The 56673-nt window shown below is 64.3% G+C and carries 52 protein-coding genes, 1 tRNA gene and 1 other RNA gene (2 of these 54 only partly in view); 36 read left to right on the top strand and 18 right to left on the bottom strand.

All coding sequences use genetic code 11. The features are described 5' to 3' along the window. On the top strand, positions 1–500 hold the final stretch of the coding sequence (locus tag AC1DOX_RS13480) for an NAD(+) synthase (RefSeq protein WP_441619823.1). 1564 nt of this gene lie to the left of the window's left edge; the window shows 500 of its 2064 coding nt (coding positions 1565–2064); its start codon lies beyond the left edge, outside the window; it ends in the stop codon at positions 498–500. A gap of 167 nt (positions 501–667) precedes the next feature. Next, entirely contained in the window at positions 668–1006 is a 339-nt protein-coding gene (glnK, locus tag AC1DOX_RS13475; protein WP_061957551.1) for a P-II family nitrogen regulator, read from the top strand. Positions 1007–1055: 49 nt separating this feature from the next. Here the strand turns inward: glnK and AC1DOX_RS13470 are convergent, their stop codons facing one another. The 3 genes from AC1DOX_RS13470 to trxB all read right to left on the bottom strand — a co-directional run bounded on the left by AC1DOX_RS13470 (position 1056) and on the right by trxB (position 3394). Then, positions 1056–1703, bottom strand: a complete 648-nt coding sequence (locus tag AC1DOX_RS13470; protein WP_441619821.1) for a trimeric intracellular cation channel family protein — start codon at positions 1701–1703, stop codon at positions 1056–1058. Continuing rightward, the gene (locus tag AC1DOX_RS13465; RefSeq protein WP_441619819.1) at positions 1703–2368 is read right to left on the bottom strand and encodes a Smr/MutS family protein; all 666 of its coding nucleotides are present in this window, start codon (positions 2366–2368) and stop codon (positions 1703–1705) included. Before AC1DOX_RS13465 ends, AC1DOX_RS13470 begins: the two co-directional genes overlap by 1 nt. Before the next feature lie 72 nt (positions 2369–2440). After that, a complete protein-coding gene (gene trxB, locus AC1DOX_RS13460) occupies positions 2441–3394 on the bottom strand; it encodes a thioredoxin-disulfide reductase (protein WP_092136373.1) in 954 nt (317 codons plus the stop codon). A 177-nt stretch (positions 3395–3571) separates the two neighbouring features. Here trxB and AC1DOX_RS13455 point away from each other — a divergent pair, with 177 nt between their 5' ends. From AC1DOX_RS13455 to AC1DOX_RS13445, 3 genes are all read left to right on the top strand, one after another. Continuing rightward, a complete protein-coding gene (locus tag AC1DOX_RS13455; protein ID WP_441619817.1) occupies positions 3572–5905 on the top strand; it encodes a DNA translocase FtsK in 2334 nt (777 codons plus the stop codon). Positions 5906–6045: 140 nt separating this feature from the next. Continuing rightward, positions 6046–6684, top strand: coding sequence for an outer membrane lipoprotein chaperone LolA (gene lolA, locus AC1DOX_RS13450; RefSeq protein ID WP_441619864.1), 639 nt, complete (start codon positions 6046–6048; stop codon positions 6682–6684). A gap of 14 nt (positions 6685–6698) precedes the next feature. Next, a complete protein-coding gene (locus AC1DOX_RS13445; RefSeq protein ID WP_441619815.1) occupies positions 6699–7151 on the top strand; it encodes a hypothetical protein in 453 nt (150 codons plus the stop codon). 16 nt (positions 7152–7167) lie between these two features. Here AC1DOX_RS13445 and AC1DOX_RS13440 read toward each other — a convergent pair whose 3' ends face one another. After that, positions 7168–7335 carry a hypothetical protein gene (locus AC1DOX_RS13440; protein WP_176860900.1) on the bottom strand — a complete coding sequence of 56 codons (168 nt, stop codon included), beginning with the start codon at positions 7333–7335 and terminating at the stop codon, positions 7168–7170. A 146-nt stretch (positions 7336–7481) separates the two neighbouring features. Next, the gene (locus tag AC1DOX_RS13435; protein WP_441619813.1) at positions 7482–8165 is read right to left on the bottom strand and encodes a hypothetical protein; all 684 of its coding nucleotides are present in this window, start codon (positions 8163–8165) and stop codon (positions 7482–7484) included. Between the two features lie 307 nt (positions 8166–8472). Here AC1DOX_RS13435 and AC1DOX_RS13430 point away from each other — a divergent pair, with 307 nt between their 5' ends. The 4 genes from AC1DOX_RS13430 (at position 8473) to AC1DOX_RS13415 (ending at position 12879) form a co-directional block, all read left to right on the top strand. Next, positions 8473–9906 carry a replication-associated recombination protein A gene (locus AC1DOX_RS13430; protein ID WP_441619811.1) on the top strand — a complete coding sequence of 478 codons (1434 nt, stop codon included), beginning with the start codon at positions 8473–8475 and terminating at the stop codon, positions 9904–9906. 136 nt (positions 9907–10042) lie between these two features. Beyond that, on the top strand, positions 10043–11350 hold the full coding sequence (gene serS / locus AC1DOX_RS13425; protein ID WP_441619862.1) for a serine--tRNA ligase: 1308 nt from the start codon (positions 10043–10045) through the stop codon (positions 11348–11350). Positions 11351–11433: 83 nt separating this feature from the next. Then, positions 11434–11523 (top strand) — tRNA-Ser (locus AC1DOX_RS13420). A gap of 477 nt (positions 11524–12000) precedes the next feature. Next, positions 12001–12879 (top strand): DUF1653 domain-containing protein, encoded by an 879-nt coding sequence (locus AC1DOX_RS13415; RefSeq protein WP_441619809.1) that lies wholly within the window; start codon positions 12001–12003, stop codon positions 12877–12879. Between the two features lie 4 nt (positions 12880–12883). Here the strand turns inward: AC1DOX_RS13415 and paeA are convergent, their stop codons facing one another. Both paeA and AC1DOX_RS13405 read right to left on the bottom strand, forming a co-directional pair. Next, positions 12884–14206, bottom strand: coding sequence for a polyamine export protein PaeA (gene paeA / locus AC1DOX_RS13410; protein WP_441619807.1), 1323 nt, complete (start codon positions 14204–14206; stop codon positions 12884–12886). A gap of 77 nt (positions 14207–14283) precedes the next feature. Then, the gene (locus AC1DOX_RS13405; RefSeq protein ID WP_441619805.1) at positions 14284–15237 is read right to left on the bottom strand and encodes a LysR family transcriptional regulator; all 954 of its coding nucleotides are present in this window, start codon (positions 15235–15237) and stop codon (positions 14284–14286) included. Positions 15238–15417: 180 nt separating this feature from the next. On the opposite strand from AC1DOX_RS13405, the gene AC1DOX_RS13400 reads away from it, so the two are divergent. The 4 genes from AC1DOX_RS13400 (at position 15418) to AC1DOX_RS13385 (ending at position 19611) form a co-directional block, all read left to right on the top strand. Further along, complete coding sequence (locus tag AC1DOX_RS13400) at positions 15418–16695, top strand: D-amino acid dehydrogenase (protein ID WP_441619803.1); 1278 nt, start codon at positions 15418–15420, stop codon at positions 16693–16695. A gap of 93 nt (positions 16696–16788) precedes the next feature. Further along, on the top strand, positions 16789–17700 hold the full coding sequence (locus tag AC1DOX_RS13395; protein ID WP_441619801.1) for a glutamate/aspartate ABC transporter substrate-binding protein: 912 nt from the start codon (positions 16789–16791) through the stop codon (positions 17698–17700). Positions 17701–17889: 189 nt separating this feature from the next. After that, positions 17890–18702: a transporter substrate-binding domain-containing protein gene (locus AC1DOX_RS13390; protein ID WP_441619799.1), complete on the top strand. Its 813-nt coding sequence runs from the start codon at positions 17890–17892 to the stop codon at positions 18700–18702. A 249-nt stretch (positions 18703–18951) separates the two neighbouring features. Then, positions 18952–19611 (top strand): amino acid ABC transporter permease, encoded by a 660-nt coding sequence (locus tag AC1DOX_RS13385; RefSeq protein WP_441619797.1) that lies wholly within the window; start codon positions 18952–18954, stop codon positions 19609–19611. Positions 19612–19648: 37 nt separating this feature from the next. Here the strand turns inward: AC1DOX_RS13385 and AC1DOX_RS13380 are convergent, their stop codons facing one another. From AC1DOX_RS13380 to cphA (AC1DOX_RS13370), 3 genes are all read right to left on the bottom strand, one after another. Beyond that, a complete protein-coding gene (locus tag AC1DOX_RS13380) occupies positions 19649–20128 on the bottom strand; it encodes an SRPBCC family protein (protein WP_441619795.1) in 480 nt (159 codons plus the stop codon). 181 nt (positions 20129–20309) lie between these two features. Beyond that, positions 20310–22880, bottom strand: a complete 2571-nt coding sequence (cphA, locus tag AC1DOX_RS13375; protein WP_477112402.1) for a cyanophycin synthetase — start codon at positions 22878–22880, stop codon at positions 20310–20312. A 42-nt stretch (positions 22881–22922) separates the two neighbouring features. After that, positions 22923–25568 carry a cyanophycin synthetase gene (gene cphA, locus AC1DOX_RS13370; protein WP_441619791.1) on the bottom strand — a complete coding sequence of 882 codons (2646 nt, stop codon included), beginning with the start codon at positions 25566–25568 and terminating at the stop codon, positions 22923–22925. A 255-nt stretch (positions 25569–25823) separates the two neighbouring features. Here cphA (AC1DOX_RS13370) and AC1DOX_RS13365 point away from each other — a divergent pair, with 255 nt between their 5' ends. Both AC1DOX_RS13365 and AC1DOX_RS13360 read left to right on the top strand, forming a co-directional pair. Next, a complete protein-coding gene (locus tag AC1DOX_RS13365) occupies positions 25824–28127 on the top strand; it encodes a cyanophycin metabolism-associated ABC transporter (protein ID WP_441619789.1) in 2304 nt (767 codons plus the stop codon). Between the two features lie 22 nt (positions 28128–28149). Beyond that, positions 28150–28620, top strand: a complete 471-nt coding sequence (locus AC1DOX_RS13360; protein ID WP_441619787.1) for a cyanophycin metabolism-associated DUF1854 family protein — start codon at positions 28150–28152, stop codon at positions 28618–28620. A 91-nt stretch (positions 28621–28711) separates the two neighbouring features. Here AC1DOX_RS13360 and AC1DOX_RS13355 read toward each other — a convergent pair whose 3' ends face one another. Beyond that, entirely contained in the window at positions 28712–29116 is a 405-nt protein-coding gene (locus tag AC1DOX_RS13355; RefSeq protein WP_441619785.1) for a hypothetical protein, read from the bottom strand. Between the two features lie 375 nt (positions 29117–29491). On the opposite strand from AC1DOX_RS13355, the gene AC1DOX_RS13350 reads away from it, so the two are divergent. Then, positions 29492–29863: a hypothetical protein gene (locus AC1DOX_RS13350; protein WP_441619783.1), complete on the top strand. Its 372-nt coding sequence runs from the start codon at positions 29492–29494 to the stop codon at positions 29861–29863. 57 nt (positions 29864–29920) lie between these two features. Here the strand turns inward: AC1DOX_RS13350 and ssrA are convergent. The 4 genes from ssrA to ompA all read right to left on the bottom strand — a co-directional run bounded on the left by ssrA (position 29921) and on the right by ompA (position 32573). Beyond that, positions 29921–30279, bottom strand: a transfer-messenger RNA (tmRNA) gene (gene ssrA / locus AC1DOX_RS13345). Between the two features lie 64 nt (positions 30280–30343). Beyond that, positions 30344–31000, bottom strand: a complete 657-nt coding sequence (gph, locus tag AC1DOX_RS13340; protein ID WP_441619781.1) for a phosphoglycolate phosphatase — start codon at positions 30998–31000, stop codon at positions 30344–30346. Positions 31001–31004: 4 nt separating this feature from the next. Further along, entirely contained in the window at positions 31005–31754 is a 750-nt protein-coding gene (ubiG, locus tag AC1DOX_RS13335) for a bifunctional 2-polyprenyl-6-hydroxyphenol methylase/3-demethylubiquinol 3-O-methyltransferase UbiG (RefSeq protein ID WP_441619779.1), read from the bottom strand. A 162-nt stretch (positions 31755–31916) separates the two neighbouring features. After that, complete coding sequence (ompA, locus tag AC1DOX_RS13330; protein ID WP_092136434.1) at positions 31917–32573, bottom strand: outer membrane protein OmpA; 657 nt, start codon at positions 32571–32573, stop codon at positions 31917–31919. Positions 32574–33019: 446 nt separating this feature from the next. On the opposite strand from ompA, the gene gyrA reads away from it, so the two are divergent. The 7 genes from gyrA (at position 33020) to aroA (ending at position 42379) form a co-directional block, all read left to right on the top strand. Continuing rightward, positions 33020–35707: a DNA gyrase subunit A gene (gene gyrA / locus AC1DOX_RS13325; protein WP_092136436.1), complete on the top strand. Its 2688-nt coding sequence runs from the start codon at positions 33020–33022 to the stop codon at positions 35705–35707. A gap of 82 nt (positions 35708–35789) precedes the next feature. Further along, the gene (locus AC1DOX_RS13320) at positions 35790–36359 is read left to right on the top strand and encodes a DUF2059 domain-containing protein (RefSeq protein WP_092136438.1); all 570 of its coding nucleotides are present in this window, start codon (positions 35790–35792) and stop codon (positions 36357–36359) included. A 140-nt stretch (positions 36360–36499) separates the two neighbouring features. Beyond that, positions 36500–37663 (top strand): 3-phosphoserine/phosphohydroxythreonine transaminase, encoded by a 1164-nt coding sequence (serC, locus tag AC1DOX_RS13315; RefSeq protein WP_441619774.1) that lies wholly within the window; start codon positions 36500–36502, stop codon positions 37661–37663. A gap of 96 nt (positions 37664–37759) precedes the next feature. Next, positions 37760–38911, top strand: coding sequence for a prephenate dehydratase (pheA, locus tag AC1DOX_RS13310; RefSeq protein WP_441619772.1), 1152 nt, complete (start codon positions 37760–37762; stop codon positions 38909–38911). A 19-nt stretch (positions 38912–38930) separates the two neighbouring features. Next, complete coding sequence (gene hisC, locus AC1DOX_RS13305; RefSeq protein ID WP_441619770.1) at positions 38931–40070, top strand: histidinol-phosphate transaminase; 1140 nt, start codon at positions 38931–38933, stop codon at positions 40068–40070. A gap of 52 nt (positions 40071–40122) precedes the next feature. Further along, positions 40123–41019 carry a prephenate dehydrogenase gene (locus AC1DOX_RS13300; protein ID WP_441619768.1) on the top strand — a complete coding sequence of 299 codons (897 nt, stop codon included), beginning with the start codon at positions 40123–40125 and terminating at the stop codon, positions 41017–41019. 46 nt (positions 41020–41065) lie between these two features. Next, a complete protein-coding gene (aroA, locus tag AC1DOX_RS13295; protein ID WP_441619766.1) occupies positions 41066–42379 on the top strand; it encodes a 3-phosphoshikimate 1-carboxyvinyltransferase in 1314 nt (437 codons plus the stop codon). Between the two features lie 13 nt (positions 42380–42392). On the opposite strand, the gene AC1DOX_RS13290 is transcribed toward aroA, so the two are convergent. After that, positions 42393–42629 carry a DUF2061 domain-containing protein gene (locus AC1DOX_RS13290; RefSeq protein ID WP_441619764.1) on the bottom strand — a complete coding sequence of 79 codons (237 nt, stop codon included), beginning with the start codon at positions 42627–42629 and terminating at the stop codon, positions 42393–42395. 132 nt (positions 42630–42761) lie between these two features. Between AC1DOX_RS13290 and cmk the strand changes: the two genes are divergently transcribed. The 11 genes from cmk (at position 42762) to cysM (ending at position 54058) form a co-directional block, all read left to right on the top strand. After that, positions 42762–43424 (top strand): (d)CMP kinase, encoded by a 663-nt coding sequence (gene cmk / locus AC1DOX_RS13285; RefSeq protein WP_441619762.1) that lies wholly within the window; start codon positions 42762–42764, stop codon positions 43422–43424. Positions 43425–43559: 135 nt separating this feature from the next. Next, the gene (gene rpsA, locus AC1DOX_RS13280) at positions 43560–45254 is read left to right on the top strand and encodes a 30S ribosomal protein S1 (RefSeq protein ID WP_441619760.1); all 1695 of its coding nucleotides are present in this window, start codon (positions 43560–43562) and stop codon (positions 45252–45254) included. Positions 45255–45284: 30 nt separating this feature from the next. Further along, the gene (locus AC1DOX_RS13275) at positions 45285–45707 is read left to right on the top strand and encodes an integration host factor subunit beta (protein ID WP_441619758.1); all 423 of its coding nucleotides are present in this window, start codon (positions 45285–45287) and stop codon (positions 45705–45707) included. Positions 45708–45941: 234 nt separating this feature from the next. After that, complete coding sequence (locus tag AC1DOX_RS13270; RefSeq protein WP_441619756.1) at positions 45942–46265, top strand: LapA family protein; 324 nt, start codon at positions 45942–45944, stop codon at positions 46263–46265. A 3-nt stretch (positions 46266–46268) separates the two neighbouring features. Continuing rightward, positions 46269–47498 carry a lipopolysaccharide assembly protein LapB gene (gene lapB / locus AC1DOX_RS13265; protein ID WP_441619754.1) on the top strand — a complete coding sequence of 410 codons (1230 nt, stop codon included), beginning with the start codon at positions 46269–46271 and terminating at the stop codon, positions 47496–47498. A gap of 46 nt (positions 47499–47544) precedes the next feature. Beyond that, positions 47545–48918, top strand: coding sequence for a UDP-glucose dehydrogenase family protein (locus AC1DOX_RS13260; protein WP_092136460.1), 1374 nt, complete (start codon positions 47545–47547; stop codon positions 48916–48918). Between the two features lie 69 nt (positions 48919–48987). Further along, positions 48988–49932: a D-glycero-beta-D-manno-heptose-7-phosphate kinase gene (rfaE1, locus tag AC1DOX_RS13255; RefSeq protein ID WP_441619751.1), complete on the top strand. Its 945-nt coding sequence runs from the start codon at positions 48988–48990 to the stop codon at positions 49930–49932. 27 nt (positions 49933–49959) lie between these two features. Further along, entirely contained in the window at positions 49960–50955 is a 996-nt protein-coding gene (gene rfaD / locus AC1DOX_RS13250) for an ADP-glyceromanno-heptose 6-epimerase (protein WP_092136464.1), read from the top strand. A gap of 185 nt (positions 50956–51140) precedes the next feature. Further along, on the top strand, positions 51141–51512 hold the full coding sequence (locus AC1DOX_RS13245) for a ComEA family DNA-binding protein (RefSeq protein ID WP_441619749.1): 372 nt from the start codon (positions 51141–51143) through the stop codon (positions 51510–51512). Between the two features lie 233 nt (positions 51513–51745). Next, positions 51746–53059: a solute carrier family 23 protein gene (locus AC1DOX_RS13240; protein ID WP_441619747.1), complete on the top strand. Its 1314-nt coding sequence runs from the start codon at positions 51746–51748 to the stop codon at positions 53057–53059. Positions 53060–53155: 96 nt separating this feature from the next. Then, on the top strand, positions 53156–54058 hold the full coding sequence (gene cysM, locus AC1DOX_RS13235) for a cysteine synthase CysM (RefSeq protein WP_092136470.1): 903 nt from the start codon (positions 53156–53158) through the stop codon (positions 54056–54058). Between the two features lie 144 nt (positions 54059–54202). Here cysM and mltB read toward each other — a convergent pair whose 3' ends face one another. Then, complete coding sequence (gene mltB, locus AC1DOX_RS13230; RefSeq protein ID WP_441619745.1) at positions 54203–55309, bottom strand: lytic murein transglycosylase B; 1107 nt, start codon at positions 55307–55309, stop codon at positions 54203–54205. 141 nt (positions 55310–55450) lie between these two features. Between mltB and AC1DOX_RS13225 the strand changes: the two genes are divergently transcribed. Further along, positions 55451–56374 carry a histone deacetylase family protein gene (locus AC1DOX_RS13225; protein ID WP_441619743.1) on the top strand — a complete coding sequence of 308 codons (924 nt, stop codon included), beginning with the start codon at positions 55451–55453 and terminating at the stop codon, positions 56372–56374. On the opposite strand, the gene AC1DOX_RS13220 is transcribed toward AC1DOX_RS13225, so the two are convergent. Further along, entirely contained in the window at positions 56375–56593 is a 219-nt protein-coding gene (locus tag AC1DOX_RS13220) for a hypothetical protein (RefSeq protein WP_477114037.1), read from the bottom strand. Here AC1DOX_RS13220 and AC1DOX_RS13215 point away from each other — a divergent pair. Continuing rightward, positions 56592–56673, top strand: the beginning of a protein-coding gene (locus tag AC1DOX_RS13215) for a methionine ABC transporter ATP-binding protein (protein WP_441619860.1). The gene runs 953 nt beyond the window's last position; the window shows 82 of its 1035 coding nt (coding positions 1–82); it begins with the start codon at positions 56592–56594; the stop codon falls past the right edge of the window. The genes AC1DOX_RS13220 and AC1DOX_RS13215 overlap by 2 nt on opposite strands.

Below are 56673 nucleotides of genomic sequence, written 5' to 3'. Positions count from 1 at the left end.
GATGGGTGGCGGAAACCGGGCAGGTGGCGGCGGGCGGGCAGGAAGTGCTGCTGGCCGTGCTGGCCACGGACATCAGCCCGGAACTGGTGCCTGGCGGCGCGACCGGGAAGGGGCAGGACGAGGCGCCTGAGCAGAAGACCGAAAACATCATCGGCCCGTACGAGCTGCAGGATTTCAACCTGTACTACACGCTGCGCTTCGGGTTTTCGCCGTCCAAGGTCGCGTTTCTGGCGCTATCCGCCTGGGGCGACGTGGAACGTGGCGTCTGGCCGAACGGCCCGCATGTGGCGCGCAACGCGTACCAGCTTCCGGAAATCAAGCGCATCCTCGGTATCTTCGTCGACCGCTTCTTCCGCACGAGCCAGTTCAAGCGGTCCTGCATCCCCAATGCCCCGAAAGTGGGCTCGGGCGGGTCGCTGTCACCGCGCGGCGACTGGCGCGCGCCGAGCGATGGCGAATCGGCGGTGTGGATGCGCGATCTGGCACGGATTCCCGACTGAACGGCGCCGGCAACGCGATGGAATCCGGCTGGTTTCCGGCCGGATTCGAGCAATTTCCGACCGGTATCCGGGCGGTTTCCGGCCTTGTGTGGGCGGGTCCGCAGTCCCGGAGTGGGGTTTCGGGCTAGAATCTGTCATCTTCCGACAAACAAATACAGGGGCCAGCCATGAAGCAGATTACCGCCATCATCAAACCGTTCAAGCTCGACGAGGTGCGCGAGGCGCTGGCCGATGTGGGCGTGACGGGGCTGACGGTGACCGAGGTCAAGGGGTTTGGCCGCCAGAAGGGGCACACCGAACTGTATCGCGGCGCCGAGTACGTGGTGGACTTCCTGCCGAAGATCAAGATCGAGGTGGTGGTTGCCGAGAATCAGCTGGATACGGTGCTGGATTCGATCGTCAAGGCGGCCCACACGGGCAAGATCGGTGACGGCAAGATCTTCGTGACGGAAATCGAACGCGTGATCCGCATCCGTACCGGTGAACAGGACGAAGCGGCCGTCTGATCGCCGAGATGTTCCGGGCGGCTTTGACAGCCCTTTCCGGCAAGTGCCGCTAACTGGGGAGCTTCCAGCCGAGCTGGACCGACAGCAGCCGCATGGCCATCGTGACCAGAGCCCCGGCCAGCAGCGCCAGTTCCTGGTCCGCACGCAGCCAGGTCAGCCCGACATAGACCCAGCAGCCGACGAACGAGCACGTGGCATAGGGTGAACGGTCGCGCAAGATCATCGGCACCTCGTTGCACAGCACGTCGCGCACCACGCCACCGAACACGGCCGAGATGATGCCCATCATGACCGCCACCGTCGGCGTCATCTGTGCCACCAGCGCCAGTGACGTGCCTGTCACCGAGAACAGTCCGAGCCCGATCGCGTCGGCCACCAGCATGGCGCGGTCCGATGCCACGGTGCTGACCACGCGGAAGACGATGGCCGCGCCAATCGACATCGCGAAGATCAGCAACACGTAGTATTCGTGCTCGACCCAGTAGAAGGGCCGGCGGTCCAGCAGCACGTCGCGCACGGTGCCGCCGCCGAATGCGGTGGCGAAGGCGACGATGAAGGTGCCGACGGCATCGAGCCGCTGCTTGCGGGCATCGACCACGCCGGAGATGGCAAACGCCAGGACGCCGGTGACCTCCATCACGTGGAGGATCAGGGGCAGACGCCCCATCAGGAGGTCGATCGGCAGGTGCAGGTGCATCAGGCGCGCGGCTGGCGCAGCAACACCATGAGGGCACCCGCGCCGCCCAGGGACTCGCGGGCCTGGACGAAGGCGATGACCTCTTCCTTCTGCACCAGCCAGCTGCGCACCTTGCCCTTGAGCACGGGCAGCTTGTCGGGTGAGCCGATGCCCTTGCCGTGGATCACGCGCACGCAGCGCACGCCGTTGCGCACGGAGCGCCGCAGGAATTCGGCCAGTGCCTCGCGTGCTTCGTCGCTGCGCAGCCCATGCAGGTCCACCTTGTCCTGCGGTACCCATTCGCCGCGCCGCAGCTTCTTGATCACGTCCAGCCCGATGCCGGGGCGGCGGAAAGACATGGTTTCGTCGATATCGAGCAGGTTCTCGACATCGAACTCGTCGGACAGGGAGGCCTCCAGCACGGCCTTGTCGTTGCGCTGGGTCTGCACCGCGACGGGGGCGGGAAGCTTCTGAGGGGGCGAGACGCGATTGCGGTCGCGCAGGGTGCTGACCTGGCCGATGCTGGCGCGGAAGACGTTGGCTTCTTCCTCGGCGCGCCGTGCGGCGGCTTCGGCCGCGATGCGCTCGGCCTCGCGCCGTTCGGCATCGGCCTTCAGGTCGTCACGCAGGTTGGCCAGATCGTGCAGGCCGAATCGCTTGGATGGGGTTTTTGCGCCGTGCGGCATGGGATTTCTCCGGGGGCTCGGCGACGATTATATCGGGGGACGCCGGGGCGCAGGGCCCCGGCGGGTCGGACCTTACTGCAGGGCTTCCACGAAGCGCTGGGCGTCCAGCGCGGCCATGCAGCCCGTGCCGGCGCTGGTGATGGCCTGGCGGTAGACGTGGTCCTGCACATCGCCGGCGGCAAACACGCCCGGGATGCTCGTGGCGGTGGCGTCGCCGCCCAGGCCGCTCTTGGTCACGATGTAGCCGTTCTTCATCTCGAGCTGGCCTTCGAACAGGTCGGTGTTCGGCTTGTGGCCGATCGCCACGAACACGCCGGCCAGCTTCAGCTCTTCGGTCTGGTTCGTATCCTTGGTGCCGCGGATGCGCAGGCCGGTCACGCCCGATTCGTCGCCCAGGACTTCGTCCAGCGTGCTGTCGTAGCGCAGTTCGATGCGGCCTTCCTTGACGCGCTGGAGCAGGCGGTCCACCAGGATCGGCTCAGCGCGGAACTTGTCGCGGCGGTGGATCAGCGTCACCTTGCTGGCGATGTGCGACAGGTACAGTGCTTCCTCGACGGCCGTGTTGCCGCCGCCGATGACGGCGACTTCCTGGTTCTTGTAGAAGAAGCCGTCGCAGGTGGCGCAGGCGGACACGCCGCGGCCCATGAAGGTTTCTTCCGAGGGCAGGCCCAGGTACTGAGCTGAGGCGCCGGTGGCGATGATCAGGGAATCGCAGGTGTACTCGCCGGAATCGCCGATCAGGCGGATCGGCCTTTCGGTCAGCTTGGCCGTGTGGATGTGATCGAAAATGATTTCAGTGTTGAAGCGCTCGGCGTGCGCCAGGAAGCGCTGCATCAAGTCCGGGCCCTGCACGCCGTTAGCATCGGCAGGCCAGTTTTCCACGTCGGTGGTGGTCATCAGCTGGCCGCCCTGGGCCAGGCCGGTGATCAGTACGGGGTTCAGGTTTGCGCGGGCTGCGTAGACGGCGGCGGTGTAGCCGGCGGGACCGGACCCGAGAATCAGTACTTTTGCGTGTTTTGCGGACATGATGCTTTCCTGTGGCCGGCGTTGCGCGCCGTAGGCGTCGCGCCGGTGTAACTCGAAACCGCCATTATAAGTGGGCTGGCGTTTGCCTACTGTTGCAAATTCCAATGGAGGCGATAGGGCCGGCCAAGGTTAAAATGGCCGCCATCGTCCACATCGAGCGATCTATAGACCCACCGAATGGCCCGCGCTACCTCCACTACCCGGACCGACCCGTCGGCACTCCCATCGCGCATCGGCAAGCTGCTTGGCGAGGTGCGATGGTTCCTGTTGCTCGCCGTCACCCTCGGCTTCCTGTGCGTGCTGGCCAGCTACAGCAAGGCTGACCCAGGCTGGTCCCACGCCAGCCAGGTGGCGGATATCCACAACCTGGGCGGCCGCGTCGGCGCCTGGGTGGCGGACGTGCTGTTCTTCATCTTCGGCTTCTCCGCCTACTGGTGGAGCGTGCTGCTGATGCGCCGATGCTGGCGCGGGTGGCGCACGCTGACCGCGGAGCTGCCCGAACGCTTGGCGGAGCCCCATCACAGCGTGACCATCAGCTGGATCGGCTTCGCGCTGACGCTGGTGTCCAGCATGGGTCTCGAAGCCATTCGCATGTATCCGCTGCGGTCGGCGCTGCCGCGTGCGCCCGGCGGCGTGCTGGGCGATCTGCTCGGCGGCTGGCTGCAACTGGCGCTGGGGTTCTCCGGCGCCACGCTGCTCCTGCTGCTGATGTTCGCCATCGGGCTGTCGCTGCTGTTCCATTTCTCCTGGCTCTCCGTGGCCGAACACGTCGGCGGCTTCGTCGAGACGCTGTTCCTCGGTTTCAAGGCCCGCCGCGAGAAGAAGCAGGACCGCATCATCGGCGCCGCAGCCAAGGTGGAGCGCACCGAGACCGTGGAAGTCCAGCGCGTGCGCCAGGAGGAAGCGGTGCCGGTGCAGATCGTGCGTCCGCAGGCCGTGCCCAAGCACGAGCGCGTGGAGCGCGAGAAACAGCAGCCGCTGTTCGCCGATATTCAGGACTCCGCCCTGCCGCCGCTGTCGCTGCTCGATCCGACTCCCACCCACCAGGAAACGGTGAGCGCCGAGACGCTGGAATTCACATCCCGCCTGATCGAGAAGAAGCTCAAGGACTTTGGCGTCGAGGTCAAGGTCGTGGCCGCCTATCCCGGTCCGGTCATCACGCGCTACGAAATCGAGCCGGCCACCGGCGTCAAGGGCAGCCAGGTCGTCAATCTCGCGCGCGACCTGGCGCGGAGCCTGTCGCTCGTGTCGATCCGCGTGGTTGAGACCATCCCGGGCAAGAACTACATGGGGCTGGAGCTCCCCAATCCCAAGCGTCAGACTGTCCGCCTGTCTGAAATTCTCGGTTCCCAGGTCTACAACGAAAGCGCCTCCAGCCTGACCATGGCGCTGGGCAAGGACATCGCCGGCAAGCCGATGGTGGCCGATTTGGCCAGGATGCCGCACTGCATGGTTGCGGGCACGACCGGTTCCGGCAAGTCGGTGGGCATCAACGCGATGATCCTGTCGCTGCTCTACAAGGCCCGCGCCGATCAGGTGCGGCTGATCCTGATCGACCCGAAGATGCTGGAAATGAGCGTCTACGAGGGCATCCCGCACCTGCTGTGCCCGGTGGTGACGGATATGCGCCAGGCCGGCAATGCGCTGAACTGGGCCGTCGGCGAGATGGAGCGCCGCTACAAGCTCATGAGCAAGCTTGGCGTGCGCAACCTGGCCGGCTACAACAAGAAGATCGACGAAGCGGCGGCCCGGGAAGAGAAGATCCCGAATCCGTTCAGCCTGACGCCGGACGCGCCGGAGCCGCTCGACAAGTTGCCGACGATCGTGATCGTCATCGACGAACTGGCCGACCTGATGATGGTGGTGGGCAAGAAGGTCGAGGAACTGATTGCCCGCATCGCGCAGAAGGCGCGCGCGGCCGGCCTGCATCTGGTGCTGGCCACGCAACGTCCGTCGGTGGATGTGATCACCGGACTGATCAAGGCCAACGTGCCGACGCGGATCGCGTTCCAGGTCAGCAGCAAGATCGACTCGCGCACCATCCTCGACCAGCAGGGCGCGGAAGCGCTGCTGGGCATGGGCGACATGCTCTACCTGGCGCCGGGCACCGGCCTGCCGATACGCGTGCACGGCGCCTTTGTGTCCGACGACGAGGTCCATCGTGTGGTGGACAAGCTCAAGGAATCGGGCGCCGCCAATTACATCGAGGGCATCCTTGAAGGCGGGCTGGTCGACGGCGACGGTGCGGGCGACAGCCTGGGCGGCGGCGCCGGGATTGCCGGCGGTGCCGGTGGCGAGGCCGATCCCCTCTACGATCAGGCGGTGGAAGTGGTGATCAAGAACCGCCGGGCGTCGATCTCGCTGGTGCAGCGCCATCTGCGCATCGGCTACAACCGTGCCGCACGGCTGCTGGAAGACATGGAGAAGGCTGGTCTGGTCTCCGCCATGTCGGGCAATGGCAACCGCGATATTCTGGTGCCCGCCGGGGCCTCGGCACGCGACGACGAATAGCCGACGACGAATAGTTTGCATTGGGGCCGGCGACGGGCGAAATGTGACGGGTAACATACCGTTACCGTCGTCACAGGAATTCGCCTTCCAACGCCGTGCTCTAACCCGCCATCCAGTGACTCATGAAGGGATCTGAATCCATGGGATATCGCATTCTTGCGTCGACGTGTGCGGCGCTGGCCATGCTGGCCGCCATCGTGCCGGCCGCCCAGGCCGCCGCCACCGACCAGTTGCAGAGCTTTGTCACGAGCGTGAAAAGCGCTCGCGGCGAATTCACACAGAAACAGCTCAAGGGGCAGGGCGGTGACGCCAAGGTGGCAGGCTCGTCCAGCGGCACGTTCGCGTTCTCGCGGCCCGGCAAGTTCACGTGGCGCTACACCAAGCCGTATGACCAGCTGCTGCAGGCCGATGGCCAGACGCTCTACATCTACGACAAGGACCTGAACCAGGTCACCGAGCGCAAGCTTGACGGCGCACTGGGCTCCAGCCCGGCCGCCATCCTGTTCGGCAGCAACGACCTGACGAAGAACTTCGACGTGAAGAATGGCGCGACGCGCGATGGCGTGGAGTGGCTGGACCTGACGCCGAAGTCGAAGGACACGCAGTTCGAGAAGATCAGCATCGGCTTCAAGGGCGGCAACCTGGAGGCGATGGAATTGCGCGACGCGTTTGGTAACACCACGCTGCTGACGTTCACCGCCATGCAGAAGAATCCGTCGCTGCCGGCGGACGCATTCCGCTTCACGGTGCCCAAAGGCGCCGACGTGATGAAGCAATAGGAGCCGCGATCAACATGACCCCGTCGTTCGATTTGTCGTCCGCTTCTTCGTCGGTTCAATCGTCCGTGCCGCCGGCCCGGCGCAAGTTCGGTGTGCCGGGTGGCGCCCTGGTCGCCGCGCTGTTGTTGTCCGCCTGCGCCCATTCCGGCGCAAGCAAGTTCGATGTCGATGCCTTCCTGCGCGCGTCCGACACGGCGCTGCCGGAAGTGCTCGGCAATGCGGATTTCCTGAAAGCGACGCGCGTATCGCACGAGCAATGCGCCACACTCCTGCAGTCGCCCCACATCGGCGCGCTGGAGGACCTGCCGGCCAGCAACACGGCGCGGGGCCCGGCATGGCTGCTCCATCCGGCGGGTTCGCCGGACAAGGTCTGGCTGGTGGTGAGCGAGGCCGGTGGCGAGCGCAACTGCCACGGCCCGCTGCCCGCGGACGCCATGAAGGCCCTGACGTCGCGGGCCAAGGGCTGACGCCCCTGGGGGAGGGCTACGCCTGCGCCTCGCGCGCGTAGCGCTGCCGCGGCACGGGCAGCTTTTGCAGCTTCTCGCGCCGGATGCGGATTGCCTCCTCGTCACCGCGCTTGATGGCCGCGCGCAGCTTCAACACGGCTTTCCGGTATTGCTTTTTCTTGCGGATGCGGGTCGTGATGGCCATGGCAGTGGCTCCCTCCTGGATGACGGCAACGGCGCCGGATGACCGCCATGGTAAGCCCGACGGCCGCGGTCACGGCCGAAGTCAAAAGAATTCAGATCGGGCTTCGAAGGGACTGAAATTGGCTCCGGCACTTAGCCGGCGGCGATTCAGAGCAGAAAGCGGCGGTTATCGTTCGGCGGGTAGGGTGTTTCGACCTTGCGGAACCGCAACTTGGTGCTGCTATTGAGCTTGCGGCCGGCCATCTTGCGCTGCAACTGGCGATGCACGGCCCCGATATGACCTACGGATCCCTGTGCATATGGCTTGCCGTCGGTGGCGCCCGGCAGGCCGCCACCAGCCGCGAGCGCGGCATTGTGGGCCGCGGCCGATTTCTGGATCAGGACATCCAGCACCTGGCGCGCCCGCACTGCCGCGTGTAGCGGACCGTCGGCCGGGTTGGCGCGGGCGCGGACCGCATCTTGCGGCAACTGCACATTGCCGGCCACGCGGCGCAGCCCCGCGCGGAGTTCCGCGCCGTCCATTTCCGCTTCCTGCACGATCCACACGGCGTCATGCCGTAGCCAACCTTCCACGTCCGCCAGTCGGCGCACCAGCGCAGGCAGCAGCAGGGCGCCGCCAAACCGGCGCGAGCGGCGGATCGCGCTCAGCCCAATCCGGCGTACCTGCGGATTCTCATGGTCGATCAGGTCCGAGATCACGCGGTCGGCGTCCTCCTGTGCGGCGATCAGCTCGGCAAATTGCCCTGCCAGCGAGATCTCCTCCACGCCGCTGAGCTTGTTCTTGCTAGCGAGCCTGGACATCTTGAACAACAGCATGCGGTAACGCAGCATAGAAATCCTCGAACTTGGTAACCGATGAATGTCTGCGACAACCGCCGGTCACGCCGGCGTGGCGTCTCGCGTCGGATGAGACGCGGGCCATTGGAAGGTATCGGCAACGTGGCAGGAATCTTTAGCCCGTTGCCGCACATTTTCAGGCGGCTCGGCACCGGACGTGGGAGCGCCCGGCGGGGTGGGTGCTGGATGGTTGTGGGCGCGGACTGGCGGGCTGGCAAGCGTCAATCGTCTACACTGTCACGTTCCGCGCCGCTGCCGGCCGCTGCCGCCGCGCGCGCTTTGACTACGAGGTAGATCGACCGTGGCGGACTCGCTGTTTTCCGACCCCCCTGAACGTACCCGCCAGCCGCTGGCGGAGCGCCTGCGCCCACGCACTATCGATGACGTGATCGGGCAGCAGCACCTGCTCGGCCCCGGCAGGCCGCTGCGCGTGGCGTTCGAATCGGGCGAACCGCATTCGATGATCCTGTGGGGCCCGCCCGGCGTGGGCAAGACCACCCTGGCGCGGCTGATGGCGGACGCATTCGACGCGGAGTTCATCGCGCTGTCCGCGGTGCTTTCTGGCGTCAAGGACATCCGCGAAGCGGTGGAACGCGCCGAGCAATACCGCGCGCATGGCCGCCGCACGCTGGTGTTCGTGGACGAGGTGCACCGCTTCAACAAGAGCCAGCAGGATGCCTTCCTGCCGCACGTGGAAAGCGGCCTGTTCACGTTTATCGGCGCGACGACCGAGAATCCGTCGTTCGAGGTCAACGGCGCACTGCTGTCGCGCGCCGCCGTCTACGTGCTCAAGAGCCTGGACGAGGGCGAACTGGGGCAGCTCGTGCTGCGCGCCAGCGAGGAACTGGGCGGCGTGACGTGGGATGACGAGGCCTTGCAGCTGATCGTCGCTTCCGCCGACGGCGATGGGCGCAAGCTGCTGAACAACATCGAGATCGTGGTGCGTGCGGCGCGAAACGCTGGCGTGGACAAGATCGATACCGCATTGCTGGGCAGCGCGCTGTCCGAGAACCTGCGCCGTTTCGACAAGGGTGGCGATGCGTTCTATGACCAGATCAGCGCGCTGCACAAGTCGGTGCGCGGCTCCGATCCCGACGGCGCGCTGTACTGGTTCTGCCGGATGCTGGATGGCGGCGCCGACCCGCGCTATCTGGCGCGGCGCATTGTGCGGATGGCGTGGGAAGACATTGGCCTGGCCGATCCTCGTGCCGCCCGCATCACGCTGGACGCCGCCGAAACCTACGAGCGGCTGGGATCGCCCGAAGGCGAGCTGGCGCTTGCGCAGGCGCTGATCTACCTGGCCGTGGCGCCGAAGTCGAACGCAGGCTACAACGCCTACAATGCCGTGCGTGCCTTCGTTGCCAAGGACAAGTCGCGCACGGTCCCCGTGCACCTGCGCAACGCGCCCACCAAGTTGATGAAGGAGCTGGGCTACGGCCACGCGTACCGCTATGCCCATGACGAGCCTGAGGCCTACGCTGCCGGCGAGCATTACCTGCCGGACGACCTGCGCCGCCAGGACTGGTACCAGCCCACGCCGCGCGGGCTGGAGGGCAAGATTGGCGACAAGCTGCGCCATTTGCGCGACCTGGACGACGCCTGGCATCGGGCGCGGAAGGGCCGGGCGAGTGGGCAGGCGGGCGGCGGTGAGATGGGGCAAATGAGGGACGAAAAGAAGGGCGAAAAGAAGGACGAAGATGCGGCTCGTGACCCTGACCCGGAGGGCGATCGCTAAGCGGCCACCCGATGCCGATCCCGAAATCGTAGAACAGGACCGTAAATCCCGGCAGATTCGGTCACGGCAGGGCTGGCCGGTGCAGTAAAATGTCGCGTTCGCCGGCATGTCGCCGGCACTGCACACCGATCGCAACATGCTCGACATCCAGCTGCTCCGCAAAGACATCGACGCCGTGGCCCAACGCCTTGCCACGCGCGGATTCCAACTCGACGTGGCTGCGTTCAAGGCCATCGAGGCCGAACGCAAGCAACTGCAGACCCAGACCGAGGAACTGCAGGCCCGCCGCAACAGCCTGTCCAAGCAGATCGGCATGCTCAAGGGCAGGGGCGAGGATGCCTCGGGCCCGATGGCGGAGGTGGCTGGCATCGGCGATACGCTGAAGGCATCGGCCCAGCGACTCGCCGAGATCCAGGAGCAGATCAGCGACGCCGTGCTCTCGATTCCCAACCTGCCGGATGAGAGCGTGCCGGTCGGCAAGGACGAGACCGCCAACGTGGAAGTGCGCCGCGTCGGCACGCCGCGCACGTTCGACTTCGAGATCAAGGATCACGTGGACGTGGGCGCGAAGCTCGGCCTGGACTTCGACACCGCCGCGCGCGTGACCGGCTCGCGCTTCGCGTTCCTTCGCGGCGGCGTGGCCCGCATGCATCGCGCGCTGGTGCAACTGATGGTGGACACGCATTCCGCCGAGCACGGCTACACGGAGATGTACGTGCCGTACATCGTCAATGCGGCGTCGATGCGAGGTACCGGCCAACTGCCGAAGTTCGAGGACGACCTGTTCAAGGTGCCGCGCAAGGTGGGCGGCGAAGATGGCCAGGACGGCATCGAGAATTTCTACCTGATCCCGACCGCCGAAGTGCCGCTGACCAATATGGTTCGCGATGCGATCGTCGCCGGCGACAAGCTGCCGCTGCGCTTTGTCGCGCATACGCCGTGCTTCCGTTCGGAGGCAGGGTCGTACGGCAAGGACACGCGCGGCATGATTCGCCAGCACCAGTTCGACAAGGTGGAGATGGTGCAGGTGGTGGCGCCCGATCAGTCGATGGCCGCGCTGGAAGAGCTGACTGCGCACGCCGAGGCAATCCTGAAGAAGCTGGAACTGCCGTTCCGCACGATCGTGCTGTGCACGGGCGACATGGGCTTTGGCAGCACCAAGACCTACGACCTGGAAGTCTGGATCCCGGCGCAGAACACGTATCGCGAGATCAGCTCCTGCTCGAACATGGGCGATTTCCAGGCGCGCCGCATGCAGGCGCGTTTCCGCACGGGCCAGGGCAAGCCGGAACTCGTGCATACGCTCAACGGCTCCGGCCTCGCCGTTGGCCGCACGCTCGTCGCGATCCTTGAGAATTACCAGAATGCCGACGGTTCGGTGACAGTGCCGAAGGCGCTGCAGCCGTACATGGGCGGCATCACGCGCCTGGAACCGGAAGCGTAAAAATTGTTGCGGAAGTCGCTTGCATTCCCGCGAGCGATCTCGCTATAATCTTGGTTTCGCCGCTGACGCGCGACCCAGTTACCGGAGAGGTGGCAGAGTGGTCGAATGTACCTGACTCGAAATCAGGCGTAGGTGCGAGCCTACCGTGGGTTCGAATCCCACCCTCTCCGCCATTTATAAGAAGCTGTCCGGTTCGCCGGGCAAGCAACAAACTGTAGTAACACTCAAACCGACGCACTGCGCAAGCAGCCGTCGGTTTTGTTTTTCTGGCGCAGCGCTGGCAACCCTTCCGCAATCTATATTGGTGACGTGGCGCCATGCCATGGCAACTGGCAGGAGGGATGCCTATGAGTCGCAACACGCACTCTAATTCGAAGCGGCCTTCGCCGAATATCCGAATCGAGAAACGGCACAGCAAGGACACTGATATGCAACAGGCCACGCAAGTGCATCGCGAGATGAAGATGCCCGAGCCCGGCGGCATGCGGCAGCGGACCCATCGCAAATAGCTGCAGGTCAGAGTCCCGCATCACGACGCCCGGCATGGTCCGGGCGTCGTTGTTTTAAGATGACGCGTCTCCGCTGATGCCAGGCGGGCCGGCAACTCGCCAGCTCTCCAACTCGCCAATCCGTCCACCCGATCCGGCCACATGTCCCCGACCAGCACGCACGTAGCACCCGACAATCTTCCCGTATTGCCCGACGATCCCAACCTGATTGCGGGCATGCCGTACCGTCACTACAAGGGCGGCGCCTACGCCGTCGCCGGGATCGGGCGGCTGGAGTCCGACCTGTCGGCCGTAGTGGTGTATGAATCGATGCGCGATCGGTCGCTGCTGTGGGTGCGGCCGGCCAGCGTCTTTGTCGAACCCGTGGACACGCCCGCGGGCACGGTGCCGCGATTCGCGCCGGACTGGCCGGCATCGCTGGCGTGCCTGGATTTCCTGTCGCGCAGCGATGTGCTGGCGGTGCTGTCGCTCTATGACGCGCCATATCGCAAGTACCACGACCGCAGGCATGTGCTCGAGATGTTCGAGGCCGCCCGCGCACGGGGCATCGCGCTGAACGCCGCGCAGGCGCTGGCCGTGCTGTTCCACGATGCGGTCTATGTGCCCGGCTGCGAGCACAACGAGGCGGCATCGGCGGCGTTGATCGAGACGATGGCGCCAAATGTCGATGCCTCGACAATCGCCGCTGCCGCCAGCATCGTGCGTGATACCGCCACGCATGCCCCGTCCACCGACGATGCCGCCATCGTGCTCGATCTCGACCTGTTGCGCCTTGCCGCGCCGCCGGACGATTTCGATCGCTACAGCGAGGCAGTGTTTGCGGAGAATCGCGCGCTGCTGGCCGCGCGAACGGGGCTGGAAGGGGAGGCGCTGTGGCAGGCGTTCATGCAGCGTCGGGCCGCGTTCCTTGGCAAGCTGGCGGAGCGGCCGCGCCTGTTCCTGACCGATGCCTTCGCCGATGCGGAGGCGAGCGCGCGCGGCAATATCGTGCGTCTGCTGCAGCCAGGCGCCGGGGCCTGATCCGTCAGGCCGCGTCGGCGGGCGTGGCTGGCGTGGCCGGTGCGGCGGGCAGGCGCGACACCAGCAATTGGTCGATCTTGTGGTGGTCGATATCCACAACCTCGAACCTGAAGCCCGCCACGGTGATCGATTCCGATTTCTTCGGAATTCGCTTGAGCGAATAGATCACAAGGCCCGCCGCCGTGTCGACGTAGTCTTCGCCGGGCAACGTGTCCAGGTCGAGCGCCTTCTTGAGGTCCCCCAGCGGCGTCAGGCCGTCGACGAGCCATGACGATTCGTCACGCCGCACGATCTGCTCGTCCTCGGCGGAATACAGGATGTCTCCCATTAGTGCGCCGACGATGTCGTCCAGTGTGACGATGCCTACCACCAGCCCGTATTCGTTCATCACCACGGCAAAGCTCTCGTGCATCTCGCGGAAACGCGTCAGCGACTCCGACAGCGTCAGCGTGTCCGGGATCACCAGCACATTCTTGTCGTGGTGCCGGCCGATGTTGCCGAGCACCGTGGCGCTTTCGTCGGCCAGCAGCAACTGCAGGATGTCCTTGGAATCGATGTAGCCGAGCACATCGTCGAGGTCGTGTCCGCAGACCGGATATTGCGCATGCGGCTGGTTGACCAGCTTGCGCCGCACGCTGTCGGCGGTTTCGTCGAGCGTCAGGTAGACCACGTCGTCCCGTGGCGTCATGATCGCCGTGATGCCCTTGGAATCGAGTTCGAAGACGTTCTCGATCAGGTGCAGTTCATGCTTGTGGAGCACGCCGGCCTCGGCGCCTGCGTCGACCATCGCCGCGATATCTTCCGTGGTGATCTGGTCCACGGGCTTGGTGGGCACGCCGAAGAGGCGCAGCATGGCATCGGCTGCGGCGTTGAAGATCCAGACCACGGGCCGGAGCACCTTGAGCAGCGTCAGGATCGGTCCGATGACGGCGACCGCGCAGGCCTCCGGGAAAGTCATCGCGATCCGCTTCGGAATCAGGTCGGCAAACTGGATGAACAGCAACGTGACCACGAGGAAGGAGCCGATATTGGCGATGCGCTGCGCATGCCCGGGATCCATATAGGGGGCCAGTGCCTCATAGACGAGGTCGGAGACATGCTTCTCGCCGAGGATACCGGCGAGGATGGCCACGCTGTTGACGCCGATCTGCACGATCGTGAAGAAGTTGCCGGGCTCCTCCTTGAGGAGCAGGACCTTGGTGGCGCGGCGATCCCCGCGCTCGGACAAGACTTGCAGCTTGGTGCGGCGGGCGGCGGTCAGCGCAATCTCGGAGATCGAGAAAAACGCACTGATCAGCACGAGAAGAATCAGGGTCAGGACGAACATGTTGGTTTCACGCGCCTGTCTGGGCGTGTTGATGATGGTGCACGGCGCGATGGTCTGTCAATCTGGCCTCGCGCGCGCTATTTGGTGACGGGGTCGAATTGCACGGCCGGCGCGTCCAGGCGCTGTGGCAGCGTGGCCGCGAGTTCCGCCGCTGCCGCCGCGAACTGCGCCTGCATGTCATCGACAAGACTCGAAGCGCCGCGATGGCTCGCGCGCAGTCGCTGGATCTCGAATGGCAGCATCGGTTGCACGTCGTGCAACGCCACGTTGGCGGGGTTGGCGCTCAGTGCCGTGTACTGGTCGAGCAGCGTCACACCCAGCCCGGCATCGACCAGCGCGAGCGCCAGCGAATAGGTTTGCACCTCGAGCGTCGAGTGCGGTTCCAGCGCGTGGCGTGCCAGTGTCTGGCGCACCAGCAGCCCAAGCGAGCTGTCATCGTCATAGCCAATGAAAGGCCGCTCCATCAGCTTGCGCATGGCGACGGTGCCGCGGCGTCCGCCGGCCGGAATCGGCTGCGACCGCGGCGCGGCCAGCAGCATGCGGCCCGCGGCCACCGGTTCGCTGGTGATGGCTTCATGCCGTGGCGGCGAGAACGCGAAGCCGACATCGATCTGGTTGGCCAGCAGCGCGTCAACGATCTCGTTGGTGTGGTGCGTCAGCACCTGAACCTGCGTTTCAGGATGTCGCGCACAGAAACGCCGTACCGCGGGGACCAGCAGCGGATTGGCCAGGCTGGGCGTCGCGGCGACCCTCAGGCGTCCCGCGCCCTTGTGCCGCAGGCTTTCGGAGACGCGTCGCACACGCTCGATCTCGCCATATAGCCTTTCGACATCGCCGTAGAGCGCGGTGGCTTCTGGCGTGGGCTGCAGCCGGCCGCGCACGCGCTCGAACAGGCGGAAGCCGAGAGAGGCTTCGGCATGCTGCAGCACGCGTGTCACCACGGGCTGGGAGACATGGAGCAGCCGCGCGGCCTCGCTGACGGTGCCGGTCAGCATGACGGCGCGAAAGACTTCAATCTGGCGCAGACGCATTGTTGTGGTGCGGAGAAAAGCCTTCAGTGGTGCGGGAAATGGTGCTGTGCACTACGGGTAAGCCCGGGTGGCGGCCATCCATAGCCTGAAGACATATTCTGGCACGTATTGGCATTGGGCAAGCCGCGCCGGGTCGACTACGCTCTGGCCCATCGTATGTTCTGAATGCAAGGCAAGTCGATGCGCGTAGCAATCGTAGGAGCCGGCGTGGTCGGCATGACCACCGCCTGGCGGCTGGCCCATGACGGTCACGAGGTCACGGTGCTGGAGCGTCATGACGGTCCGGGCGAGGAAACCAGCTTTGCCAACGGCGGTCAGCTCAGCTACAGCTACGTGGCGCCGCTGGCCGGTCCGGGCGTGTTGTCGAAGGTGCCCGGCTGGTTGCTGGATCGCGATTCGCCGATGCGCTTCCGCCCGACGGCTGACCCGGCGCAGTGGCGTTGGCTGCTGGCGTTCGTGCGGGCATGCAACGCCGCCACCAGCGAGGCGACGACACGCAAGCTGCTGCGGCTGGCGTTCTATTCACGCGACCTGATGCAGGCGTTCGTGCAGCGTCCGGAGGCGCGCGAGGAAGGCGGCGGCTTTGATTTTGCACGGCGCGGCAAGCTGATCGTTCATCGCGACGCTGCCGCCTACGAATCGGCCTGCCGCCTGCTCGACTACCAGGCCAGCCTGGGTTGCGAACAGCAGGCGATGGACCGCGATGCGACCGTCGCGCTGGAGCCGGCGCTGGGCGGCATCCGCCATGACATCGCCGGGGCTATCTACACGCCGAGCGAGGAAGTGGGCGATTGTCATCGCTTTTGTCTGTCGCTGGCCCATCTGTTGCAAGGGAAGGGCGCTGTGACGATGCGCTTCGGTACGCGCGTCACGGGTCTGGTGCAATCGGGCGACCGCGTGACGGGGGTGAAGACGGACGATGGCGAGGTCCGCGCCGACGCCGTGATCGTGGCGGGCGGCATCGGCAGCGTGCCGCTGCTGCGCCCGCTGGGGGTGCGACCCATGCTCTGGCCGCTCAAGGGGTACAGCATCACGGTGCCGATTGCCGACGGTGCTCACGCGCCACACATCAGCGTGACGGATTTTGCGAACAAGATCGTCTACGCGCGGATCGGCAACACGCTGCGCGTGGCGGGCATGGCGGATCTGGTACGTGGAGGCGCCACGATCGATCGCGAGCGTGCGCAGACGCTGGTCACGCAGACGTGTGCTGTGTTCGGCAGCGTGACCAATGGCGCCGACCTCGATGCGCTGCAGCCGTGGGCGGGGCTGCGGCCCGCCACGCCGGATGGTCTGCCGATGGTCGGCGAGTCGCGCGTGCGCGGGCTCTGGCTGAACCTCGGCCATGGTGCGCTCGGATTTACGTTGGCCATGGGCAGCGCAGGGCTGCTCGCCGACAAGATGGCGGGCCGCAAGCCAGCCATCGATGCGGAAGATTTCAGTGCAGCGCTGGCGTAGCCGGCGCACACGGGTTGTGCTGGAAGTTTGAGAGTTGGTTGTGAGATTGCCTCAAGTCATGCCATTAAACCAAGCCCCATCAAGGAGCGAAACATGAAGCAACTGCCTGTCCGTCTGACCCCCACCGCCCGCCTGCTGGCCGCTGCCGCGCTGGTCTGCGCCGCCGCCGGCGCGCACGCCGCCGATGGCGACACGCTCAAGAAGATCAAGGACAGCGGTGTGATCTCGCTCGGCTACCGCGAGTCCTCGATTCCGTTCTCGTATTCGGACGGCAAGGAAGTCATGGGGTACTCCCATGAGATCCTGTTGCAGATCGTCGACAAGATCAAGACGACGCTGAACATGCCGAACCTGCAAGTCAAGCTGACGCCGATCACCTCGCAGAACCGTATCCCGCTGATGCAGAACGGGACCATCGACATCGAGTGTGGGAGCACCACGAACAACCTAGAGCGGCAGAAGCAGGTGGCGTTCTCGAACAGCCTGTTCGTCTACGGCATCCGCATGCTGACCAAGAAGGACTCGGGCATCAAGGAGTTCCCGCAGTTGAAGGACAAGAACGTGGTGACCACCGCCGGCACCACGGGTGAGCGCCTGCTGGTCAAGATGAATGGCGAACAGGGCATGAACATGAACCTGATCAGCGCCAAGGATCACGGCCAGTCCTTCCTGATTCTGGAGACGGGGCGCGCGGTCGCGTTCGTCATGGACGAGCCGCTGCTGTATGGCGAACGGACCAAGGCCAAGAACGCGGGCGACTGGCTTGTCGTCGGCGCGCCGCTGCAAACCGAAAACTACGCGTGCATGTTCCGCAAGGACGATCCGTCGTTCAAGAAGCTGGCCGATGGCGTGGTGGCGGACCTGATGACGAGCGGCCGTGCCGAGAAGCTCTACGCCAAGTGGTTCCAGTCGCCGATCCCGCCGCGCGGCATCAACATGAACTACCCGCTGTCGCCGGACATGAAGCAGTTGTTTGCGGAACCGAACGACAAGGCATTCCAATAAGCGAGGGGTCGCAGCCGGTCCGCCACGTCGGGAGGCGGATCGGTTATATAGCCATAATGAATCGTTATTTCGCTGGTGATAGCGTTTGCGGTAGTGTGGAGCCCGTTATAGGCTCATAGGGCCACCGGCGCGCCTCCAGAAAATGAAAGAGCGCAGCCGGATCTGATACCGCATCCCACTGGAGAACATATGCGATCGATTCGTACGGGTTGGTTCAAATCCCTGCTCGCCGCTGCGCTGCTGGCTGGCACCGCAGGCCTGACTGCCACCGCTGCACAAGCCGCCGACTTGCTCGACACGGTAAAGCAGGCGGGTGTGCTGAAGATCGGCGTGGAAGGTACATATCCGCCGTTCGGATATCGCGGGGCCAAGAACGAGCTGGAAGGGTTCGACGTCGATGTGGCGCGGGCCATCGCCGGCAAGCTCGGCGTCAAGCCGGAGTTCGTGACCACCGAATGGAGCGCGATCATTGCCGGCCTGCAGGCGGGCAAGTTCGACGTCATCGTCAACCAGGTCGCCGTCACGCCGCAGCGCAAGCAGGCGCTCGATTTTTCCACGCCGTACGTCTACTCGGCCGCTCAACTGATCCAGCGCAAGGATGACAAGCGCGAGTTCAAGTCGCTGGAAGATCTGAAGGGCCACAAGCTGGGTGTGAGCCTGGGCAGCAACTACAACGAGCTGGCCAAGTCCGTGCCCGCCATCGACGTCAAGACCTATCCGGGCGCGCCCGAATACCTGCGGGATCTGGCCGCGCAACGCGTCGACGCCGCGCTCAATGATCGCCTGATGGTCAACTACCTGATCAAGACCGCAAACCTGCCGCTGCGGCCAGGCGCCGTGGTGCCGGGCGCCAACACGGAAGTGGCCATCCCGTTCCGCAAGGACAACCCCAAGTTCGCGCAGGCCATCGACAAGGCCCTGGATGATCTCCGCAAGGACGGCACGCTTGTGAAGCTGTCGAACAAGTGGTTCGGTTCGGATGTGACCAAGCCGCTGAAGTGATGCTGTTGCAGCGCAAGCGGCGGTTGCCGCGCCGGTTGCGCTGATGCCGAGTCCTGATCTCGATCCGCGCCGTGGCCGCTGAAATAGCCGAAGGCGCCCTGGCGCGGGTGGCCACCACAAGCGATATCCGTAGCCGCCCACGTCGGCGCAGGCATCGCCGCCCGCCCAGGGCGTAAGACAACACCCACGTGCCCGGATCTGTGCCGATCACGTATGATCGCGCCATTCCCGATTCCTGCCGTTCCTTCCATGTCTGCTCTCGCGCTCGTTGTGGATTCGCTGCCCGTGCTGCTGCAGGGCGCGGTGCTCACGCTCAAGTTCGCCGTGCTGTCGATGGCGTTCGGCCTGCTTATTGGGATTGTGGTCGCGCTGATGGGAATCAGCCATGCGCCGATTCTCAATAGGGTGGCGCGGGTGTACGTCAGCATCATGCGGGGTACGCCGCTGCTGGTTCAGATCTTCGTCGTCTACTATGGTTTGCCGGGCATCGGCATTGCGCTGGAACCCACGCCGGCAGGGGTGCTGACGCTGAGTCTGAACGTGGGCGCCTATCTGTCAGAGAGCATGCGTGGCGCCATCCTGGGCGTCTCGCGCGGGCAGTGGCTGGCCGCCTCCAGCCTGGGGATGACGCGCGGCCAGACGCTGCGCTACATCGTGGGTCCGCAGGCCCTGCGGCTGGCGGTGCCAAGCCTTTCCAACAGCCTGATCAGCCTGATTAAGGACACCTCGCTGGTGTCGGTCATTACTGTGACCGAGTTGCTGCGCACCGCGCAGGAGATCATCGCGGCCACTTACCAGCCGCTGCCGCTCTATCTGGCGGTGGCAGCCATCTACTGGGTGCTCAGCACCGGGTTGTCCTTTGTGCAGCGCGCGCTGGAGCGCAGGCTGTCACTGCCGGGCCGTCACTGAGCTCCCTGCCGCGCCACCACCGAATCGTCCCGCGTCGTCACTGCGCCTTTGATGGGGCAGGCGGAGGCTTGGGCGTCTCGACCTTGAGTGGCTGGCCCGTTTCCAGCAGCGTCTTGAGCCCGGCCAGGATCAGCGGCCAGCCATTGCGGCCGCCTTGCAGGATCTGCTCGTCCACGGGTTCCTGATGGCTTTCGCTGACGGTGAGCCGTACGGCTTCGCCCAAGGCATCGAGCTGCCACGTGACCACCACTTCGGGCAACGACCGGAACGCCTCCAGCCACTCCACGCGCCACGTCACCGATAGCCGGTAGGGCGGCTCCGCCGCCAGGACGACGCCCTGGGAATCCACCTTGCCGTCGTCCATGCGCAGCACGAATGGGCTGCCCACCTGCCAGTCCGATTCGACGCGCCGGCCGAAGAAATATTTCACGCTTTGCGCGGGGTCTGTCAGCGCGGCCCAGACCTGCTCCGGCGTGGCGGCGATGTAGGTAACGACTACGGTATGCGGGGTGCGCATGCGAACCTCCTCTGAGATCTGATGGCGACCGGCGGAGCAGGGCGGTCGATAGCGATGGTCACCGTACTGTGGACCTGTCCCGTCTGCGCGGCAAGTGGCGGCCCATGAAAAAGGCCGGCTCAACGGAGCCGGCCTTGCGTGGCAACAGCGGGGTGCGGCAGGGGGCATCCCCCGATGCCGCTCAGCCTTGCGCGATACGTTCCGCGATATGCCCCAGGGCCTCTTCGACCTGGTCCACCAGGATCAGGCAGAGATCGCCAGGCCGCAGGTGAGCCAATGCCGTGTCGATGGCCAGGAACTCGCCCCGGATTTCCTCGACATGGCTGGTGCGCTGCGCACCTTCCAGCCCCTCGCGCAGCAGCGCCAGGACTTCGCCATCTTCGCGGCCACGCTGGCACTGATCCTGATACAGCACGACCTCGTCGAACACGCCGCCCAGAATCTGGGTTTGCCGACGGATGTCGACGTCGCGCCGATCGCCCGCGCCGCTGATCACGACCACGCGGCGGCTCGACTTCATGGTCTCCACCGCGTTGCACAGCGCCTGGATGGCGTCCGGGTTGTGGCCGTAGTCGGCGATCAGCGTGGCGCCCTTGTAGTCGAACACGTTGAAGCGGCCCGGGGCCGTCGCGGCATCGTTCACGAAGGTTGCCAGCCCACGGCGGATCACGGCCCAGTCGATGCCCAGCGCCCACGCGGCAGCGACGGAGGACATCGCGTTTTCCACCTGGAAGCCGATGCTGCCGTTACGCGTTAGCGGAATGTCCGCCAGCGCAATGCGCACCTGATTCTCGCCCTCGGACGCCACGATGTGGTCACCATCGACGAACACCACGCGCTTGCCCTGCGCACGGTGCAGCGCCATGGTCGGCAGGCCCGGGTCTTGGGCGAAGAACGTGACCGTGCCCGGGCAGGCATCGGCCATGCGCGCCACCATCGGATCCGCGGCGTTCAGCACGGCCATGCCGTGCGGCGCCACGTTCTGCACGATCACGCTCTTCAGCACGGCCAGGTCTTCCACCGTGCTGATGTAGGACAGGCCCAGGTGGTCGCCTTCGCCCACGTTGGTCACCACGGCCACATCGCAGCGGTCGAACGCCAGGCCCTCGCGCAGCAGGCCGCCGCGCGCGGTTTCAAACACGGCGGCATCCACATCCGGGTGCAGCAGCACGTTGCGCGCGCTGCGCGGGCCGCTGCAATCGCCGGTGTCGATGCGTTCGCCCTGGATGTACACGCCGTCGGTGCCGGTCATGCCCATGCGCAGGCCGCTGGTTGCCAGCAGATGCGTGATCAGGCGCACCGTGGTGGTCTTGCCGTTGGTGCCCGATACGGCCACCACGGGAATGCGGCCGTCATCGCCGTCAGCAAACATCGTGGAGACGATGGCCTCGCCAACCGCACGGCCTTTGCCGTACGACGGCTGCAGGTGCATGCGCAGGCCGGGGGCTGCGTTGACTTCGACGATGCCGCCGGCCTGTTCCTCGAACGGCTTGAGCATCGTCTCGCACACGGCGTCCACGCCGCAGATGTCCAGGCCGACCATCTGCGCCGCGGCCACGGCGCGCGCGGCGATGTCCGGGTGGACATCGTCGGTCACGTCGGTGGCGCTGCCGCCCGTGGACAGGTTGGCGTTGTTGCGCAGCACGACGCGCGTGCCCTTGGCGGGCACGGCGTCGGCGTTCAGGTTCTGCTTGGCCAGCGTGGCCAGCGCGATATCGTCGAAACGGATCTTGGTCAGCGACGTGGCATGGCCTTCGCCGCGGCGCGGGTCGCGGTTGACATCCTCGACGAGCTGGCGCACGGTGTGCACACCATCGCCAATCACCTGCGGCGGATCGCGGCGCGCCGCGGCCACCAGGTGCTTGCCCACCACCAGCAGGCGGAAGTCGTGACCGGGGATGTAGCGTTCGACGATGACGTCGGACGAGATATCGGCCGCTACTTCGTAGGCCGTCATCACTTCCTCGCGTGTGCGGATGCGCACGGCCACGCCCTTGCCCTGGTTGCCGTCACGCGGCTTCACCACCACCGGGCCGTTGATTTCCTGGGCGGCGGCCCAGGCTTCCTCGGCGCTGCTGACGGATCGGCCCATCGGCACCGGCACGCCGGCGGCGTGCAGCAGGCTCTTGGTCAGTTCCTTGTCCTGGGCGATCGACTCGGAGACCGCGCTGGTCATGTCGGTCTCGGCAGCCTGGATGCGGCGCTGCTTGCTGCCCCAGCCGAACTGCACCATCGATCCCTGCGTCAGGCGGCGATACGGAATGCCACGCGCCACGGCCGCATAAACGATCGAGCCCGTGCTGGGCCCCAGGCGCACATCCTCATCGAGTTCACGCAGACGGTGCAGCGCATCGTCAAGGTCGAACGGCGTGTCGTCGCGGGCGGCGATGCAAAGTTGCTCGGCGAGGCCGAATGCCAGGCGGCCGACCTCTTCCTCGCTGTACTGCACGACTACCTGGTACGTGCCCGGCTCCACGGTTGGCGACGTATTGCCGAACGTCACCGGGCAGCCGGCGGAGGCCTGCAGGCCGAGCGCGGCCGTCTCCAGTGCGTGGGCCATCGATGGCGATCCGGCTTCATCGTCGGGACGCAGCGGGCCGATGGCGGGGAAGCGCGCACGCAGGCGGTCTTCGAAGCCAGGCAGGTCCGCCAGCAGGTGCGAGGTGTCCGGGCACGCCACGATGGCCTCGATGGCGGTGTGGCGGCACCAGAGATTCGGGCCGCGCAGGGCCCGGATGCGAGAGACTTCCATAGAATCTGTTTTCCGTTGTTCTTCGCGCTGGCAGGTCCGGAACTACGCGCGGCGGCCGGGGCGGCCCATCCACTGGTGGACTTGCTCGACGGTGCTCTCGGGGGAGCCCTCGTCGCATTGCAGGACCAGCAGGTCGCCCGCCACCAACTGCGACAGCGCGGCCTCGATGGCGGCGCGGCGCGAGCCCTCGTCGATGATCTTGGTCACGCGGCGGCCTTCGTACAACCCCTTCTTGAGCTGCGCGCGGGCCTCCGCGTCCGGCAGGTCGCGCCTGACGCTGTGGTCCTCGCACAGGAACACACGGTCGAAGCTCTTGCCGATCACCTTGCCTTGCGAGATCAGGTCCTCGTCGCGGCGCTGCACGCCGGCACCGAATACCAGCATGCGTCGCTCCGCCGGGAAGCGATCCAGCGCGGCGGCCAGCGCTTCCAGCGCGGGCGCGTTGTGCGCGTCGTCGACGATCACCGTGGCACCCTGGCGCTCGAACAGCGTAAAGCGGCCCGGCACGTCCACCTGGCCCACGTCGAACGTCACCACGCCGGCGCGGATCAGGTCGTTGGAGATGCCCAGTGCCCAGCCGGTGGCCACGGCCGCCAGCACGTTCTCGATCTGGAACGCTACGCGGCCCGCGTAGGTCAGCGGGATGGCCGACACATCGGTCAGCGCGGTCTCGCTGTTGCCCGTGGCCAGCACGATCTTGCCGTCGCGCACGAACACGGCACGCTTGCCACTGGCGCGATGGGCGGCGATGGCGGACAGGTCGGTGGACAAGCCGAAGAAGATCACGTCGCCATCGCACAGGTCGGCCATCTCCACCACGCGCTCATCGCGCGCGTTGAGCACGGCCACGCCGTTCTTGAGCACGACATCGACCTGCGTACGCATGACGCTGTACATGCGGTCCTCGTCCTCGACGTAGTAATCGCCAAGGTGGTCGGGATGGTCGAAGTTGGTGACCACGCCAACCTGGCAGCGGTCATAGGGCAGGCCTTGCGACAGGATCATGCCGCTGTCGTTTTCGAACACGGCGGCTTCCACCGCGCGGTTCATCAGGATGCGGTGGCCAGCTTCCCAGTTGGCGCGGTCGCCCGCATCCACCTGGCGGCGATCCAGGAACAAGCCGTCGCTACATGCCAGGCCGGTGTGCTTGCCCGACAGTTGCAGCAGGCGCGCGACCAGCTTCGCCACCACGGTCTTGCCGTTGGTGCCGGTGATGCCCACCACCGGGATGCGGCCGTCGTCCTCGCCACCGTCCTTGGCTGCCGGGAACAGGTGGTCGACGATGGCGCGGCCCACGGGGCGCGGCGTGCCGTCGGCCGGCTTGATGTGCATCAGCAGGCCAGGACCGGCGTTGACTTCGACGATGGCGCCACGCTGCTCGGCCAGCGGGCGCGAGATGTCCTCGGCCACCAGGTCCACGCCGGCGATGTCCAGGCCCACCACGCGGGCGGCCAGCGACGCATGCGCGGCCACGCTCGGATGCACGCGATCGGTCACGTCGAAGGCGACGTTGCCGTTGCGCTGGATCAGCACGTGGCATCCTTCGGTCGGCACGGAATTGCCGTCTTCCAGACCCTGGCGCTTCAGTTCCAGGCGCGCGGCGGAATCCAGGCGCACGCGGTTCAGCGGATGGTCTTCCGTGCTGCCACGGCGCGGGTCGGAATTGATCTGCGATTCGATCAGTTCGTCGATGGTCGACTTGCCGTCGCCCACGACGCTGGCGGTCTCGCCCATCGCGGCGGCCACCAGGCGGCCGCCCACCACCAGCAGGCGGTGCTCGTTGCCGGGAACGAAGCGCTCGACGATCACGCCGTTGCCTTCGTGGATGGCCACGCTGTAGGCCGTTTCCACTTCCTCGCGCGTCATCAGGTTGGTGAACACGCCGCGGCCGTGATTGCCGTCATAGGGCTTGACCACCACCGGCACGCCGATACGCTCGGCGGCGTCCCACGCATCCGCGGGGCTGTCGACCATGCGGCCTTCCGGCACGGGTACGCCGCAGGATTCCAGCAGGCTCTTGGTCAGGTCCTTGTCGCGCGAAATGGATTCGCCGATGGCGCTGGTGCGGTCGGTCTCGGCCGTCCAGATGCGCCGCTGGCGCGCGCCGTATCCCAATTGAACCAGATTGCCATCCGACAGTCGGATGGACGGGATGTCGCGGTCGTCGGCTGCATCGACGATGCAGGCTGTGCTCGGCCCCAGGCAATGCTCGTCCACCAGGCGACGCAGGTTGTCGACGGCTTCTGGCACATCGAAGGGGCGGTCCTCAATGGCGGCCATGACCAGGTCGCGGGCGGTGAACAGGGCGGCGCGGGTGACTTCCTCGTGCCAGGCGCGCACGATGACCTTGTAGACGCCGCGTACCGGGGTCTCGCGGGCCTTGCCGAAGCCGCCGGGCATGCCGGCGAGGTTCTGCAACTCAAGCGTGACGTGTTCCAGGATGTGACCGGGCCAAGTGCCTTCCTTCAGTCGCTGGAGGAAGCCGCCGCGCTCGCCGATACTGCAGCGATGCTCGATCAGCGTCGGCAACCAGGTCGACAGGCGCTCGTAGAACCCCGGAATCTTGTTGGAGGGAAAATCCTCCAGTTCCCCGATATCGACCCATGCCTCCAGAACGGGCCGATATGTCCACATATTCGGGCCGCGCAGCGACATGACATCGAAAATCTCAATGTCCTTCTTTTTCATTGATTTAGCTTGAGGCTGTGGGCGAATGCCCGAGAAATGGAAGCCTAACCTTTCATTAACGTTACAACGGCATCAGGGTTGACCCTTGAAGGCCGGAACGCGTTGTGCAGCGCACCAGGCGCCCCCGCTTGTTTGCGTTATGTATACTTGCGGGCAAAATTGCGGGCCGCCAGTCGGCGACCGCCTTAAATTGTTTCAAGTTATGTCCGTCTCTCACCCTTTGTGGACGTATTGCGGACGCATTTCGCGCCAACAATGACCCAGTCTTCCCTGTCCGCTTCCACCCACCCCGGCCCGCAAGGACCCTGGGGCGCCGATCTCGGCTCCCACCTCGTGCCCGGGGAAACTATCCTGGCCGGGCTGGAGCTGGACCTGGACGCAAGCCTGCATTTTACCCAAGGGTGGCTGGTTGTGACGGATCGCCGTCTGATCGGCCGCTCTCCCGGCGAAAAAAACCTCCAAAGCTGGGACCTTGCGCCCGGTCTGACGCTGTCCCACAGCGACCATGCCGGCGTGGGGATGCTGGAACTGACCGATGCGACAGGTCGTCTGGGCAACTGGCGCTACACGCTTGGTTACAATCCCGACGCCTTGCGGCTGGCCGACCAGTTCGAAGCCCGCCGGGACCTGCTGATTACCGGACAGGCTGTCGCGGCGTCCGACGATGACGTATGCCCGACCTGCAAGGCGCCGATCCCGCCGGGCGAGGAGGTGTGCCCGCAATGCAGCCGCGACCTGGAAACCCCGCCTTCCACCTGGGCGCTGCTGCGGCTCTGGCGCTTTGCCCACCCCTATCGCTGGGAATTGCTGGGCGGCTTTGTCCTGCTGCTGCTGGGTACCGCCGCCACGCTGGTGCCGCCATACCTGACCATGCCGCTGATGGACAAGGTGCTGATCCCGTATCAGAACGGCGCGCCGATCGACTATGACCAGGTCAAGCTGTACCTCGCCGGCCTGCTCGGTGCCGCACTGGTGGCATGGGGGTTGGGCTGGGCACGGACCTACCTGTTGGCGCGCGTATCCGAGCGCATCAGTGCCGACCTGCGTACCACCACTTATGAGCATCTGCTCAAGCTGTCGCTCGAATACTTCGGCGGCAAGCGAACCGGTGACCTGATGGCGCGCATCGGCTCGGAGAGCGACCGGATCAGCGTGTTCCTGTCGTTGCATCTGCTCGACTTCGCCACCGACGTGCTGATGATCGCCATGACCGCGATCATCCTTATCTCGATCAACCCGTGGCTCGCGCTGGTTACGCTGGTGCCGCTGCCGTTTATCGCGTGGATGATCCACATGGTGCGAGATCGTCTGCGCCACGGCTTTGAGAAGATCGACCGGATCTGGTCCGAAATCACCAATGTGCTGGCCGATACCATCCCGGGCATCCGTGTGGTGAAGGCCTTTGCTCAGGAAAAACGCGAGGTCGAACGCTTCCGTGAAGCCAACAAGCACAATCTGGCCGTCAACGACCGCGTGAACGCGGTGTGGTCGCTGTTCACGCCGACGGTGACGCTGCTGACGGAAGTGGGCTTGCTGGTGGTGTGGATCTTCGGTATCTGGCAGGTAAGCCACAACGCCATCACGGTAGGTGTGCTCGTCGCGTTCCTGACCTATATCAGTCGCTTCTACACGCGCCTGGATTCGATGAGTCGCATCGTCTCGGTCACGCAGAAGGCGGCCGCTGGCGCCAAGCGGATCTTTGACATCCTCGACCATGTATCGAGCGTGCCTGAGCCGCAGAAGCCCGTGCACATCGACAACGTGAAGGGGGCGATCGAGCTGCGCGACCTGGGCTTCCGTTACGGCAACCGTGCGGTGATTCGCGGCCTGAACCTGTCGATCCAGCCGGGCGAGATGATCGGCCTGGTGGGTCACAGCGGATCCGGCAAGAGCACGCTGGTCAATCTGATCTGCCGTTTCTACGATGTGTCCGAGGGTGCGATCCGCGTGGACGGTATCGACATCCGCTCGCTGCCGGTGTCTGAATTCCGGCGCCATATCGGGCTGGTGTTGCAGGAGCCTTTCCTGTTCTTCGGCACGATCGCCGACAACATCGCCTACGGCAAGCCCGATGCAACGCGCGACGAGATCATTGCCGCAGCCCGCGCTGCCCACGCGCACGAGTTCATCCTGCGCCTGCCCCATGGCTACGATTCGCTGGTGGGCGAGCGTGGCCAGGCGCTGTCTGGCGGGGAGCGCCAGCGGATCTCCATCGCTCGTGCGCTGCTGATCAACCCGCGCATTCTGATCATGGACGAAGCCACGTCGTCCGTGGATACCACGACGGAGAAGGAAATCCAGAAGGCGCTGGACAATCTTGTGCAAGGCCGTACGACCATCGCCATCGCGCACCGGCTGTCGACGCTGCGCAAGGCGGACCGTCTGGTGGTCATGGACCGAGGTCAGATTGTCGAAGTGGGCAACCACGATGAATTGCTGGCGCGCGAAGGCGCGTACTTCAAGCTGTACCAGGCCCAGGCCCGCAATGTCGATGCCGATACCGATGTGACCAGCGACGGCGAAAAGCTGGCACCCGTGGAGGCCGTCAATGCGCAATGATCAGAATTTCGAGCAAACGGCCATGCAGAAGCCTGAATACACGCTGTCCCGTAACCAATTCGGCAAACTGGTGCTGACGCTGGCCGATGGCACGGCGCATGAGGGGGTGGTGCCGGTGCGCGCATTCCCGATCTCCGCGCCAGATGATGGGGTCGGCATGGTCAGTGCCGATGGCCGCGAACTGGCATGGATTCCGCGCCTGGATGCGCTGCCGGCCGCGATGCGCGCGCTGATTGAAGGCGAGCTGGCCGGGCGGGAGTTCATGCCGGAAATCCGCAGCATCGTCGATGTTTCCACCTACGCGACGCCGAGCGTGTGGACCGTGCAGACTGATCGCGGGCAGACCGATCTTGTTCTGCGTGGCGAGGAGGATATCCGCCGGCTCACGGGGAGCACGCTGCTGATCTCGGATAGCCACGGCATTCACTATCTGATCCGCGACCAGTTCGCACTCGACAAGCACAGCCGCAAGATCCTGGATCGTTTCCTCTAGGCGGTCCAGGCGGCTTCTGGCGATCTGGAGTCACAAAGCAAAACGGCACGCAAGTCACGCGTGCCGTTTTGCTTTTGGGAACCCAGTGCAGTCAGTGCAGGAAGGGCGGTGTGTCGTCGTCCTCGTCGTCCCAGTCTTCGTGCACCACCGGCGAATCGGGCGCCATGTCCCAGACCATCGAATGGAAACGGACAGTGAACCATTCGCGGAACATCGCCAGCGACAGTTCTTCCGGCCACATCGAGTCGTCGAACCACTCGCCGAGCATGAATTCGAAGAACTCTTGCCAGCGCTTTTCTACCCAGTGAAGCGCGTTCTCTGGCGAGTCGGCCACATCGGATGGCAACAGGAAGACACTCCCGTCGTCACGGACATCTTCCAGTGACAGGGTCGGGACCGGTTCGGGGTCGACCGCCTTGATCCAGTCCAGGAACGGCTGCTCGGGGATCAGCATGATCATGGAGCGATTCAGGGTAAAGCGCGGATGGTCGGTCATGGAGGAAGGAGGGAGGGAGCAACGGTGGCCTATTGTAGCCGCGCCTGCACGTCGGCCATCGATTATCGGAGGTGCGCCTCCGTCGACGATCCCATTCACGCATACGCTCATTCACCGTGCGCTCGCTCCAAAGAAGCTGGGCATGTCACGGCGCGATGCAAACGCAGCGCGCGAAAACGGCCTTGTTCGCCACGCGCCAGATGGGCCGGGGCGCCGGTTAGTCACCGTACGCTTGCGACGGTCTCCAGGCAGTGTTGTTTCTTGTCATAGCGCATCGATTTAGAGGGGTGGAGTCGTGCAGGAAATGCCGTTGGCCGCTACAGTTTCGCCTCGAGAATGCCGTCATAGATGAGACTTGGCATTGGAGACGGGAAAATGAGCTTTACGTTTCACTTGCCCGGCGATGCTGTCGTCCCGACCATGACGGAGCGATTCGCCGAGGCGGAAAAAATTGAAAATCGCGAAGAGCGCTGGACTGCCCAGGCGATGATCGCGCTGGACACTGGTGACATGTACCTGGTGGGACTGGTCCTGTTCAAGGCGATTCAGGAATTCGGTCCACGTCAGTTCGCAGAACGTTCGGGTGAGGCGCCGGCGCGCCTGGCCCGACTCTGGATGCCAGGCGTGCTGACATCCGTCGACCAGGCGGGAATGCTGTTCGAACACCTGGGCGTCAGCCTGCCGGTGGAGCGTTTCCACTCGGCACGCCTCGCCAACTTCTCCGTCGAGAACACATCGGTCCACTAGATCGAGTGGAAAAGAAAAAACCCCGCAGACTTCACGTCTACGGGGTTTTTTAATAACTGGTGGAGCCGGCGGGAATCGAACCCGCGTCCGCAAGCCCTCCACAGAGAGTTCTACATACTTAGTTCTGTCATTTGATTTAACCGCCGCATCGCGGACGAACACGCTCTACGACGGCGAGTCACTAAATTTTCGTCTCCGGACCCGTGACACTCCCGGAGCTTATCTGACGTAAATGACCTCGCGTGGCCTTGCGACCCTAGCCCGTCAGCGAGCCAGTGCGAGGACGGCCGCAATTAAGCGGCCAGTGCGTAACGTTCGTCGTTAGCAGTTATTGCATTCCCATTGATTAACGAGGTGACGGGTCCTCGGTATGCCCTCCACTGCTTCGCAACCCACGTCGAAACCAGGTCGGCCCCAGTGTGAAGAAAACGGATTGTACCCGGTTTCGACGCGTGCCGGGCGCGTGGGTTCCCGTCGCGATCAGGCGATGAGGGGAATCAGTTCGGCAGGGTGCCGGATGAGATAGTCGGCGCCCCAGTTCTCGGGTCGTTCGCCGTCGCCGCAGTAGCCGTACGCCGCCGTCACCGTGGCCATGCCTGCGGCCTTGCCGGCCTGGATGTCGCGCAGGTCATCGCCCACATACAGGCAGCGCTCTGGCGCGACACCGCTGACCTCGGCGGCGTGCAGCAGCGGAGCAGGGTGCGGCTTGGCATGGGGGGTGGTGTCGCCACTGACCACCGCTGATGCGCGCGGCGCCAGCCCGATGGCAGCCACCAGTGGCACCGTGAAGCGGGCGACCTTGTTGGTCACGATTCCCCAGCGAATACCCGCGGCTTCGAGTTTCGCCAGTACCTCGTCCATGCCGTCGAACAGGCGCGTATGTACGGCGATATCCGCTTCGTAGTAATCGAGGAACGTATCACGCAGCGCGGGGAATTCGGGATCTTCGGGGCACTTGCCGAACGCCGCGCCGATCAGGCCGCGCGCGCCGTGCGATGCCACCGGGCGAAGCTTCTCATAGGCAACGGGTGGCAGGCCGTGCTCCACCACCAGCCGATTTGCGGCGGCGGCGAGGTCGGGGGCGGTATCGGCCAGCGTGCCGTCGAGATCGAAAAAGACTGCGTCGAAGGTGCGCATGAGTTCAGGCCGTCTTCCGAAAGGCCATCATGTAGTTGACGCCCGTATCGTTGCCAAGCGCGTACTCCTGCGACAGCGGGTTGTAGGTCATGCCACGCATCTCGATCAGGTCCAGCCCCGCATTGCGCGCAAAGCGAGCCAGTTCGGATGGCGTAATGAATTTCTCGTAGTCATGCGTGCCGCGCGGCAGCATGTTCAGCACGTACTCCGCGCCGACGATGGCCAGGAGGTAGGCCTTCAGGTTGCGGTTGATCGTGGAGAAGAAGACGTAGCCGCCCGGGCGGGCCAGCGTCGTGCAGGCGCGCACGATGGAGGCCGGATCGGGTACGTGTTCCAGCATCTCCATGCAGGTCACGACATCGACACTGGCCGGCATGCGTGCTGCCAGGTCCTCGACGGCGATTTCCTCGTAGGTGACCGTGACGCCCGATTCCAGGCTGTGCAGGTCCGCTACCTTCAGCGCCTTGGTCGACAGGTCGATGCCTCGCACGGTAGCGCCTGCGTGTGCCATGCTTTCAGACAGGATGCCGCCGCCGCAACCCACATCCACCACATGTTTGCCCGCAATACGCGCGATGCCGTCAATCCAGCCAAGCCGCAACGGGTTCAGGTCATGCAACGGCTTGAACTCGCTGTTCGGGTCCCACCATCGGTGGGCCAGCTCGCTGAACTTGTCGATCTCCTTAGGATCGGCATTGCGGCCGCCAGCGGTGGAGTCGATAGGGGGATGCAGGGTGGACGATTGCGACATCATGAATTGGGTGTGCCGGCGAACTGCCGAGGGTGAGCAATCACCCCGTCAGTATGCCGACAGCCGCGCCGACGGGCCGGCAGGTCTGAGAGAAGTCTGCGCCAACTTTACCAAAAAAAAAGCCCAGCTTGCGCTGGGCTTTCTTCATCGGAGAGGCTCTTCCGATTAACGTGCGCTGCGGGTGCCGACCACTTCGACTTCCACGCGGCGGTTCGGCTGCTGGCAGGAGATCTGAGCGGTGCGGTTGCCCTTGCACGACTTCGGATCCACCTTCAGCTGACGCTTGCCCTTGCCTTCGGTGTACACGCGGTTGGCTTCCACGCCCTTGCTCACCAGGTAAGCCTTGACGGATTCAGCACGGCGGATCGACAGGCGATCGTTGTACTTGTCCGAACCGAACGAGTCGGTGTGGCCAACGGCGATGATCACTTCGAGGGTGATGCCTTGCAGCTTCGAGACCAGATCGTCCAGCTTGGCCTTGCCTTCGGGCTTCAGAACAGCCTTGTCGAAGTCGAACAGGGTGTCAGCAGCGAAAGTGACCTTCTCGCTCGACACAACCGGCGGAGCAACCGGGGTCGGTGCCGGAGCCGGAGCAGCAGCCGGAGCCAGTGCGCCATCGCACAGGGCGTTAGCCGTTGCCGGGGTCCAGGAGCTGTCGCGCCAGCAGAGCTCGTTCGTGCCATTCTTCCACACGTACTCGCTCGTACCGTTGCCCCAGTTGTCGTTCACAGCCTTCTTTTCATAGGGGACGGACTGGGCTTGAGCGGATGCAGCCATTACTGCGGTAGCTGCAACGAGCGCGAGCTTGGCAAATTTTTTCATATTTCTCCTCTCAGGATGAGATCACCGCAGGGTTACTGCGAGCAAATGGACGAAAACAAGTCATACATTCTTCGGAGTATAACATTCTCGATGTGGTTGATGCTCCACTTCGAACAATGTCTGGCTCTTCGCTGGGGAATTGTGCCACAAGGCTCGTTTCCTAAGAAGTAAATATATTCGATTCAACCTCTGGCTTTTAGGCCTGTGGTGTTTGTGCAACATCGACCTTGCATCGCCCGCAAAGCCTTGTCCCGTATGGGTTGTGGGCGGCAGGGGGTGGCCGGTGGACGTCGGTGCCGGGGGCGTTCGGGAGGGTCCGGGGAGGGGGCGGGAAGGGGGTGCCGCGCATGATAGAATGGCACGTTACCCATGTCCGGGAGGTGTCTGTCTTGCGCTCCGGATTTCGGGTCTCATTCGCTTAAACCCGCCGCATAAACCACGCCGCAATGGATCAATTCGCCAAAGAAACCCTACCGGTCTCCCTGGAAGAGGAAATGCGCCGCTCATACCTCGATTACGCCATGAGCGTTATCGTGGGGCGCGCGCTTCCCGACGTCCGGGACGGCCTGAAACCGGTACACCGGCGCGTGCTCTATGCGATGCATGAGCTCAATAACGACTGGAACCGGCCTTACAAGAAATCGGCCCGTATCGTCGGGGACGTGATTGGTAAGTATCACCCGCACGGTGACACCGCTGTTTACGACACCATCGTCCGGATGGCGCAGAACTTTTCGCTGCGCTACATGCTGGTGGACGGCCAGGGTAACTTCGGTTCGGTGGACGGGGATAACGCGGCGGCGATGCGTTATACCGAAATCCGCCTTTCGAAGATTGCCCATGAAATGCTTCACGATATCGACAAGGAAACGGTCGATTTCGAAGCCAACTATGACGGTTCGGAGAAAGAGCCCGGTATTTTGCCGGCCCGTATTCCGAATTTGCTGATCAATGGTTCGTCGGGTATTGCGGTCGGTATGGCGACCAATATCCCGCCGCATAACCTGAATGAAGTCGTCGATGCCTGTCTGCATCTGCTGCGCAATCCGGAAGCCACTGTCGACGAACTGATCGAACTGGTGCCGGCGCCCGATTTTCCGACCGCCGGCATTATCTATGGCATTCAGGGCGTCCGGGAGGGATACCGCACCGGCCGCGGCCGCGTGGTCATGCGCGCCCGGACGCACTTCGAGGATATCGATCGCGGGCAGCGCCAGGCGATCATCGTCGACGAGCTGCCGTACCAGGTGAACAAGCGGACGCTGCTTGAGCGTATCGCCGAACTGGTGACCGAGAAGAAGGTCGAGGGCATTTCCGATATCCGCGACGAATCTGACAAGTCAGGTATGCGCGTGGTGATCGAACTCAAGCGCAACGAAGTGCCCGAGGTTGTCCTGAACAACCTTTATAAGAACACCCAGCTGCAGGACACCTTCGGCATGAACATGGTGGCGCTGGTCGATGGGCAGCCGCGCCTGCTGAACCTGCGCCAGATGCTGGACGCGTTCCTGTCGCACCGGCGCGAGGTGGTGACCCGCCGCACCGTGTTCGAGCTGCGCAAGGCGCGCGAGCGCGGCCATGTGCTGGAGGGGCTGGCTGTCGCGCTGGCCAATATCGACGAGTTCATCGCCATCATCAAGGCCGCGCCGACCCCGCCGATCGCCAAGCAGGAGCTGATGGCGAAGTCGTGGGATTCGGGCCTCGTGCGCGAGATGCTCGCACGTGCCGAAAGCGACACGCCGGGCGGCCGCGCCTCGTATCGTCCGGACGGCCTGCCGGCCCTGTTCGGCATGCAGCCGGATGGTCTGTATCGTCTGTCCGATGGCCAGGCGCAGGAAATCCTGCAAATGCGTCTGCAGCGCCTCACTGGACTGGAGCAGGACAAGATCGTTCAGGAGTACCGCGAAGTCATGGCGGTGATCGCCGACCTGCTGGACATCCTGGCGCGTCCCGAGCGGATTACGACCATCATCACCGACGAACTGGGTGCCATTCGTGCAGAGTTCGGTGACGAGCGCCGTTCGCAGATCGAGCTGAACGCGACCGAACTGGACACCGAGGACCTGATCACGCCGCAGGACATGGTGGTCACGCTGTCGCACAGCGGCTATATGAAGAGCCAGCCGATTTCCGAGTATCGCGCCCAGAAGCGCGGAGGCCGTGGCAAGCAGGCGGCCGCGACGAAGGAAGACGACTGGATCGACACGCTGTTCGTCGCCAATACCCACGACTACATCCTGTGCTTCTCGAACCGTGGCCGGTTGTACTGGCTGAAGGTCTACGAAGTACCGCAGGGTTCGCGCAACTCGCGTGGCCGCCCCATCGTGAACATGTTCCCGCTGGCGGATGGCGAGAAGATCAACGTGATCCTGCCCGTGCGCCAGTTCGACGCCGAGCATTTCATCTTCATGTCCACGGCCCGTGGCACGGTGAAGAAGACCGCCCTGACCGAGTTCTCGAACCCGCGCAAGGCCGGCATCATCGCCGTGGACCTGGACGAGGGCGATTTCCTGATCGGCGCCGCAGTGACGGATGGCCAGCATGACGTCATGCTGTTCTCCGACGCAGGCAAGGCGGTGCGCTTTGACGAGAACGATGTGCGCCCGATGGGTCGTCAGGCGCGCGGCGTTCGCGGCATGAACCTCGATGAAGGCCAGGCCGTGATCGCAATGCTGGTGGCCCCGGCGGAAACTGAGGCGACTGACGCTGCGGAAGAGGGTGCTGCCGCGACTGTGGGCAGCGTGCTGACCGCTACGGAAAACGGCTACGGCAAGCGTACGCCGATTTCCGAATACACTCGACACGGCCGCGGGACCAAAGGCATGATTGCGATCCAGACGAGCGAGCGCAATGGCCGCGTGGTAGCGGCGGCGCTGGTTTCGCCCGAAGACGAAATCATGCTGATTACGACCGGTGGTGTGCTGATCCGCACCCGGGTGGCCGAAATCCGCGAGATGGGGCGCGCCACGCAAGGGGTCACGCTGATCAACGTCGATGAGGGTACCAAGCTGTCGGGCCTCCAGCGCATTGTCGAGAGCGATGCCGACAACGGCGCTTCGGAAGAGGCTGAAGAGGCAGACGACGCCACGGGCGCCACCGATGCCGGTGCTGCCGACGCGGGTGCCAATTCGTAAGTTGTTGCAACAACAGGACGGCGGCCGGAACTCGCCAGACGGCCGTCCGGACTAATCCGGACATATTTTCCAGGGAGTCATAATGCTGAAAACCTATCGACGTATCGCTGTTCTGGCTGCTTTTGTCCCGACGTTCATGATGGCGCAAGGCGTGCATGCGCAGGACAACGACAAGGACAAGACCGCGGCCATCAAGGAACTGCTTTCCGTCATGCAGGCCGATCAAGCCGTGAAGGGCCAGGCCGATAACTGGCAAGCAGGCGCCAAGCAGGAAGCACCGCTGGTCCTGGAGCAGGTCCTGGTGGAAAACAAGACGCTGAACGACAAGCAGAAGCAGGCCGCCGTCGACAAGCTGAAGAAGAACGGTGCCGTGCAGCGCATGGTCGACGGCGCCGGCACGCAGTTCTCGACCGATGGCTTCAAGCAGGACGCCCTGAAGGCCCACTACGATGCGTTCGGCAAGTACTACTCGACGCAGGAAATCAAGGATCTCACCACGTTCCTGAAGTCGCCGACCGGCCAGAAGTTCATGGCCAACCAGGGCAAGGCGACGCAGGAAATCTGGGGTTCGATGATGCAGAAGTACGGCCCGCAAGTGGGCAAGTCGATGCGTGACGCGGCTGAGAAGGAAGTGGCTGCCGCCGCCAAGTAAGTGATCGACGGCTGGCCTCGCAGGGTATTCCACCCGGCGGGGGCCGCACCACCGCCGCCCCCGAGGTGTCCAAGGGGCGCGGGTTTGAGGGATAATGGCTGCCTGGTTCAAACCGGCAGCCATTTTTCCATCTCCCCTCCATGAACGATCCCCAGAATCCCGCCCTTGCTGGCCTGCAACGTACCCTGGCCGAGCGCGTGTTCAATTTCTCACCGGGCCCGGCCGCGCTGCCGACCGAAGTCCTCCAGCAGGCCGCCGAGGAAATGCTGTCATGGCGGGGCACCGGCGTCTCGGTGATGGAAATGAGCCACCGCAGCCGCGAGTTCGAGGGTATCCACAACGAGGCCATTGCCGACCTGCGCGAGCTGCTGCAGGTTCCGAAGAATTTCCGCATCCTGTTCCTGCAGGGCGGCGCTATTGGCGAAAACGGCATCGTGCCGCTGAACCTGGCCAATCGCGTTCACGCGGACAAGCCGAAGACCGATTTCGTCGTGACGGGTACCTGGTCGGTCAAGACCGAGCAGGAAGCGCGCCGCTACGGCGAGGTCAATATCGCCGCCTCCAGCAAGGATCAGAAGTTCGTCAAGATTCCCGACGTAGGTAGCTGGAAGCTGTCCGACGATGCAGCATACGTGCACCTGTGCACCAACGAGACGATTGTCGGCGTGGAGTTCCACGAGATCCCCGACATCGGCCAGACCGGCACGCACGACAAGGGGCGTATCGTTGTGGCCGATGCGTCGAGCCACATCCTGTCGCGCCCGATCGACTGGTCGCGTGTGCAGGTGGTCTACGGCGGCGCGCAGAAGAACATCGGCCCGGCCGGCGTGACGATCGTGATCGTGCGCGAGGACCTGATCGGCTTCGCGCATCCGCTGTGCCCCACGGCGTTCAACTGGCGCCTGGTGGACGAGCACGATTCGATGTACAACACGCCGCCCACCTACGCGATCTACATCGCGGGGCTCGTGTTCAAATGGCTCAAGGCCCGGGGCGGCGTGGACGCGATCGAGCAGCGCAATATCGCCAAGGCGCGCGCGCTCTACGACTTCCTGGACCAGAGCGACTTTTATCGTAACGAAATCGACCCCAGCTGCCGCTCGCGGATGAACGTACCGTTCTTCCTGGGCGATGAATCGCGCAACGAAGCATTCCTGACCCAGGCGCGCGCGAACGGCCTGGTACAGCTCAAGGGCCACAAGTCCGTGGGCGGCATGCGCGCCAGCATCTACAACGCGATGCCACTGGAAGGTGTTGCCGCGCTGATCGAATTCATGCGCGAGTTCGAGCGCACCGCCGCCTGACGACGGCTTCCGGCCGCGCCGGCGCGCATGAGTCGTGCCGCGCGGCATCGCCCCGATTCTCCCCAGGCCGCCCGTTGCGGCCGACCAGGCCTTGATATGACCCACCAAGACAAGCCTCGCGCAGACGCGGATGCACAATCGAATGGAAACGCAGGGCCGAGCCCTCAGGAGCAGGCGCTGTCCGCCGACCTGGCTCCGCTGCGCGACCAGATCGATACCGTGGACCGTGAACTGCTGGCCCTGCTGAACCGTCGCGCCCAGCTTGCGCTGGACGTTGGCGAGGTCAAGAAGAAATATGGTGCGCCGGTGTTCCGCCCCGAGCGCGAACTGCAGGTCATCCGCAAGGTGCAGGCCGCCAATCCGGGCCCGTTGCTCGGCGAGAGCGTGGCGTCGATCTGGCGCGAGGTCATGTCTGCTTGTCGTGGACTGGAAAAGCCGCTGGAAATCGCATTCCTGGGCCCGGCCGGCACGTTCTCGGAACAGGCGCTGTATGCGCACTTTGGCCACGAGGTCACTGGCGTGCCGTGCCCGAGCATCGACGAAGTGTTCCGTGCCGTGGAGGCGGGCACCGTCGAATACGGCGTGGTGCCGGTCGAGAACTCCACCGAAGGCGCGGTATCGCGCACGCTGGACCTGTTCCTGCAAACGTCGCTCAAGATCAGTGGCGAGATTGCGCTGAAGGTACATCACAACCTCATGGCGTCCACGCCGGACATGAAGGGCGTGACTGTCGTGCGCGCGCATGCGCAGGCGCTGGCGCAGTGCCAGCACTGGCTGACGGCCAACTATCCGCATCTTGAGCGCCAGGCGGTGTCCAGCAATGCCGAGGCCGCGCGCATGGCGAGCGAGGATCCCACCGTGGCGGCGATCGCCGGCGAGTCCGCGGCCAACCGCTATCACCTGCACGTGGTGCGGACCCACATCCAGGACGATCCGCACAATCGCACGCGCTTTGCCGTGATCGGCCGCTACGAGACGGAGCCGTCAGGCAGCGACCAGACGTCGCTGATCCTGTCGGTGCCGAACAAGGCCGGCGCGGTGTATCAGCTGCTGGCGCCGCTGGCCGAGAACGGCGTGTCGATGTGCCGATTCGAATCGCGCCCCGCGCGCAGTGGCGCGTGGGAGTACTACTTCTATGTGGACGTGGAAGGCCACCAGCACGAGCCCGCCGTGGCGCGGGCGCTGCAGGCGCTGCACCGCAATGCCGCGTACCTGAAGGTGCTCGGTTCGTATCCGTCCAGCAAATAACAAGGGAGCGAGGAGACACATGGCAGAGCAGCGCAGCGCCGATCCGGGCAATTTCGCCGACTATTTCGGCCCTTCCTATGTGCGAAAGATTTCTCCGTACATCGCAGGCAAGCCGATTTCGGAAGTGGCCCGCGAGTTCGGGCTCGATGAAGCGCGCATCGTCAAACTGGCATCGAACGAGAATCCGCTTGGCATGCCAGCGTCGGCGAAGTCCGCCATCGCTGCTGCCATGGACGACCTTGGTCGCTATCCGGACAGCAATGGTTTCGAGCTGAAGGCGAAACTGGCCGCGCGGTATGACGTACCGGCCGAATGGCTGACGTTGGGCAACGGCAGCAACGATATCCTGGAGCTGGCCGCCCACGCATTGGTGCGTCCGGGCGAGTCGATTGTCTACGCCGAGTTTTCATTCGCGGTGTACGCGCTGGCCACACAGGAAGTGGGCGCGCGCGCCATCGAAGTCAAGGCGCGCAACTACGGCCACGACCTCGAGGCGATGGCCAAGGTGATCGCGCCGGATACACGTCTGGTCTTTATCGCCAATCCGAATAATCCCACCGGCACCTTCGTGTCGGCGGGCGAGATCGAAGCCTTCTTGGCCAAGGTGCCGCCGAACGTGGTGGTGGTGCTGGACGAGGCCTACAACGAATATCTCGACGCCGGCCAGCAATACGAGTCGGTGGCATGGGTGCGTAAGTATCCGAACCTGATGGTTTCGCGCACGTTCTCAAAGGCCTATGGTTTGGCCGGGTTGCGCGTGGGCTATGGCGTCGCGCAACCTGCGCTGACTGATCTGCTGAATCGCGTGCGCCAGCCGTTCAATGTCAACACGCTGGCGCAAGCCGCGGCCGTGGCAGCGCTAGGCGATACGGATTTCCTGCGCCAGAGTGCGGAACTGAATCGCACGGGCAAGGCGCAACTGGTGGATGCGTTCGATCGCCTGAAACTGGAATACGTGAAGTCGTCCGGCAATTTCGTCATGGTCCGTGTGGGCGACGACGATGGCGCCGGCGCGCGCGTGAACCTTGCTCTGCTCCAGCAGGGCGTGATCGTCCGCCCGGTGGCCAACTACGGCCTGCCGCAATGGCTGCGGGTGACGATCGGCCTGCCGGAAGAGAATGCCGCGTTCATCGCGGCCCTCGAACAAGCGCTGAAGTGAACTGAAATGATGGCTGATTTCCTGAATTTTCCCGCCTTGGTGGCCTGATACCGTGAGCGATCTGCATTTTTCTCGTGTTGTGATTGTCGGCGTGGGCCTGATCGGCGGCTCGCTGGCGTTGTCGCTCAAACGCGCAGGCGTGGTGGGAACCGTGGTGGGCGTGGGTCGCTCGGCGGCGTCGCTCGAAAAGGCAAAGGCGCTGGGGGTGATCGATGAGATCGCCTCGCTGGAAGATGCCGCGCGCGGCGCCAGCCTGATCGTGCTGTGCGCGCCGGTGGCCCAGAACTTTGCGCTGCTGCATGCGCTGGAGCCGCACCTGCAGCCGGGCACCATCGTGACCGATGCGGGCAGCACCAAGTCCGACGTTATCGTCGCGGCCAAGACGGCGCTCGGCGACAAGGTCGTGCAGTTCGTGCCGGCACACCCGATTGCTGGCCGCGAACTGAACGGCGTGGAAGCTGCGCTCAACGACCTGTACCTCGGCAAGAAGGTGGTGCTGTGTCCGCTGCAGGAGAATGCGCGGGCCGACGTGGCGGCCGTGCGCGCGATGTGGGAAGCCGCGGGTGCCCATTGCCACGTGATGTCGGCGGTTCAGCATGATGCTGTGTTCGCCTCGGTCAGCCACCTCCCGCACCTGTTGTCCTATGCATTGGTCGCTCAGGTGGCCAACGCCGAGGACGCAGCGCTGAAGCTGGATTTTGCCGGCGGAGGTTTCCGCGACTTCACGCGAATCGCGGCCTCGTCCCCGGAGATGTGGCGCGACATCTGCGTCGCCAACAAGGAAGCCCTGTTGCGTGAGATCAGCACCTACGAGGCCGTGCTCGCGCACCTGAAGACACAGATCAAGAACGGCGACGGCGACGCGCTCGAACGCGTGTTTGCGCGCGCCAGCGCCGCCCGCCTCAAGTGGGGCGCCGCGCGTGCGGCAACCACGAATGTCGAACCCTGATGTCGTCGCGCGCATTTGAACGCGCAACGACCACGCTGCATAAACCATGGAACATCTCACCCTCGGCCCCCTGAGTCGTGCATCCGGCACGGTTCGCCTGCCTGGCTCGAAAAGCATCTCCAACCGCGTGTTGTTGCTGGCTGCGCTGGCGACCGGCGAAACGCGCGTGCGCGAGTTGCTCGATTCCGACGACACGCGCGTCATGCTCGAGGCACTGAAAGTCCTTGGCGTGGCGTGGCGGCGCGATGGCAATGACTGCATCGTGACTGGCGTCGGCGGCAAGTTTCCGAACCAGTCGGCGGATCTGTTCATGGGCAATGCCGGTACGGCGATTCGCCCGCTGACGTCCGCACTGGCGCTCCAGGGCGGCACCTACAAGCTGTCCGGCGTGCCGCGCATGCACGAGCGCCCGATCGGCGATCTCGTCGATGGCCTGCGGCAGGTGGGCGCAGCGATCGACTATCTCGGTACGGAAGGCTATCCGCCGCTGCAGATTCGCCCCGCGCAAATCCATATCGATGCGCCGATCCGGGTGCGTGGCGATGTGTCGAGCCAGTTCCTGACCGCGCTGCTGATGACGTTGCCGATGGCATCGGCGCCGGCGGGCCGGATCGAAATCGAGGTGGTTGGCGAGCTGATTTCGAAACCGTATATCGAGATCACGCTGAATCTGCTGGCACGCTTTGGCATCCAGGTGGAGCGCGAGGGCTGGGAGCGATTCCTCCTGCCGGCCGGTGCGCAATACCAGTCGCCGGGCGAGATTTATGTCGAGGGCGATGCGTCGACCGCCTCGTACTTCCTGGCTGCGGGGGCCATTGGTGGCGGACCGGTGCGCGTGGAAGGCGTGGGAATGTCGAGCATCCAGGGCGACGTGCGTTTTGCCGAGGCGTTGAACCGGATGGGTGCCAACGTCATGGCTGGCGACAACTGGATCGAGGTACGCGGCACGGAACGCGACGACGGGCGTCTGCATGGTATTGAACTCGATTGCAACCATATTCCCGATGCGGCCATGACTCTGGCCGTGGCGGCGTTGTTTGCAGAGGGCACGACCACGCTGACCAATATCGCCAGTTGGCGCGTCAAGGAGACGGATCGGATTTCAGCCATGGCGACCGAGTTGCGCAAACTCGGCGCCGAGGTGGAAGAGGGCGCCGACTACCTGCGCGTGACCCCGCCGGCATCGCCGTCGGACTGGCAGACTCCCGCCGACGGCATTGACACCTATGATGATCATCGCGTGGCGATGTGTTTCTCGCTCGCCGCCTTCGGACCGCTGCCCGTGCGGATCAATGATCCGGGCTGCGTCGGCAAGACGTTCCCGGAGTACTTCTCGGTGTTTGCCGGGGTGGCGCGGTAAGCGCCAGCTCCGGTCAAATGTAGGCGGCGGCGAGTCGGGCCGCCGCGGGTGCGCGGTTTTCCGTCGCCCGGGCGAGCGCGCGCGCTTCCCGGCGGTTCCAGTACTTGTCGAAGAAGTAGTGGGCTACGGTATTGACGGCGGGCTCGATGAAGGTGATGGCACCGCTGATGGCCAGATTGCCCGTCAACGCATAGGTCACGCTGAAGGCGATGCCCAGGTGCATGATGCCGAAAGTCAGGGTCTTGGCCATGTTAGATTGCCTCGCGTTCGTGGACTTGGCGTCGTGCTTCATGGCGGGGCCATCCCACACGACTCATGGCCCAGATGATAATAATTCCCAATTGATTGCGACAATCAATAGTTTCTAGCTTTGTAATAAAAAATGACTATTATTGACGTCATCACCATAGATGGCCCTACCGCATCCGGCAAAGGCACGGTGGCGCACAAGGTGGCGGACGCTCTGGCATTTCACCTGCTCGACAGCGGAGCCTTGTACCGTCTGGTGGCCCTGGCGAGCGATCGGGCTGATGTCGCCCTGCAGGACGTCGATACCCTTGCAAGAATGGCGGCTCGTCTCGATGTGAAGTTCGGCCCGGACCGGGTCTGGCTGTCTGGCGAGGAGGTCAGCCAGGCGATCCGCCAGGAGGCGATTGGCAACCGTGCGTCGGCGATCGCCGTGCATCAGCCGGTGCGTGATGCGTTGACGGCACTCCAGCGGGGCTTTCGCAAGCTTCCGGGCCTCGTGGCCGACGGCCGCGACATGGGCACGGTGATCTTCCCTGACGCCCGCCTCAAGGTATTCCTGACCGCGAGTGTCGAGGCGCGCGCCCGGAGGCGCTATAAACAATTGATTGATAAGGGAATTTCTGCTAATATCGAAGACCTTTTGCGTGACCTTGAGGCACGCGACGCCCGGGATCGCACCCGGACCGCCGCGCCGCTGCGTCCCGCTGAAGATGCGCAACGGCTCGATACCTCCGAAATGACGGTGGAGGAAGCCGTGGCGCAGGTGCTGGAGTGGTTTGCCGCCGTGCGGCATTGATCGGCCAGCGCCGGCAAGAGCCTGACATCGGAAACAAGTCGGTGGCAGGTGTTGTTCAACCCAACCCCGCTGCATTGGCAGACTGAGCGCGATCGTCGCGCCGGCCAGCGTACTGCGGATTGCTAACTTACGTTTATGTCCGACCTGCAAACTAACGAATCCTTTGCCGCACTGTTCGAGGAATCTGTCGCCCGCTCCAATATGAAGGCTGGCGAAGTGATCTCCGCTGAAGTCGTGCGCATCGACCACAACTTCGTGGTCGTCAACGCCGGCCTCAAGTCCGAGGCCTTCGTGCCGGTGGAGGAGTTCCTGAACGACCAGGGCGAACTCGAAGTGCAGGCCGGCGACTACGTCTCCGTGGCCATCGACGCGCTCGAGAACGGCTATGGTGACACCATTCTTTCCCGCGACAAGGCCAAGCGCCTGGCATCGTGGCTGAACCTCGAGAAGGCGCTGGAAGACGGCGAAATCATCTCGGGTACCGTGACCGGCAAGGTCAAGGGTGGCCTGACCGTGATGGTCAATGGCATCCGCGCCTTCCTCCCGGGCTCGCTCGTGGACGTGCGTCCGATCAAGGACACCACGCCGTACGAAGGCAAGACCCTGGAATTCAAGGTCATCAAGCTGGACCGCAAGCGTAACAACGTCGTGCTGTCGCGTCGCGCCGTGGTGGAAGCCACCCTGGGCGAAGAGCGCCAGAAGCTGATGGAAACGCTGAAGGAAGGCGCCATCGTCAACGGTATCGTCAAGAACATCACCGACTACGGCGCGTTCGTGGACCTGGGTGGTATCGACGGCCTGCTGCACATCACCGACCTGGCATGGCGTCGCGTGCGTCACCCGAGCGAAGTGCTGTCGGTTGGCCAGGAAATCACCGCCAAGATCCTCAAGTTCGACCAAGAGAAGAACCGCGTCTCGCTGGGCGTGAAGCAACTGGGCGAAGATCCGTGGGTGGGCATCTCGCGTCGCTACCCGCAAGGCACCCGCCTGTTCGGCAAGGTGACCAACCTGACCGACTACGGCGCATTCGTCGAGATCGAAGCCGGCATCGAAGGTCTGGTGCACGTGTCCGAAATGGACTGGACCAACAAGAACGTGGCGCCGTCGAAGGTTGTCCAGCTGGGCGACGAAGTGGAAGTCATGGTCCTGGATATCGACGAAGACAAGCGTCGTATCAGCCTGGGCATGAAGCAGTGCAAGGCCAATCCGTGGGACGATTTCAGCCGTAACCACAAGAAGGGCGACAAGCTGTCGGGCCAGATCAAGTCGATCACCGACTTCGGCGTGTTCATCGGTCTGCCTGGCGGCATCGACGGCCTGGTGCACCTGTCCGACCTGTCCTGGCAAGAGACCGGCGAAGAGGCCGTGCGCAAGTACAAGAAGGGCGACGAAGTGGAAGCCGTGGTACTGGGCATCGACGTCGACAAGGAACGCATCTCGCTGGGCATCAAGCAGCTGTCGGGCGATCCGTTCAACAACTTCATCTCGGCCAACGACAAGGGTTCGCTCGTGACCGGCGTCATCAAGGCCGTGGACCCGAAGGGCGCCGTGGTGCAGCTGGCTGACGACGTGGAAGGCTACCTGCGTGCTTCGGAAATCTCCGCTGACCGCGTGGAAGATGCCCGCAACGTGCTGAAGGAAGGCGAGCAGATCACTGCCCTGGTGGTGAACGTCGATCGCAAGTCGCGCAACATCAACCTGTCGATCAAGGCCAAGGACAGCGCAGAGCAGCAGGAAGCGATGCAGAAGTTCCAGGCTGACACCGGCACGGCTGGCACGACCAACCTCGGCGCGCTGCTGAAGGCCAAGCTCGGCCAGGACAACCAGTAATCGCAAGCGCCCGCGTCCGCGAGACCGCCCATGACCAAGTCCGAGCTCGTCGAAAAACTGGCTGCCCGTTTCCCGCAGTTGCTGCTGCGGGATGCGGACATCTCGGTGAAAACGATTCTCGACGCGATGTCCGAGGCGTTGGCCGATGGCCATCGTATCGAGATTCGCGGCTTCGGCAGCTTCGGTCTGAATCGGCGGCCTCCGCGCGTGGGTCGCAACCCCAAGTCCGGCGAACGTGTGCTGGTGCCCGAAAAACGGGTACCGCACTTCAAGGCGGGCAAGGAGTTGCGCGAACGGGTTGACCGTAGCCTCGCTCCGTCTCAAGGCAGCGTCGTGACCGGCAACGGTCAGACGACGCACGGCAAGGTGGGCCAGTCGCTGGCTCCGTCGCAGTCTTCGGCCTCGGCCGGTGCGCTGCACGAAGACAGCCAGCTCAATCTGGTCCGGTCCTGACGATGCGTGGCGGCGCATACCGCTCGCTTCGATCTGCAAGGCTGTTGGAAAGCGCTCCTCCGGGAGCGCTTTTTCGTTGGCAATGCGTTGGCGGCGCCACTCGGGGCGATGCGACCAAAGGTTACCGTCTGCAATAAGTGATTCCGCTACAATGCCGGGAATCCGTCGCCGGTGCCCTGACGCGCGAACGCACGGTCGGGGTGTCCCCGTTTTCGTCTCGATGGCAGTCACTGCATGAAACTTGTCGCCTGGATTTTCCGCATCGTCCTGTTCGCCCTGCTGTTCGTGCTGGCCTTGCGCAACACAGACGATGCTTCCCTGCAGCTGTTCTTCGGTGCAGTCTGGCATGCCCCGCTGATCCTGATCCTGCTGGCTGCGTTTGGCCTGGGAATCGTTGCGGCCCTCGCGGCCGTGGCGCCAGGGCTGATGCGGCAGCGCATGGAGGCCGCGCGGCTGCGCCGGGCGCTGGGAGAGGCGCGCGTGCCTGCGCCCACCGACAGCGTGCCGCCTGAAGCCAAGCCCGGTGTCCCCTATAACGTAGTCGGTCCGAAAGTCTGACCCATGATGTTTGAATCCTGGTGGCTGCTAGCGCTGCCACTTGTCTTTGGCCTTGGCTGGATGGCCGCGCGCTTTGATCTGCGCCAGTTGATCAGCGAGCAGGGCGCACTGCCGCGCTCGTATTTCAAAGGCCTCAACTTCCTGCTCAACGAGCAACCGGATCAGGCGATCGATGCATTTGTCGAAGTCGCCCGGCTGGACCCGGAAACCACGGAACTCCACTTTGCGCTGGGCGCTCTGTTCCGCCGTCGCGGTGAGACCGAGCGCGCTATCCGCGTGCACCAAAACCTGGCCACCCGGCCAGACCTGCCGGAACCCGAACGCGAGCATGCGTTGTATGAACTGGGCCAGGACTTCCTGCGCGCCGGTCTGCTCGATCGCGCCGAGGAATCGCTGCGCCGCCTGATGTCCGGTCCGTATGCGGTCTCCGCCAAGCGCGTGCTGCTGGAGCTTTACGAAGTCGAGAAGGAGTGGCAGAAGGCCATCGACGCCGCGCGCGAGCTGCAGACGCTGGAGCAGAAGGACTACCGTGTGCAGATCGCCCAGTTCTGCTGCGAGCTGGCACAAGACGCGCTGCAGAAGAAGCGCCCCGAGGATGCCATCAGCTGGCTGCGCCGCGCCTCCGAGGAAAATCCCGCCAATGTGCGGGCGCCGATGCTGCTTGGCGACGTGGCTGCCACGGCCGGCGATGCACGCGGTGCGCTGAATCACTGGCTCGGCATCGAGTCGCAAGATGCCGCGTACCTGCCGCTGGTAGCCGATCGCGTGGTCAAGGCATACGCCACGCTCGGTGAGCAGGGCCAGGCCCTCGACTGGTTGCGTGGCCTGCTGAAGGGCAATCTGGCGCCCGAACTACTCGATACCGCCTATCGCACCGAGCTGGACGTCAACGGGCCCGTTGCGGCCGCCGCGCTGATGCGCGATCAACTGCGCCGCCAGCCGACGCTACTGGCCTTGACGAAGTATTTCGAGGCGCAGGCCGCCGAGATGCAATCGCTGGAGGCCGTTGCGACCGAAGGCGGCGCGGTGGCCACGACCAGTGGCGATGCGACCGCGGAGGGGCAAGCCAAGGAGACCGCGGCCATTCGCGATCTGCTGCAGCTACGCACCCGCAATCTGGCCCGCTATACCTGTCGCGAGTGCGGTTTCCGTGCGCGCCTGTTCTACTGGCAATGCCCCGGCTGCAATCGCTGGGAAACCTATGCGCCGCGCCGTTCCGAAGCGCTCGGCTAAATCCGCCTGACGCGACTGAGACCCTCCCTGTACTGGAGCTTCTGCTATGAAAGTCACGATTATCGGTAGCGGCTATGTTGGCCTGGTTACCGGTGCCTGCCTGGCCGAACTCGGCAATTCCGTGTTCTGCCTCGATGTCGATGAAAAGAAGATTGCGCTGCTGAATGCCGGCGGCGTACCAATTTACGAACCCGGCCTGAAGGAGCTGATCGAGCGCAATCGCGCCGCCGGCCGCCTGACGTTCTCCACGGATGTCGCCGCCAGCGTGGAGCATGCCGATGTGCAGTTCATCGCCGTCGGCACACCGCCGGATGAAGATGGTTCCGCCGACCTCCAATACGTGCTCGCCGCCGCGCGCAACATCGGCCGTCACATGACCGGTTTCAAGGTCGTGGTGGACAAGTCGACCGTGCCAGTGGGCACTGGCGACCGCGTGACCGCCGTGATTCGCGAGGAACTGGCCGCACGCGGCCTGGAAGACCTGCAGTTCTCCGTGGTGTCGAACCCAGAGTTCCTGAAGGAAGGTGCCGCGGTGGAAGATTTCATGCGGCCGGACCGCATCGTGCTGGGCTGCGCGCCAGACGCAGCTGGCCGACATGCGCAGGCCATCATGCGCCAGCTCTACTCGCCGTTCAACCGCAATCACGAGCGCACTTTCTATATGGACGTCCGCTCGGCCGAATTCACCAAGTACGCCGCCAACTCGATGCTGGCCACGCGGATCTCGTTCATGAACGAGCTGGCCAACCTGGCCGACCAGGTCGGCGCCGACATCGAACTGGTGCGCCTGGGCATCGGCTCCGACCCGCGCATTGGCTACAGCTTCCTCTACGCCGGGGCCGGCTACGGCGGCTCCTGTTTCCCGAAGGACGTGCAGGCGCTGATGCGCACGGCCAGCGCGCATGGCAAGCCAATGCGTGTGCTGGAGGCGGTCGAAGCGGTCAATGATGCCCAGAAGCAGGTGCTGGCTAACAAGGTGATCAAGCGTTTCGGCGAAGACCTGACCGGCAAGACGTTTGGCGTCTGGGGCCTGGCGTTCAAGCCGAATACCGACGACATGCGCGAAGCACCGTCCCGCGTGCTGGCCCGGGAGCTGGTTTCGCGCGGCGCCTCGCTGCGCGTGCACGATCCCGTGGCGATGGAAGAAGCCCGCCGCGTGATCGAGGCCGACCTGGCCGACATTCCTGGCGGCATGGCGCGGGTACACTTCTGCGACGCGCAGATGGATGTCCTGCGCGACGCTGACGCGCTGGTGATCGTGACCGAGTGGAAGGTGTTCCGCAGCCCCGATTTCGCGCAGATTCGCGGCTTGCTGAAAACGCCGGTCATCGTCGATGGTCGTAACCTTTATGAGCCCGATGCGATGGCCGAGGCCGGCATCGAGTATCACGCGATCGGGCGTTCCACCTCGAATCGCTGAACACGTTCAACCCGCGTATCCAGACCGCCGCGCCATGACCTGGCGCGGCGGCTTCGCAAAGGGAAGTTCATGAGCAAGAACCCGATTCCGCAGGACCAGATCCGACAATCTCAAGTACTGGTGGTGGGCGACATGATGCTCGACCGCTACTGGTTTGGCGACGTCGAGCGCATTTCGCCCGAGGCTCCCGTGCCCGTCGTGCGGATCAAGCGCAGCGACGAGCGCCTGGGCGGCGCCGCCAACGTGGCGCGCAACGCCGCCGCGCTGGGCGCAAGAGTGGGAATGCTGGGCGTGGTGGGCGACGACGAGCCCGGACGCACGCTGGAGGCGCTGCTGGCCGAAAGCCATGTGCAGCCTTACCTGCATCGAGATGCCAGCCTCAACACCACCATCAAGTTGCGTGTGGTGGCGCACCAGCAGCAGTTGCTGCGTGTCGATTTCGAGAATGCGCCGGCGACGGAAGTGCTGGCTTCGGTACAGGATCGTTTCAACAGCCTGTTGACGGACTACCGGGTGCTGGTGCTGTCCGACTATGGCAAGGGCGGCTTGACGCATGTAGGCCGCATGGTCGACGCCGGTCGCGCGGCGGGCTGCGCCGTGCTGATCGATCCGAAGGGCGACGACTATTCACGCTATCGCGGTGCCACGCTGATTACGCCCAATCGCGCCGAGATGCGTGCCGTCGTCGGCGCCTGGAAGACCGAGGCCGACCTGACGATCCGTGCGCAGAACCTGCGCCGCGAACTCCAACTGGAAGCCCTGCTGCTCACGCGGTCGGAAGAGGGCATGACGCTCTACACCGAGGCGGAAGTCTTGCATGTCTCGGCCCAGGCCCGTGAGGTCTATGATGTATCGGGGGCTGGCGACACCGTGATCGCCACGCTGGCCACCATGATCGGCGCAGGTGTGCCGCTCAAGGAGGCCGTCCAGCACGCCAACCGTGCCGGCAGCATCGTCGTGGGCAAGCTGGGTACCGCCGTTGTCACTTATTCCGAACTGTTCGGCGCTGCCTGACGCGCGCCCATCGCCCCTGTATCCATCATGACCATCATCGTGACCGGCGCCGCCGGCTTTATCGGCAGCAACCTCGTCAAAGGCCTGAACGAACGTGGCGAGACGAATATCGTCGCCGTGGACAACCTGACGCGCGCCGAGAAATTCAACAACCTCGTTGACTGCGAAATTGCCGACTACCTGGACAAGGAGGACTTCGTCGCCCGCTTTGCGCGCGGCGATTTCGGTAAGGTGCGTGCGGTCTTCCATGAAGGCGCCTGCTCCGACACCATGGAGACCGACGGCCGCTACATGATGGACAACAACTACCGCTACACGCTGGCGTTGATGGAAGCATGCCTGGAGCAGGGCACACAGTTCCTCTACGCGTCGTCGGCGGCGACGTATGGTGCGTCGACAATGTTTCGCGAGGACCGCGAGTATGAAAAGCCGCTGAATGTCTACGGCTACTCCAAGTTCCTGTTCGACCAGGTGGTGCGCCGTCGATTGCCGTCGGCGCATTCGCAGATCGTGGGCTTCCGCTACTTCAACGTGTACGGACCGCGTGAATTCCACAAGGGCCGCATGGCATCCGTGGCGTTTCACCACTTCAATCAGTTCCGCGCGGAAGGAACGGTCAAGCTCTTCGGTGAGTACAACGGCTACGCGCCCGGCACGCAGAGCCGCGACTTCGTCTCCGTCGAGGACGTGGTCAAGGTGAACCTGCATTTCCTGGACCACCCGGAAAAATCCGGCATCTTCAACCTGGGTACGGGTAGGTCGCAGCCGTTCAACGACATCGCCATGTCGGTCGTCAACGCGCTGCGCGAAATCGACGACAAGCCGCCCCTGACGCTGGAAGAGCTGGTGCAGGAAGGGCTGGTCGAGTACGTCAAGTTTCCCGATGCGCTGCGCGGCAAGTACCAGTGCTTCACGCAGTCCGATGTGTCGCGGCTGCGCGCGGCCGGATACACCGCGCCGTTCCTCACGGTCCAGGAAGGCGTGTCGCGTTACTGCAAGTGGTTGCTGGAACGCAACGCCTGAAGCCGTTTCGGACGTTCCCGACCCTAACCGCAACAAGCCGATTGCGGTCCGCCACACAACCGCGCGGGGGTTGTGAACCTTTGTGGCAAGCCGTTTCCGACGGCTGCGCACGCTCCTATCCTGACTGTCCCTCACTGCCATCCCGGCGGTGGGGCAGTCACCAGAAACGGAAAGGAGTCACCCAGATGCGCAAGTCTTCTGATCATCGTTCGTTCAATACTTCCCTCTTTCGATGCATTCGCCGCGCGGGCGCGGTCCTGGCCATGTCGGTCGCGATCACCGGCACGGCCTACGCCGAGGTTGACGTCAACGCGGCCGACGAGGCGGCGCTGACCGCGGTCAAGGGCATCGGCCCGGCCACCGCAAAGCGCATTGTCGAAGAACGCGGCAAGGGTGGCGCGTTCAAGGATGCCAACGACTTGGCAGACCGCGTGCCGGGCGTCGGGCCCAAGTCCGTGGCCAACCTGCAGGAAGCCGGGTTGTCATTCGGCAAGACGGCGGCGACAGCGGCGGTAGCCCGCAAGGACACCAAGCCGGCGCCGAAGGCCCAGCGCTGACGCCAGCGCCTCGCTCCGGGGTCAACATCCCGGGGCTGGTATGCGTTGTGCTTGATTGACGGCCGGCGCCACCCCGCCGGCCGTCTCGCAGTACGCGAACGCGCGGAGTATCATGCGCAACGCTGCTGGCGGCAGCGCCTGCCGCATCGCGTAATACAGCAATTCCATCCAACAACGACACCACGAATGGACCGGGCCTGTGCAGGCCTGGTCATTGAAAGGGAGAGAAAAACATGGCGAATGGCGAGGACGCGGGATTCCTGCCGACCTGGCGGCTCAAGACCGAGGGCGTGATCGGTCCGGATGAGCGGTTACCCGCCGGGCAGACGCTGCTGGCCGGGGTCCAGCATGTGGTGGCGATGTTCGGTTCGACCGCCATCGCGCCGATCCTGATGGGCTTCAATCCGAATATCGCCATCCTGTTCTCGGGCATTGGCACGCTGATCTTCTTCCTGTGCGTGCGCGGCCGGGTGCCAAGCTACCTGGGGTCGAGCTTCGCGTTCATCGCCGTGGTGATTGCGGCCACGGGCTACGCGGGTAGCGGCCCCAATCCGAACATTCCCGTCGCGCTGGGCGGAATCATTGCGGCCGGCGCCGTCTACACCGTTATCGGCCTGATCGTCCAGGCGGCAGGCTATGCGTGGGTGGAGAAGCTGATGCCGCCGGTGGTAACGGGCGCCATCGTCGCCGCCATCGGCTTGAACCTGGCCCCGGTGGCCGTCAAGGCCGTCAGCGGCGCGCCGCTGGACACCTGGATCGGCCTGCTGACCGTGCTGGCCGTGGGACTGATCGCCGTGCGCGCGCCTGGCATGGTGGGCCGACTGCCGGTGCTGCTGGGCGGACTGGCCGGCTATGTCGCGTACTACGTCACCACCAACATCATGGGCCTGGGCAAGGCTATCGATTTCTCTGGCGTGGTCGCGGCCGGCTGGTTCGGCCTGCCGGCGTTCGCGGCGCCGGTGTTCGTGCCGAGTGCGATGCTGCTGATCGCACCGGTCGCCATTGTGCTGGTGGCAGAGAATTTGGGCCACATCAAGGCGATCGGTGTGATGACGGGACGCAATCTCGACCCCTATATCGGCCGCGCCTTCATCGGCGATGGCGTGGCGACGATGCTGTCCGCCACCGGGGGTGGCACCGGCGTGACCACCTACGCCGAAAACATGGGCGTGATGGCCGTGACGAAGATCTATTCGACACTGATCTTCGTGGTGGCGGCCGCGGTGGCCATCCTGCTGGGATTCTCGCCCAAGTTCGGTGCGCTGATCCTGACGATTCCCGGTCCCGTGATCGGTGGCCTGACAATCGTCGTGTTCGGCCTGATTTCGGCCACCGCTGGCCGGATCTGGGTGCAGAACCACGTGGATTTCTCAAGCTCTCGCAATCTGATCACCGTAGGTGCCACGCTGACCGTGGCGGCCGGCGATCTGACGCTCAAGCTGGGTGGCATGACGCTGGGCGGCATCGGGACGGCCACCTTCGGTGCCATTCTGCTGTATCACCTGCTGGGCAAGGGCCGGACCGAAGAGCAGAGCCTGACGCACTGACCGGCGTCTGGCGGGGGCGGGTGCAATGCCCGCCCTGGCGATGCGGGTAACGTGGGTGCATTACAATGGCCTGCGAAAACTGACTCTCCCCGCACCATGGCCTACAAAACGATTGAAGACACCATCGGCAATACGCCGCTGGTCCGACTCCAGCGCATCCCCGGCGCCGCCATTGACGCGCGCGGCAATACGATTCTCGGCAAGCTCGAAGGCAACAATCCGGCTGGTTCCGTCAAGGACCGCCCGGCATTGTCGATGATCCGTCGTGCGGAGGAGCGTGGCCGCATCAAGCCCGGCGATACGCTGATCGAGGCGACTTCCGGCAACACCGGCATTGCCCTGGCCATGGCCGCCGCCATCCGCGGCTATCGCATGGTGCTGATCATGCCCGAGGACCTGAGCCTGGAGCGCCGTCAGAGCATGGCGGCCTACGGGGCGGAGATCATCCTCACGCCAGTCAAGGGCGGCATGGAATACGCGCGTGACCTCGCGGACGCCATGGAGCGCGAAGGCAAGGGCGTGATCCTCGACCAGTTTGCCAATCCGGATAACCCGCTGGCCCACTACGAGACCACCGGACCGGAAATCTGGCAGGAAACGGAAGGCCGCATCACGCACTTCGTGTCGGCAATGGGTACCACCGGCACCATTACCGGTGTCTCGCGCTACCTGAAGGAAAAAAATCCCGCGATTCAGATCATCGGTGCCCAGCCGGCCGAAGGCTCGCGTATTCCCGGCATCCGCAAGTGGCCGGAAGCCTACCTGCCGAAGATCTACGATCCGAAGTTCATCGATCGCCAGGAGCCGGTGAGCCAGGCCGATGCCGAGCACATGGCCCGGCGCATGGCGCGCGAGGAGGGCATTTTCTGCGGGATCTCGGCCGCCGGCGCGCTGTGCGTGGCGCTGCAGATTGCCGAGGAAGTGGAGAATGCCACGATCGTGTTCGTGGTCTGCGACCGTGGCGACCGCTACCTGTCGACGGGCGTTTTCCCGGCCTGACAGCCCGAGCGGGCGTACCCGATGAGCGGGTGATGGTCTTGCTGACCGACGCCTGCCGAACGAAGTCAGCGGCCGCCGGGTCGCCCAGTCAGTTCAAACTGCCCGCGCCATGCGGGCAGTTTGCTTTTCGGGCTCGTCAGCCCATCAGCCCATTGCCGCCTTCACTGCCTCACCCAGTTGATATACCGCCAGCGCGTAGAAGAAGCTGCGGTTATAGCGGGTGAGCACGTAGAAATTGCGCAAGCCGATCATGTACTCGGTCGGCTGGTCGGGCGTGGGCAGGTCGACGACCAGTACGCCGGTTTCGCCTTCACGGTTGACGTCGATGGGCTCGTCCACGCGCAGGCCCGCACGTGTCAGCTGATTCAGCGTGCGGGTCGGCCACGGTTCGCCATCCGCTGCGGCGGTGGCGATGCTCCGGCTGCCGTCGTCGCCGGCGATGCGCCAGACGACCGGACGGCCCTGTTCCCAGCCATGCAGCTGCAGGAAGCGACCCACGCTGCCGATGGCGTCGGTCGGGCTGTTGCGCAGGTCGACGCGGCCGTCGTTGTCATAGTCGATCGCGTACTCGCGCAGGCTGGTCGGCATGAACTGCGGAATGCCGACAGCACCAGCGAACGAACCCAGCACTGAGTACACGTCGGTCTTTGTCTCGCGGCACCAGAGCAGGTAGTCGGCCAGCTGGTCACGGAACAGTTTGGTGCGTGATTCGCGGTTGGGCGTATCGGGATAGTCGAAGGCCAGCGTGGAAAGGGAGTCGAGCACGCGGAACGTGCCCATGTCCCGCCCGTAGATGGTTTCCACGCCGATGATGCCGACGATGACCGATGCCGGTACGCCGAACTCGGCCTCCGCGCGGCGAAGCGTGTCGCGGTGCTGCTGCCAGAAGCGGACACCGGCGTTGATGCGGATCGGCTCGATGAAGCGCGAGCGATACGCGCGCCAGCTCTTCTTGCCCGGCGTGGCCGGCGGCATGATCAACCGGGACACCGTGGCCGAATACACAGCCTGGCTGAACCACGTGTCGAGCTCGGCCCGCTGAAAACCGTGGCGTGCCACCATGTCGTCGATGAACGCGCGGGTTTGCGGATGATTCTGATAGCGGCCCGGTTCGATTTCTTCCTCCCGGACGCTCACGCGGCGTTTGCCGGCGGCGAGGAGCTGAGGAGAAACGCCGCACAGGCCCAATGCGGCAGCGGTGAGTGCGGCGCCCATCAGCGGGCGGCGCAAGGAACGCTGTTTGTCGGTCATGTTGTCCTTTGCAAGTCGCACCGAGTATAGCGGATGGCATGGACGCCACGGCTCGCATCCCGGCCCATATCCCGGTCCACGCAGGCCCGGCACGTCCTGTGCTAACGTAACGTTTGGAGACAAACTTGACCCACAACGACAATGCCAACGGGCTACTACACACACCCGGCGTTCCTGTTGCACGAGATGGGACATTTCCATCCTGAGTGCCCGGAACGACTGCAGGCGATCGAGGACCATCTGATCTCGCATGGGATGGATGGCCTGCTGGACCGGCGCGACGCCCCGGCCGCGACAGAAGAGCAGATCGAGCGGGTGCACCGGCCGGACTATGTGGCCAGCCTGGCCACTGTGAGTCCGGCCAGCGGCTACCATCCGATCGACCCGGACACGACGATGAACCGCCACACGCTGACCGCCGCCACGCATGCGGCTGGCGCGGCGGTGGCGGCCACCGACGCCGTGATCGCCGGCGAGCTGGAGAATGCGTTCTGCTGCGTGCGGCCGCCGGGACACCATGCCGAGCCCGATCGCGCGATGGGGTTCTGCTTTTTCAATAACGTCGCGATTGCCGCCCGACATGCGCTGGCGGCGCACGGACTGGCGCGCGTGGCGATCATCGATTTCGACGTCCATCACGGCAACGGCACCGAGGCCGCATTCCGCGGCGATCCACAGGTGCTGATGTGCAGCTTCTTCCAGCATCCGTTCTATCCGTACAGCGGCACGGAGCATATCGCCTCCAACATGTCGAACATCCCGCTGCCGGCCTATTCCAATGGCATGGCGGTACGTGAGGTAGTGGAGACGATCTGGCTGCCACGCCTGCATGAGTTCAAGCCGGAGATGCTGTTTATCTCCGCCGGCTTCGATGCGCACCGGGAGGACGACCTCGGGCAGATGGGGCTGGTGGAGCAGGACTACGCCTGGATGACCGAGCGGCTGGTCGAGGTGGCGCGTGCCTATGGCAAGGGCCGCATCGTCAGTTGCCTGGAAGGGGGCTACAACCTCAGCGCGCTGGCCCGCAGCGTCCTGGCTCACCTGAAGGTATTGGTGGAGGGCTGATCACGCGGTGGATGGGGCGGAAAATGAGATGCCAAGGCCGCAATTTGTGGCGAATTGGCGTCCAAAAGCCACGCTATATGCCGTCAGCGCATAAAGCCCTCGAAAAATTCTCGTTTGAGGTATGAAGCGGATCGCATAAAATGCGGGCTTCAGAAAAATAATGAGCGGCAACAACGCAGGAGACCCCGCGCTGTTGCCGTTTTCTTTTCCTCTTTCCATGATCGAACTGCAAGGACTCTCGCAGCGATTCCCCGGCGGGTCGGGGGAAGTGCATGCACTGCGGGACGTCAGTCTCTCCA

Source organism: Cupriavidus sp. 01L415 (genome assembly GCF_056400065.1).
Note: the sequence above shows the minus strand (reverse complement) of the source record. Positions and strands in the feature narration are given on the sequence as shown.

Excerpts from the sequence above, each read along its gene's own strand:
- glnK (WP_061957551.1), top strand. The coding sequence starts at position 668 with ATGAAGCAGATTACCGCCATCATCAAACCGTTCAAGCTCGACGAGGTG.
- AC1DOX_RS13470 (WP_441619821.1), bottom strand. The coding sequence starts at position 1,703 with ATGCACCTGCACCTGCCGATCGACCTCCTGATGGGGCGTCTGCCCCTG.
- AC1DOX_RS13465 (WP_441619819.1), bottom strand. The coding sequence starts at position 2,368 with ATGCCGCACGGCGCAAAAACCCCATCCAAGCGATTCGGCCTGCACGAT.
- trxB (WP_092136373.1), bottom strand. The coding sequence starts at position 3,394 with ATGTCCGCAAAACACGCAAAAGTACTGATTCTCGGGTCCGGTCCCGCC.
- AC1DOX_RS13455 (WP_441619817.1), top strand. The coding sequence starts at position 3,572 with ATGGCCCGCGCTACCTCCACTACCCGGACCGACCCGTCGGCACTCCCA.
- lolA (WP_441619864.1), top strand. The coding sequence starts at position 6,046 with ATGGGATATCGCATTCTTGCGTCGACGTGTGCGGCGCTGGCCATGCTG.
- AC1DOX_RS13445 (WP_441619815.1), top strand. The coding sequence starts at position 6,699 with ATGACCCCGTCGTTCGATTTGTCGTCCGCTTCTTCGTCGGTTCAATCG.
- AC1DOX_RS13440 (WP_176860900.1), bottom strand. The coding sequence starts at position 7,335 with ATGGCCATCACGACCCGCATCCGCAAGAAAAAGCAATACCGGAAAGCC.
- AC1DOX_RS13435 (WP_441619813.1), bottom strand. The coding sequence starts at position 8,165 with ATGCTGCGTTACCGCATGCTGTTGTTCAAGATGTCCAGGCTCGCTAGC.
- serS (WP_441619862.1), top strand. The coding sequence starts at position 10,043 with ATGCTCGACATCCAGCTGCTCCGCAAAGACATCGACGCCGTGGCCCAA.
- AC1DOX_RS13415 (WP_441619809.1), top strand. The coding sequence starts at position 12,001 with ATGTCCCCGACCAGCACGCACGTAGCACCCGACAATCTTCCCGTATTG.
- paeA (WP_441619807.1), bottom strand. The coding sequence starts at position 14,206 with ATGTTCGTCCTGACCCTGATTCTTCTCGTGCTGATCAGTGCGTTTTTC.
- AC1DOX_RS13405 (WP_441619805.1), bottom strand. The coding sequence starts at position 15,237 with ATGCGTCTGCGCCAGATTGAAGTCTTTCGCGCCGTCATGCTGACCGGC.
- AC1DOX_RS13400 (WP_441619803.1), top strand. The coding sequence starts at position 15,418 with ATGCGCGTAGCAATCGTAGGAGCCGGCGTGGTCGGCATGACCACCGCC.
- AC1DOX_RS13395 (WP_441619801.1), top strand. The coding sequence starts at position 16,789 with ATGAAGCAACTGCCTGTCCGTCTGACCCCCACCGCCCGCCTGCTGGCC.
- AC1DOX_RS13390 (WP_441619799.1), top strand. The coding sequence starts at position 17,890 with ATGCGATCGATTCGTACGGGTTGGTTCAAATCCCTGCTCGCCGCTGCG.
- AC1DOX_RS13385 (WP_441619797.1), top strand. The coding sequence starts at position 18,952 with ATGTCTGCTCTCGCGCTCGTTGTGGATTCGCTGCCCGTGCTGCTGCAG.
- AC1DOX_RS13380 (WP_441619795.1), bottom strand. The coding sequence starts at position 20,128 with ATGCGCACCCCGCATACCGTAGTCGTTACCTACATCGCCGCCACGCCG.
- cphA (WP_477112402.1), bottom strand. The coding sequence starts at position 22,880 with ATGGAAGTCTCTCGCATCCGGGCCCTGCGCGGCCCGAATCTCTGGTGC.
- cphA (WP_441619791.1), bottom strand. The coding sequence starts at position 25,568 with ATGAAAAAGAAGGACATTGAGATTTTCGATGTCATGTCGCTGCGCGGC.
- AC1DOX_RS13365 (WP_441619789.1), top strand. The coding sequence starts at position 25,824 with ATGACCCAGTCTTCCCTGTCCGCTTCCACCCACCCCGGCCCGCAAGGA.
- AC1DOX_RS13360 (WP_441619787.1), top strand. The coding sequence starts at position 28,150 with ATGCAGAAGCCTGAATACACGCTGTCCCGTAACCAATTCGGCAAACTG.
- AC1DOX_RS13355 (WP_441619785.1), bottom strand. The coding sequence starts at position 29,116 with ATGACCGACCATCCGCGCTTTACCCTGAATCGCTCCATGATCATGCTG.
- AC1DOX_RS13350 (WP_441619783.1), top strand. The coding sequence starts at position 29,492 with ATGAGCTTTACGTTTCACTTGCCCGGCGATGCTGTCGTCCCGACCATG.
- gph (WP_441619781.1), bottom strand. The coding sequence starts at position 31,000 with ATGCGCACCTTCGACGCAGTCTTTTTCGATCTCGACGGCACGCTGGCC.
- ubiG (WP_441619779.1), bottom strand. The coding sequence starts at position 31,754 with ATGATGTCGCAATCGTCCACCCTGCATCCCCCTATCGACTCCACCGCT.
- ompA (WP_092136434.1), bottom strand. The coding sequence starts at position 32,573 with ATGAAAAAATTTGCCAAGCTCGCGCTCGTTGCAGCTACCGCAGTAATG.
- gyrA (WP_092136436.1), top strand. The coding sequence starts at position 33,020 with ATGGATCAATTCGCCAAAGAAACCCTACCGGTCTCCCTGGAAGAGGAA.
- AC1DOX_RS13320 (WP_092136438.1), top strand. The coding sequence starts at position 35,790 with ATGCTGAAAACCTATCGACGTATCGCTGTTCTGGCTGCTTTTGTCCCG.
- serC (WP_441619774.1), top strand. The coding sequence starts at position 36,500 with ATGAACGATCCCCAGAATCCCGCCCTTGCTGGCCTGCAACGTACCCTG.
- pheA (WP_441619772.1), top strand. The coding sequence starts at position 37,760 with ATGACCCACCAAGACAAGCCTCGCGCAGACGCGGATGCACAATCGAAT.
- hisC (WP_441619770.1), top strand. The coding sequence starts at position 38,931 with ATGGCAGAGCAGCGCAGCGCCGATCCGGGCAATTTCGCCGACTATTTC.
- aroA (WP_441619766.1), top strand. The coding sequence starts at position 41,066 with ATGGAACATCTCACCCTCGGCCCCCTGAGTCGTGCATCCGGCACGGTT.
- AC1DOX_RS13290 (WP_441619764.1), bottom strand. The coding sequence starts at position 42,629 with ATGGCCAAGACCCTGACTTTCGGCATCATGCACCTGGGCATCGCCTTC.
- cmk (WP_441619762.1), top strand. The coding sequence starts at position 42,762 with ATGACTATTATTGACGTCATCACCATAGATGGCCCTACCGCATCCGGC.
- rpsA (WP_441619760.1), top strand. The coding sequence starts at position 43,560 with ATGTCCGACCTGCAAACTAACGAATCCTTTGCCGCACTGTTCGAGGAA.
- AC1DOX_RS13275 (WP_441619758.1), top strand. The coding sequence starts at position 45,285 with ATGACCAAGTCCGAGCTCGTCGAAAAACTGGCTGCCCGTTTCCCGCAG.
- AC1DOX_RS13270 (WP_441619756.1), top strand. The coding sequence starts at position 45,942 with ATGAAACTTGTCGCCTGGATTTTCCGCATCGTCCTGTTCGCCCTGCTG.
- lapB (WP_441619754.1), top strand. The coding sequence starts at position 46,269 with ATGATGTTTGAATCCTGGTGGCTGCTAGCGCTGCCACTTGTCTTTGGC.
- AC1DOX_RS13260 (WP_092136460.1), top strand. The coding sequence starts at position 47,545 with ATGAAAGTCACGATTATCGGTAGCGGCTATGTTGGCCTGGTTACCGGT.
- rfaE1 (WP_441619751.1), top strand. The coding sequence starts at position 48,988 with ATGAGCAAGAACCCGATTCCGCAGGACCAGATCCGACAATCTCAAGTA.
- rfaD (WP_092136464.1), top strand. The coding sequence starts at position 49,960 with ATGACCATCATCGTGACCGGCGCCGCCGGCTTTATCGGCAGCAACCTC.
- AC1DOX_RS13245 (WP_441619749.1), top strand. The coding sequence starts at position 51,141 with ATGCGCAAGTCTTCTGATCATCGTTCGTTCAATACTTCCCTCTTTCGA.
- AC1DOX_RS13240 (WP_441619747.1), top strand. The coding sequence starts at position 51,746 with ATGGCGAATGGCGAGGACGCGGGATTCCTGCCGACCTGGCGGCTCAAG.
- cysM (WP_092136470.1), top strand. The coding sequence starts at position 53,156 with ATGGCCTACAAAACGATTGAAGACACCATCGGCAATACGCCGCTGGTC.
- mltB (WP_441619745.1), bottom strand. The coding sequence starts at position 55,309 with ATGACCGACAAACAGCGTTCCTTGCGCCGCCCGCTGATGGGCGCCGCA.
- AC1DOX_RS13225 (WP_441619743.1), top strand. The coding sequence starts at position 55,451 with ATGCCAACGGGCTACTACACACACCCGGCGTTCCTGTTGCACGAGATG.
- AC1DOX_RS13220 (WP_477114037.1), bottom strand. The coding sequence starts at position 56,593 with ATGGAAAGAGGAAAAGAAAACGGCAACAGCGCGGGGTCTCCTGCGTTG.